General features: G+C 66.4%; 40 protein-coding genes and 1 pseudogene (2 of these 41 running past the window's edge). 20 read left to right on the top strand and 21 right to left on the bottom strand.

What is annotated here, in order from left to right; genetic code table 11:
* From AC06FB_RS00740 to AC06FB_RS00705, 8 genes are all read left to right on the top strand, one after another.
* Positions 1-201 carry the 3' portion of a hypothetical protein gene (locus tag AC06FB_RS00740; protein ID WP_227255271.1) on the top strand. It extends 99 nt beyond the left edge of the window, so 201 of the gene's 300 nt are visible here — the last part of the coding sequence; its start codon lies beyond the left edge, outside the window; its stop codon occupies positions 199-201.
* Between the two features lie 1,577 nt (positions 202-1,778).
* Positions 1,779-2,426, top strand: coding sequence for an aldehyde dehydrogenase iron-sulfur subunit PaoA (gene paoA / locus AC06FB_RS00735; protein WP_065182255.1), 648 nt, complete (start codon positions 1,779-1,781; stop codon positions 2,424-2,426).
* On the top strand, positions 2,423-3,373 hold the full coding sequence (locus AC06FB_RS00730) for an FAD binding domain-containing protein (RefSeq protein WP_053515781.1): 951 nt from the start codon (positions 2,423-2,425) through the stop codon (positions 3,371-3,373). Before paoA ends, AC06FB_RS00730 begins: the two co-directional genes overlap by 4 nt.
* Positions 3,373-5,577 carry an aldehyde oxidoreductase molybdenum-binding subunit PaoC gene (gene paoC, locus AC06FB_RS00725; protein ID WP_478053254.1) on the top strand — a complete coding sequence of 735 codons (2,205 nt, stop codon included), beginning with the start codon at positions 3,373-3,375 and terminating at the stop codon, positions 5,575-5,577. The genes AC06FB_RS00730 and paoC overlap by 1 nt, the downstream gene beginning before the upstream one ends.
* 9 nt (positions 5,578-5,586) lie before the next feature.
* Positions 5,587-6,648: an XdhC family protein gene (locus AC06FB_RS00720; protein ID WP_478053253.1), complete on the top strand. Its 1,062-nt coding sequence runs from the start codon at positions 5,587-5,589 to the stop codon at positions 6,646-6,648.
* Positions 6,624-7,247, top strand: a complete 624-nt coding sequence (locus AC06FB_RS00715; RefSeq protein WP_459040348.1) for a nucleotidyltransferase family protein — start codon at positions 6,624-6,626, stop codon at positions 7,245-7,247. Before AC06FB_RS00720 ends, AC06FB_RS00715 begins: the two co-directional genes overlap by 25 nt.
* A gap of 211 nt (positions 7,248-7,458) precedes the next feature.
* On the top strand, positions 7,459-8,190 hold the full coding sequence (locus AC06FB_RS00710; protein WP_478053252.1) for a hypothetical protein: 732 nt from the start codon (positions 7,459-7,461) through the stop codon (positions 8,188-8,190).
* A 540-nt stretch (positions 8,191-8,730) separates the two neighbouring features.
* Positions 8,731-10,017 (top strand): hypothetical protein, encoded by a 1,287-nt coding sequence (locus tag AC06FB_RS00705; RefSeq protein ID WP_459040350.1) that lies wholly within the window; start codon positions 8,731-8,733, stop codon positions 10,015-10,017.
* Positions 10,018-10,462: 445 nt separating this feature from the next.
* On the opposite strand, the gene AC06FB_RS00700 is transcribed toward AC06FB_RS00705, so the two are convergent.
* The 3 genes from AC06FB_RS00700 to AC06FB_RS00690 form a co-directional block, all read right to left on the bottom strand.
* A complete protein-coding gene (locus AC06FB_RS00700) occupies positions 10,463-10,834 on the bottom strand; it encodes a DUF3653 domain-containing protein (protein WP_459040351.1) in 372 nt (123 codons plus the stop codon).
* 265 nt (positions 10,835-11,099) lie between these two features.
* Positions 11,100-11,504 (bottom strand): hypothetical protein, encoded by a 405-nt coding sequence (locus tag AC06FB_RS00695; RefSeq protein ID WP_461289840.1) that lies wholly within the window; start codon positions 11,502-11,504, stop codon positions 11,100-11,102.
* 111 nt (positions 11,505-11,615) lie between these two features.
* Positions 11,616-12,599 (bottom strand): LacI family DNA-binding transcriptional regulator, encoded by a 984-nt coding sequence (locus tag AC06FB_RS00690; RefSeq protein ID WP_053516400.1) that lies wholly within the window; start codon positions 12,597-12,599, stop codon positions 11,616-11,618.
* A 159-nt stretch (positions 12,600-12,758) separates the two neighbouring features.
* Between AC06FB_RS00690 and ptsP the strand changes: the two genes are divergently transcribed.
* From ptsP to AC06FB_RS00670, 4 genes are all read left to right on the top strand, one after another.
* Positions 12,759-15,269: a phosphoenolpyruvate--protein phosphotransferase gene (gene ptsP, locus AC06FB_RS00685; protein ID WP_197599985.1), complete on the top strand. Its 2,511-nt coding sequence runs from the start codon at positions 12,759-12,761 to the stop codon at positions 15,267-15,269.
* Positions 15,266-16,222, top strand: a complete 957-nt coding sequence (locus AC06FB_RS00680) for a 1-phosphofructokinase family hexose kinase (RefSeq protein ID WP_478053251.1) — start codon at positions 15,266-15,268, stop codon at positions 16,220-16,222. Before ptsP ends, AC06FB_RS00680 begins: the two co-directional genes overlap by 4 nt.
* A gap of 83 nt (positions 16,223-16,305) precedes the next feature.
* Positions 16,306-18,006 (top strand): PTS fructose transporter subunit IIC, encoded by a 1,701-nt coding sequence (locus tag AC06FB_RS00675; protein ID WP_478053250.1) that lies wholly within the window; start codon positions 16,306-16,308, stop codon positions 18,004-18,006.
* A gap of 78 nt (positions 18,007-18,084) precedes the next feature.
* Positions 18,085-19,338 carry a carbohydrate porin gene (locus AC06FB_RS00670; RefSeq protein WP_197599984.1) on the top strand — a complete coding sequence of 418 codons (1,254 nt, stop codon included), beginning with the start codon at positions 18,085-18,087 and terminating at the stop codon, positions 19,336-19,338.
* 48 nt (positions 19,339-19,386) lie between these two features.
* Here AC06FB_RS00670 and AC06FB_RS00665 read toward each other — a convergent pair whose 3' ends face one another.
* Genes AC06FB_RS00665 through AC06FB_RS00635 form a run of 7 tightly spaced genes read right to left on the bottom strand, consistent with a single transcriptional unit; the run spans position 19,387 to position 31,353 of the window.
* On the bottom strand, positions 19,387-20,238 hold the full coding sequence (locus AC06FB_RS00665) for an aldose epimerase family protein (protein ID WP_478053249.1): 852 nt from the start codon (positions 20,236-20,238) through the stop codon (positions 19,387-19,389).
* Positions 20,228-21,265 (bottom strand): glycoside hydrolase family 43 protein, encoded by a 1,038-nt coding sequence (locus AC06FB_RS00660; protein WP_197599982.1) that lies wholly within the window; start codon positions 21,263-21,265, stop codon positions 20,228-20,230. The genes AC06FB_RS00665 and AC06FB_RS00660 overlap by 11 nt, the downstream gene beginning before the upstream one ends.
* 16 nt (positions 21,266-21,281) lie before the next feature.
* Positions 21,282-22,766, bottom strand: a complete 1,485-nt coding sequence (locus tag AC06FB_RS00655; protein WP_346480305.1) for an MFS transporter — start codon at positions 22,764-22,766, stop codon at positions 21,282-21,284.
* Positions 22,753-25,458 (bottom strand): glycoside hydrolase family 3 protein, encoded by a 2,706-nt coding sequence (locus tag AC06FB_RS00650; protein WP_478053248.1) that lies wholly within the window; start codon positions 25,456-25,458, stop codon positions 22,753-22,755. Before AC06FB_RS00650 ends, AC06FB_RS00655 begins: the two co-directional genes overlap by 14 nt.
* Positions 25,458-27,140 (bottom strand): glycoside hydrolase family 43 protein, encoded by a 1,683-nt coding sequence (locus AC06FB_RS00645; protein ID WP_478053318.1) that lies wholly within the window; start codon positions 27,138-27,140, stop codon positions 25,458-25,460. Before AC06FB_RS00645 ends, AC06FB_RS00650 begins: the two co-directional genes overlap by 1 nt.
* Before the next feature lie 59 nt (positions 27,141-27,199).
* Positions 27,200-29,176 carry a sialate O-acetylesterase gene (locus tag AC06FB_RS00640; protein WP_478053317.1) on the bottom strand — a complete coding sequence of 659 codons (1,977 nt, stop codon included), beginning with the start codon at positions 29,174-29,176 and terminating at the stop codon, positions 27,200-27,202.
* 2 nt (positions 29,177-29,178) lie between these two features.
* Entirely contained in the window at positions 29,179-31,353 is a 2,175-nt protein-coding gene (locus AC06FB_RS00635; RefSeq protein WP_478053247.1) for an alpha-glucuronidase family glycosyl hydrolase, read from the bottom strand.
* Positions 31,354-31,445: 92 nt separating this feature from the next.
* On the opposite strand from AC06FB_RS00635, the gene AC06FB_RS00630 reads away from it, so the two are divergent.
* A complete protein-coding gene (locus tag AC06FB_RS00630) occupies positions 31,446-32,504 on the top strand; it encodes a LacI family DNA-binding transcriptional regulator (protein ID WP_053516379.1) in 1,059 nt (352 codons plus the stop codon).
* Between the two features lie 73 nt (positions 32,505-32,577).
* Here AC06FB_RS00630 and AC06FB_RS00625 read toward each other — a convergent pair whose 3' ends face one another.
* From AC06FB_RS00625 to AC06FB_RS00590, 8 genes are all read right to left on the bottom strand, one after another.
* A complete protein-coding gene (locus AC06FB_RS00625; RefSeq protein ID WP_111186971.1) occupies positions 32,578-35,127 on the bottom strand; it encodes a glycoside hydrolase family 3 protein in 2,550 nt (849 codons plus the stop codon).
* Positions 35,128-35,132: 5 nt separating this feature from the next.
* A complete protein-coding gene (locus AC06FB_RS00620; protein WP_164152081.1) occupies positions 35,133-36,542 on the bottom strand; it encodes a sugar porter family MFS transporter in 1,410 nt (469 codons plus the stop codon).
* 45 nt (positions 36,543-36,587) lie between these two features.
* Entirely contained in the window at positions 36,588-37,922 is a 1,335-nt protein-coding gene (gene xylA / locus AC06FB_RS00615) for a xylose isomerase (protein WP_053518508.1), read from the bottom strand.
* A 46-nt stretch (positions 37,923-37,968) separates the two neighbouring features.
* Positions 37,969-39,462 carry a xylulokinase gene (gene xylB / locus AC06FB_RS00610; protein WP_478053246.1) on the bottom strand — a complete coding sequence of 498 codons (1,494 nt, stop codon included), beginning with the start codon at positions 39,460-39,462 and terminating at the stop codon, positions 37,969-37,971.
* 197 nt (positions 39,463-39,659) lie between these two features.
* The gene (locus AC06FB_RS00605; protein WP_478053245.1) at positions 39,660-41,192 is read right to left on the bottom strand and encodes a tryptophan halogenase family protein; all 1,533 of its coding nucleotides are present in this window, start codon (positions 41,190-41,192) and stop codon (positions 39,660-39,662) included.
* A gap of 8 nt (positions 41,193-41,200) precedes the next feature.
* Complete coding sequence (locus AC06FB_RS00600; protein ID WP_478053244.1) at positions 41,201-42,217, bottom strand: cupin-like domain-containing protein; 1,017 nt, start codon at positions 42,215-42,217, stop codon at positions 41,201-41,203.
* A gap of 9 nt (positions 42,218-42,226) precedes the next feature.
* Positions 42,227-42,985 carry a SapC family protein gene (locus AC06FB_RS00595; RefSeq protein WP_065182226.1) on the bottom strand — a complete coding sequence of 253 codons (759 nt, stop codon included), beginning with the start codon at positions 42,983-42,985 and terminating at the stop codon, positions 42,227-42,229.
* A gap of 137 nt (positions 42,986-43,122) precedes the next feature.
* Positions 43,123-46,260, bottom strand: a complete 3,138-nt coding sequence (locus tag AC06FB_RS00590; RefSeq protein ID WP_053518517.1) for a TonB-dependent receptor — start codon at positions 46,258-46,260, stop codon at positions 43,123-43,125.
* Positions 46,261-46,662: 402 nt separating this feature from the next.
* Between AC06FB_RS00590 and AC06FB_RS00585 the strand changes: the two genes are divergently transcribed.
* Positions 46,663-47,910, top strand: a complete 1,248-nt coding sequence (locus AC06FB_RS00585; protein WP_478053243.1) for an arsenic transporter — start codon at positions 46,663-46,665, stop codon at positions 47,908-47,910.
* A 24-nt stretch (positions 47,911-47,934) separates the two neighbouring features.
* Here AC06FB_RS00585 and AC06FB_RS00580 read toward each other — a convergent pair.
* Positions 47,935-48,006 (bottom strand): annotated as a pseudogene (locus AC06FB_RS00580) (CGNR zinc finger domain-containing protein); the annotation flags it as partial.
* A 77-nt stretch (positions 48,007-48,083) separates the two neighbouring features.
* Between AC06FB_RS00580 and AC06FB_RS00575 the strand changes: the two are divergent.
* Together AC06FB_RS00575 and AC06FB_RS00570 are read left to right on the top strand one after the other, a co-directional pair.
* Positions 48,084-50,279, top strand: coding sequence for an AsmA family protein (locus tag AC06FB_RS00575; RefSeq protein ID WP_478053242.1), 2,196 nt, complete (start codon positions 48,084-48,086; stop codon positions 50,277-50,279).
* 66 nt (positions 50,280-50,345) lie between these two features.
* Positions 50,346-50,831: a TspO/MBR family protein gene (locus AC06FB_RS00570; RefSeq protein ID WP_065182222.1), complete on the top strand. Its 486-nt coding sequence runs from the start codon at positions 50,346-50,348 to the stop codon at positions 50,829-50,831.
* Between the two features lie 13 nt (positions 50,832-50,844).
* Here AC06FB_RS00570 and AC06FB_RS00565 read toward each other — a convergent pair whose 3' ends face one another.
* The gene (locus AC06FB_RS00565; RefSeq protein ID WP_065175681.1) at positions 50,845-51,144 is read right to left on the bottom strand and encodes a hypothetical protein; all 300 of its coding nucleotides are present in this window, start codon (positions 51,142-51,144) and stop codon (positions 50,845-50,847) included.
* 195 nt (positions 51,145-51,339) lie between these two features.
* Here AC06FB_RS00565 and AC06FB_RS00560 point away from each other — a divergent pair, with 195 nt between their 5' ends.
* The 4 genes from AC06FB_RS00560 (at position 51,340) to AC06FB_RS00545 (ending at position 57,070) form a co-directional block, all read left to right on the top strand.
* On the top strand, positions 51,340-51,882 hold the full coding sequence (locus tag AC06FB_RS00560; protein WP_231107782.1) for a biliverdin-producing heme oxygenase: 543 nt from the start codon (positions 51,340-51,342) through the stop codon (positions 51,880-51,882).
* Positions 51,883-51,979: 97 nt separating this feature from the next.
* Positions 51,980-54,217: an ATP-binding protein gene (locus tag AC06FB_RS00555; RefSeq protein ID WP_478053241.1), complete on the top strand. Its 2,238-nt coding sequence runs from the start codon at positions 51,980-51,982 to the stop codon at positions 54,215-54,217.
* A complete protein-coding gene (locus tag AC06FB_RS00550; RefSeq protein ID WP_053518529.1) occupies positions 54,214-54,681 on the top strand; it encodes a response regulator in 468 nt (155 codons plus the stop codon). The genes AC06FB_RS00555 and AC06FB_RS00550 overlap by 4 nt, the downstream gene beginning before the upstream one ends.
* Positions 54,674-57,070 (top strand): response regulator, encoded by a 2,397-nt coding sequence (locus tag AC06FB_RS00545; protein WP_445394493.1) that lies wholly within the window; start codon positions 54,674-54,676, stop codon positions 57,068-57,070. The genes AC06FB_RS00550 and AC06FB_RS00545 overlap by 8 nt, the downstream gene beginning before the upstream one ends.
* 21 nt (positions 57,071-57,091) lie before the next feature.
* Here the strand turns inward: AC06FB_RS00545 and AC06FB_RS00540 are convergent, their stop codons facing one another.
* A protein-coding gene (locus AC06FB_RS00540; protein WP_478053240.1) for an NAD-dependent epimerase/dehydratase family protein crosses the window boundary here: on the bottom strand, positions 57,092-57,671 show its 3' portion. It continues 89 nt past the right edge of the window; the window shows 580 of its 669 coding nt (coding positions 90-669); its start codon lies off the right edge, out of view; it ends in the stop codon at positions 57,092-57,094.

The following is a 57,671-nucleotide window of genomic DNA, read 5'->3' as shown; positions in this document are numbered from 1 at the left end:
TGGTGCGAAGCCAGTGAATCGACTGAGTGCGCAGTACGCCGCGAGATCATTGACGGTGCTGGCTACGTGTATGCCCTTTATGCGCCCAATGGGCTGCGCTCACCTCGTCGCGTGGAACTGCGCATGAGGGCGCTTCTGGAAGAGGCGGGATTCGCCTTTACGATGGGAAGTTTGGCCGGGAGACATCCAGCCGACGGCTGAGGCGCGCTGTTTCCGGGACTGGAGGATCACTCTCCCGGTGGGCTCGCCGCCGCTCTGAGATCATGGCGTAGGGCCAGCCCAGCCGGCCGAAAGACTTTGCGTACGCCGCACGCGGCGCGGTGCCGATGCCTCCGGGCCCAAACGTGGTCATGCGCAATGACGGAACATCCTGCGAAATCAGGCAGCAGCTGAATCCATGCCTCGGGTACCTGCCCGCGCGCGATCGGCAGCAACAGCCTTGCGCCCTACACGCGATCACTTTCAGGCAGCCGCGACAGACCTCAGTGGAGCCTTCGCGGCGGCGGAGGCAATCCAGCCCTTCGGGCATGTCCATCACTCGCTTCTAGTCCTCGATATCGAATGGATCATCTGCTTGGAGCGCGCCAAGAGTTGTTGACGACGGCACTGCTCGAGCCAGTGGTGCCAGATCTCCATTTCGTCCATCAGACCTGTGGCCCCGCATGCAGGGCAGGTGAGGGTGGTTCCCTTCTGATCCGTTTCAAAGCCTGCGCCCCTGGTCATTGACGATCTCAGCCCACAGCTTCTACAGGTTGAACGCACCTGATCCAGTCGGATGATTGCGCCATTGAGCGCAAGCTGGGGCAGGATCGAATGGACCCTGAAGGCGTTGGGAGGGTGCATGGTCGTGCCATTTGGGGGGCTGGACACGGGAGCAAAGGATTGTGCACCGGAGAAGAGCCGCGAGATTGCAGTGTCCGCTCTTTGATGTGAGATCCCCTTCACGTCAATCGTCTCCGGCTGGCGGTCGAGGTGGATAGCCAGGAAGGATGCCCGAACGGGGCACACCCCCTGGGGGCAAAGCCGTTGCCAGCCCACGGCAGCAATGTGGTGCTGGCCCCTGACGGTGCCACCCAGTTCTTGCTTCGCATCTGCGAAGTGTCGCTGCAGGTCAGTTTCCGCGCACGCGATAGAGCAGCTGTCTGCCGAAATGGGCCTGACGGTGGAGTTTCCGAGTGATCGTGTTCGTTGCAGAGATCTGGCGGAAAGCTGAGGCACTGATTCATCGAACCGTAGCTCTACCGCGGCGCCACGATCTCCATGGCCAAACTAGAGCCTTCCCGGTTCAAGCCGGCAGCTGAAGACATTTCCTCCACTGCAAGGACGAATACTGAAACTACCGCCCTACGCATGGCAGATGCAGTCCATTCCGCATCTGGACTATCCACAGCAGGTTGGCGCGTTAAGACTCGGATGCATCAGATCCGAGCGTCGAGGCGACTCCACGTTTTAATCCTTGTTTGAGCTCAACCCAGCTGCGGCGGGTGTTGACTGGCATAAACGAATCTCCAATCGGGATTCAGTATCCCCTCGGGGCTTCCGCTGATGGGGCAGATCAGTGGCGCAGATCAGTGTCTGTGGCGCACGCTTGCCAGACACGGCATTGAAGATGACCGGCCAGTACGCTCGGCCGATGATGCCGGCATGCCTCCGACCGGCTTCACAAATCTGTACCCCGAAGACGGGCATAGTGCCCTCTGAGTAGTGTGAGCGCGTCCATCCAGCCACGGGGTTTCCCCGAACGCCAGGAGGTCACTGTGCCAAGTTGGGATGAAGGAATGAAGTTGACGCGTCGCCAGGTGATCGCCGGCGGCGCCACGACCGTGGCGATGTCCGCCGCACCAGGGGCGTCATCGCTCGCCGCCGAACTGGCGGCATCCCCGCCGCCCAGGCCGCCGGTCATCAGCACGGTGGCCTTGACCGTCAACGGCGCGCGCCGGGAGCTTGAGCTCGACACGCGAACCACGCTGCTCGATGCCCTACGCGAACATCTGGAGCTGACCGGGACCAAAAAGGGCTGCGACCACGGTCAATGCGGTGCCTGTACCGTGCTGGTCAACGGTGAGCGCATCAATGCCTGCCTCAGCCTGGCGGTGCAGCACCAGGGCGATGCCATCACCACCATCGAAGGCCTCGGAACCCCCGATGACCTGCATCCGATGCAGGCCGCCTTCATCAAGCATGACGGTTACCAGTGCGGGTATTGCACGCCGGGGCAGATCTGTTCGGCGGTAGCGGTACTGGACGAGATCAAGCGGGGTGTCCCCAGCCATGTGCAGGCGGACGTCAGCGCACTGCCCCAGGCCACCAGCATGGAAATGCGCGAACGCATGAGTGGCAACCTCTGCCGATGCGGCGCCTATTCCAACATTGCCGAGGCAATGCAAGAGGTCGCTGGCGTGACCTCTGCAGGGAGGCGCTCATGAGGGCCTTCAGTTACGAACGCGCGAAGTCCCCGGCCGAGGCCGCCAAAGCCGTGGCCGGTACCGAGGGTGCGAAGTTCCTGGCCGGAGGGACCAACCTGCTCGACCTGATGAAGCTGGAGGTCGAGACGCCAACGCACCTGGTCGACGTGCAGGACATCGGCCTGGACAGGATCGAACCCACCGACGAGGGCGGCCTGCGCATCGGCACGCTGGTCACCAATACCGCACTGGCCTCGCATGAACGCGTGCGCCGCGACTACGCGGTGCTGACCCGCGCGATCGTGGCAGGCGCCTCCGGGCAGCTGCGCAACAAAGCCACCACCGGCGGAAATCTGCTGCAGCGCACGCGCTGCCCGTACTTCTACGACCCCCATCTTCCCTGCAACAAGCGCCTGCCCGGATCAGGCTGCGGCGCGCTCGAAGGGTTCTCCCGGCAGATGGGCGTGATCGGCACCTCGGACAGCTGCATCGCGACCTATCCGGGCGACATGGCGGTGGCCCTGCGGGTGCTGGACGCCTCGATCCAGACCGTCAGGGGTGACGGTAGTACGCGCAGCATCCCGATCGCCGATTTCCATCGTTCCCCCGGCGACAGGCCGCAGCAGGACAACGTGCTGCAGCGCGGTGAGCTGATCACCCACGTCACGCTGCCGGAACCCCTGGGCGGTCGGCACGTGTACCACAAGGTACGTGACCGCGCGTCCTATGCGTTCGCACTGGTGTCGGTCGCCGCGGTCGTGCAGCAAGACGGCTCGGCGCGGTTCGCCTTCGGTGGAGTTGCGCCGAAGCCGTGGCGCATCGAGGCAGCCGAACCCCTGCTGCGCGACGGCGTAAAGGCCGCGGCCCGGCAGGTGTTCGCCGGCGCCCGTCCGACGCGGGAGAACGCGTTCAAGATCGCTCTCGCCGAGCGCACCCTCGCAGCCGTGCTGGTGGAAGGAGAGCACTGATGCCCCTTGAATTCAACACCCCCGCCGGTGACAACCTGTTCGACAAGGCTAAGGTCGTCGGCAAGTCGACGCCGCGCATCGACGGCCCACGCAAGACCACCGGCACCGCCCCCTATGCGTATGAGCGCCATGACGTGGCACCGAACCAGGCCTACGGCTATATCGTCGGCGCGGGCATCGGCAAGGGGCGCATCATTTCTATGGATGCCTCCCGCGCACGCGCCGCCCCGGGCGTGCTGGCGGTCATCACCGCTCCGGAGACCAAGCCGGTCGGCAAATCGAACTGGAACAATGCACCGCTGTTCGGCGGCCCCGAAGTGGCCCACTACCACCAGGCCATCGCCTGCGTGGTGGCAGAGACCTTCGAGCAGGCCCGCGCCGCCGCGGCATTGATCCGCACCCGCTATGAGCGCGGCAAGGGCCGTTTTGATTTTCCCGCACTGGCGCCGTCCGCGCCGCTGGCAAAGGGGCGCGATGGCAAGCCCGACCGGCAGGCGCTGGGCGATTTCGACACCGCCTACGCGAGCGCCGCGGTCAAACTCGACGAGACCTACCACACCTCCGACGAAAGTCATTCGATGATGGAGCCGCACGCCACCATCGCCGCCTGGGAGGGCGACACGCTCACGCTGTGGACGGCGAACCAGATGATCGACTGGGCCAGGCAGGGCATGGCGGCGATCCTCGGCATCGATCCTGCCAAGGTGCGCGTGGACTCGCCCTATATCGGCGGCGGCTTCGGCGGCAAGCTGTTCATCCGTGCCGACGCGGTGCTGGCCGCGTTGGCGGCCAAGCAGGTCGGGCGACCGGTGAAGATCGCGCTGCAACGGCCTTTGATGGCCAACAATACCACCCACCGGCACGCAACCATTCAACGCGTCCGGATCGGTTGCGCGAAAGACGGCAGGATCTCCGCCATCGCCCATGAAAACTGGTCGGGCAACATCAACGGCGAGGACGGCGAGAACGGCACCCTGCAGACGCCCAAGCTCTATGCGGGCGCCAACCGCCTGGTGGCCAACTACATCGCCACGCTCGACATGCCCGAAGGCAATGCAATGCGCGCGCCGGGCGAAGCGCCAGGCCACATGGCGCTGGAAGTGGCGATGGACGAAATGGCCGAGAAGCTGGGCCTCGACCCGATCGCGTTCCGCATCCTCAACGAGCCGGAGGTCGTACCCGGCGACCCGTCCAAGAAGTTCTCCGACCGCAACCTGGTGCGCTGCCTGCGCGAAGGTGCCAAGCGCTTCAACTGGAACAAGCGCAATGCCAGGCCGGCGCAGGTAAGGGAAGGGCACTGGCTGGTCGGCATGGGCGTGTCCGCAGGCTATCGCGGCGCACCGACGATGAAGTCGTCGGCGCGGGTGCGGCTCGACGGCCAGGGCGGCGTGATCGTGGAAACCGACATGACCGACATCGGCACGGGCTCCTACACGATCATCGCGCAGACGGCAGCTGAGACCATGGGCGTGCCGCTGGACCGGGTCCAGGTGACCCTCGGCGACTCTCGTCATCCTGCATCCGCCGGTTCCGGCGGCCAGTGGGGCGCGGCAAGCTCCACCGCAGGCGTGTACGCCGCGTGCGTCAGCCTGCGCCGCAAGGTGGGCGAGAAAATGGGCTTCAACGGCGACACCGCAAACTTCGCCGATGGCCGCATCCAGGCGGATGGGCGGACCATCAAGCTGGCGGAGGCGGGGACACTGTCGGCGGAGGACGGCATTGCCTTCGGCGACTTCAAACAAGGCTACGACGTCGGCACCTATGCAGGGCATTTCTGCGAGGTCGCCGTGCATGCCTACACTGGAGAGACGCGCATTCGCCGCATGCTTGCCGTATGCGATGGCGGCCGGATCCTCAATCCGCTGTCCGCGCGCAGCCAGGTCATCGGCGGGATGGTGATGGGCGCGGGGGCGACCCTCATGGAGGAACTGGTGGTCGACAAGCGGCTTGGCTTGTTCATCAACCACGACCTGGCCGGCTACGAGGTTCCCGTGCACGCCGATATTCCGTACCAGGAAGTGGTCTTCCTCGATACGCTTGACCCGGTGATCTCTCCGATGAAGGCCAAGGGCGTGGGTGAACTGGGCATCTGTGGGGTCGGCGCCGCGATCGCCAATGCGGTCTACAACGCAACCGGTGTGCGCGTACGCAGCTATCCCATCACCCTGGACAAGCTGTTGCCCGGCTTGCCCGACGTGGGCTGACCCTTGCGCATGGACCAACCCGCGGCCTCAGCCACTCTGGAGGCCTCCGCGATAGGCGGAGGAGGGCCCAGGGATGCTGCCGGGCAATTGTCCGCAGCACCGGGCTTCCTCACCGAAGGAAGCCCGCGGAGTGTGCTCGAGACGGCGTTGACGCGCGCGCGCGCGGGGGAGCACGCCGTGCTGGCGCTGGTGCTGGAAACCGATGGCTCCACCTACGCCGGTGCCGGCGACATGGTGCTGTTCTGCAACGGCAGCCAGGTCGGCTGGCTGAGCGGCGGATGCCTGGAGCCCGAGCTCGCGCGACGTGCAGAGCAGGTAAGCGTGGCAGGGCAGGTCGATTGGATCGAGATCGACACGCGCAGTGACGAGGACCTGCTGAGTGGGTCCGCGCTTGGGTGCCGCGGTCGGCTGCGGATTGCGCTCCTGCCATTACGTGCCATGGCCGGCATCGACGTTGTCATCGAGGCATGGCTGCGCGAGGGTGTGCCACTACAGCGCGAGCTTCGCGCATCGGGGCAGATTGTTTTCCGCGCGGGCCATCGCGAGCGGACGTGGCAGCTGCATCCGATGGACGGTATGCAGCCCTTTGGTGAGGGGGCGTGGTGTTTGACGCTGCCCCGGCTTCCGCGGGCCCTGATCCTGGGGGGCGGTCCTGAAACGCCCTTCCTGGTTCCGTTGCTGCGTGGCCTGGGGTGGCAGATCAGCGTGGCCGAACGGCGAGCGCGCTGGGCCTCAGCGGGGCAGGGCGCCGATGCACAGTTGCAGATCAGCCCGGCCCAGGCGCTCCATGGCGACCCGTGCGACGCGGTACTGGTGATGCATCACGATTTCGAACTTGACCGGGAGGCGCTGGTGGCCCTGGCGGATACCAAAGTCGCGTTCATTGGACTGCTGGGTCCGCAGCGAAGGCGCGAGGACTTATTCAAACTGCTGACTCCGGATCAGCGCCACCGCCTGTCCCCGAGACTTCGATCACCGGTTGGCCTGAAAATCGGCGGCCGAGGGCCAGAGGCGATTTCGCTCAGCATCGCCGCGCAGCTGCAGCAATGGCGAAGCGCGCGCGGCAGGTGACTGACCCGCATGCGGTCGTCGTGCTTGCTGCCGGCGGGAGCACCCGACTTGGCCAGCCCAAGCAGCTTCTAACCCGGCAGGGCGAGACCCTGGTACATCGCGTGGTCCGATTGGCGCTGGAGCTCGCGCCAGTGCAGGTGCTGGTCGTAGTAGGCGCGAACGCACAGGCAGTGACATCTAGCATTGCCGGGCTGGATGCCACCCCGGTAACCAACCACCACTGGGAACGCGGCCTGGCGAGCAGTCTGCAGGTTGCCGGCGCACACCTGCTGCCGACGGTGAGCGCGGTGATGGTCGTGGCATGCGACCAGCCCGCAATCGAGCGTTCCCATCTGCAGGCGCTGCTTTCGGGTGCCCGCGCCACGACGTCAGGGTGCGCTGGCACCCGTCACGGGAGTGCGCTTGGCGTTCCCGCGGTAGTGCCGCGCGCCTGGTTCACCCCTGTGGGTGCAGCCGGTGACCGCGGCTTCGGAGCGCGCCTGCAGCAACTTCCTGCCGATATGGTGCATGTCCTACAGGCACCGGAACTGGGCCTCGATATCGACACGCCAGAAGATCTTGCGCGTGCGCGCGATGCGGGCTGGATCGATACTGAGTGATCAGCATGACCCGCCCGGTGGGGCACAGCTGTCGACTGGATTGCCGGCCGCAACATGTGGTTTGCCGGCGGTGATGGCATCGGCATCAACAATGGCGGCCCGTCGCGCTGGCATTCGCGGCTGAACCCCAATATCGGGTTCTATTTCTGAAAGGTGCTACGCGTCGGCTACGATGCTACGGTCGGCATCGTAGCCGGTGGCAGGGGACGCAATGGATATGCAGGCAGCGGGCGAACTCGATTCGCCGGTAAAGACCGCTTCGCAGGAACTGACCTTCCACTGGCTCTACCAGCGGGCCCAGGGGCTGGCTGAGCACAGCATCTATCCGAAGGCGGGCAGGGTGGAAACGTGGGCGTTTCGCATCGGCTTGGGCGCCGCAATCGTTGGCATTCTCTGTGGCCAGCTGCCTGATCGGTGGCTACCTGTGAGTGTGGTGCTGCAAGTGGTTGTTGCGTGCCTGGCCATCGAGATCGGCGGCTTCATCGTTGGAGTTGCCCTGGCCGCCTGCAGAGGAATTCACCAGTTCAGCCAGCCACGGCTCTCGCACGCCAAGGAGATGGACGGCGACTTCGCGCACTGGCAAACGGTGGTTACCGAGCTTCGCAGCTTCCCCCGCATCGAGCGCGAGCGACGCCTTCGCTATGTCAGCACGCTGCGCACCAACATGATCGAGCGCATGGGCATGATGTATGGCGGCCTGCAGCGGCTCGGGCCGTTTCCACTGCTGATCGCGCTCTACCTGCAATTCCGCGAATGGAAATGGGGTGACTGGGCGAGCGCGTTCGACGTCAGCCTGGTCGGCGCATTGTTGATCTTCGCCATGGTGCTGCTGTACCTCCTGGGCTGGATGCTGATCAGCCTCCGCACCCGCCTGGATACTTACGTCGCCCTGCTCGAGGGCTCCACCCACGAGCCCGAGCCCCCGCAACCAGCGCCACAGTAGAGCCGAGCCATGCTCGGCTACGGCATGCCACATCGCACCCATCAGGTATCTCACCAGCCAGCAGCTGCAGCTGCCCGGTCCATCAGAACAGGCTTCGGCACGCCCGCCAGAACCTGGTCCAGATAGTCCACGGGCTGCAACTGCCCTTGAAGCAGCGCACGCAACGGCAGAACGGCGGGCGCCCGCCATTGAGGCTGCCTTTTCGGAAGGGGCATCCTGCTTGGCGATCAACTGCGTAAACGCGGCTGCCGCGATGTTTCGCTTGTGCGTAGAGCTGTCCACAGTCGAACTTGTGCCTTCGCCTGATCAGGGCGGGCCCAGTCCGAAAGTTGCGCGGGAAGCGAGTGGAAGCGGCGGCGCGGTCACTGTCCAGGCGGTAAGTAGTGGAGGCACTATCGTCCGCGTAGGTGAGCGCCCCATGGGCACGCTCCCAGAATCCAAACCCTATCCGCCAAGCTTCTAGCTCTAACGCGAGCAGATAGCGGAAGTTTCAGCGAGAGGGGTAAACTCCGGCCATCTGGATGGATTGTGCAGGGGACCATGCCAATTGCCATTGATCCGCGCCTAGCGGCGCGACTTGTAGAGCGTTTAGCCACTGAGCTGGACCAAGCAACTGTCTTTGGCAACGTCCTTGTCATGACTTCATCAATGCCAGGCCTCGGCAGCATTGATCGAAGCTTGCCAAGCAAGGGCGCTTTGGCTGAAGAGTTGAGCCTATACATCGGCGATCAGCCATTTTCCACATTCATTTCTGGCGAAATCCACCGGCTTTTCAGAGGGGACACCTTTGATATTAATGTCGGCGAGATACCGCTTTCTTCCTTTGATGAGACCAAAGACACGAGGCAAGTGGCGACGGAGCTTGTTAGGCAATTTTGCTCACTGCCCTGGAGCTATGAGGTTTGCCTTCGCCTGCCAGATGGCCTTTACCACCTTTTGGTGGCCCATCCCGGGGGGATCACGCTCTCCGATCGCCATCGACTGGTACTTGGGGCAGATCTTGAGGATCCGTACCCCAAACCAACCAACCTCCTTTCTCTCTCGGCACTGGCAAGTCCAACGCTGCTGAACGCGTTCTCCGGGACACATAAGAGGTCGCTCTGGGATAAAGACGCCGTATACCTCGTCGTTAAGGTCGATGGCTATTTCAGGCTGTCCGCGACTGAGCCCATTCTTTCTGCACGCGATGACATATTTGCCTTTCTTGGCCTAGGAATTGCCCTTGGGCTCCTCTCGGCTAGCGCCGCGCACACCCTCGGCGAGGCCCCTAAATCTACTCAGTTGATCGTGTATCGACAGTCTCCCGAAGATGTAGCAGGATCGGGCTTCTTTGCTCTGGAAGATCATCAACAGAAGGGCATCCAAAGCCTGGACCTAGTGGGGGACCTTGGTCGGCAGCCCAGTGCCATCCGAGAAAAATTGGATCGCATCAGCCTGATTCTTCGATCAAAAGAGGGCAAGAACATCAAGCTTTCTGCGCGCTGGCTTTTTGACAGCTACTGCGGCCGTGACAAGCTGCTCAGCTACGTGCAGGCAACGGTGGCCTTGGAGATCCTGCTCGGAGATGAGGATGCGGATGCAAATGTCGGCTTGGGCACCCTTATCGCCAATCGATGCGCCTACCTTATCGCGACCTCGCCAGAGGGACGAGCCAACATAGTTGGTGCTTTTCGCGACATATACCGTATCCGCTCAAAGATTGTTCATCGCGGGAAGAGTCGCCTAAACTCAGACGAGAGTAGTCTTTTTCACTACCTTCAGCAGTTGGTGAAGCTTGTAATTGACAAGGAGCAGCGACTCATGGAACGGGAGGTCAGCAAAGAATGAAGCGATGGATTTCAGCAGGCATTCTGGTGCTGGCATACAGCGGGCCTGGACAGGCTCAACAAGTCAGCAAATGCGTCACTAAGACCGGCGTTGAGTATCGATCCGGGCCATGCGTTGACGGTGTTGCCGCTAGGACTTGGTCCGCAGAGATAGCCGCAAGATCCCCGCAGGTAGTCGCCAATGAGCGCCGACTCGATCAGATTCGGCAGGAATCCGCAGCTAAGAGCCAGCGAGCGGTATCCGCGCATACTTCGCGCGGTACTGCGATCCAGTTTTCCCAGTATAAGAATCCCGATCGCTGCGCTTGGGCGAAGGCCCAACGTGCCGCCGCCTTCGAGGCTGCGGGCCACCGACGCACCTTCGCGCTGAGCCGCCAAATGGACGACTTGGTGTATGAATCATGCAAGTAGCCGGGGTGTAGGGGCGGCGCCCCTACGGAAGCGCCTCACACGCGCTGACGATGTCTCGGCCCACGGCTCATGTAGACCACGTTGGAGGTTTCGGCGCCGGAACCGGGATCACCGACGCCCAACCGCCGTTCTCGGCGAATTCTGAGGACTTCGGCAAGGTAGATCACGCCGGATTTCGCCGTGGCGGACCTCGTGGAGGCCGGAGCCGATCGTGCAGCCAAGTCTGCGCGAGCCTCGGCCATCATCAGTCGCCATTCCCGCGCAATGTTGCAGGTCAGGGACCACCAGGCCATGTCGCCGGGCTCCAGCTGGTGACCTTCGGGGGTGAACATGTGTCCAGCTTGGAAGCCGAAACCGGCCCAAGGGCCGGTCAGGTCAATTCTGTCGTGCGGATCCATCTCGATCATGCTGCAAGCTCATCCTTGTCGGGGGAGCCAGCAGGCAGGCAAGAGCCAAGCCAGAGCCGGAGCCATTGCCAAGCCGAGCCTACGAACCGGATCAGGCCAGACATAGCATTTCGCATAATGTATATTATGTTCAGTCCGCTCCAGCAAGAGTGTCTCGGCACACCTCTAACCACGTCCCGGCTTCTACACGGCCGTCTGGTCACGCCTGAGGGTCGTCAACTGCTCCCTGAGGACTTGGCATGTGTCCGTGCAAGCTCAGCATCTGCTACTCACGACAGCGCAGCCACTCGCCCTTGGCGTTGCGCAGCTGCTCCCAGCCGTTGCTCAATCGCCGCATTGCGGTCCCGCCCATGCAGGCAGCGCCCAACTGCTTTGCCTCCGCGCTGCCGTAAGCCGGCATGCGCACAATCTCGCTCGACGGTGTTGGTATGCCTTGGCGACGCGCCTCACCTTGGATCAACGCCCGCTCGATGTCCGTGCAGTAGCGGCGCACGCGCAGATCGATGTGCTGCTGGCATCTGAGTGGTTCAGCGCCGAGATTGTTCGGCTTTGGCGGCGACGGCGTATGCCTGAGCAGCGGCTGCGGACCCGTCGCGGAGCGAATAGCCTGCGCCTGCGACGCCGTTGCCAGCAGCAAAAGCGCCACAACCAGGCCTGATCGAATGTCCATTTCGTCCTCCATGTCCGTCAGCAAGGCATCCCATTACACATTGTGCGTGACGCGTCACGATAATTGGGGGCGGACTGCAAGGCAGTTCCGCAGGCCCCGGGCGTCCGGAAACTATCGCGAGGCGGTTGATCCCCGTACAACGCAGCGGCCGGTCATCACCAGCCTGCGCACTGGCATCTCCGGTGCACGCAGGCGCTCCAGCAGCAGCGACATCGCGGCCCGCCCCATCTCCTCCACCGGTTGCTCGACGACGGTGATGCCCGGTTCAACCAGCTCGGTCCAGCGCTCGTTGTCGAACCCCGCCAGCGCCAGCGCGCCTGGAATCGCCAGTCCTGCGCTGCGTGCCGCTTTCAGTGCTCCCATCAGCAGCAGGCTGTTGCTGGTAACCAGCGCCTCGGGCCTCGAGGGCCCAGCCAGCCACTGTCCGGCGGTGCTGATGGCGGCCTCGGCCGTGGGTTCGACTTCCCGGTAGTCCGGTTCCAGCCCATGCCTGCGCATGGCCGCAAGATAGCCATCACGACGTTCGGCCGCAGTGGTGCTGGTGCTGCCGAACAGGCCGCCGATGCGTCGGTAGCCGCGTTCAACCAGATGCTCGACCAGGCCGGCCATGGCCGCCGGATTGTCCAGCACCACGCTGTCGATCGCCCCGCCCGGCGCGGCGCGGTCGACCAGTACCGTCGGATAGTCCAGTGCGAGCCGTTCCAGCCGCCCCACCGTGGTTCGGGTCGGCGCGAAGATCAGCCCGCTGATGCGCTCCTCGTGCATCAACTGCAGGTACAGTGCCTCGCGCTCGGGGTCCTCGTCGGTGTTGCACAGGGTGACGCGCAGGCCCTCGCGATAGGCGACCTCCTCCACCGCGCGAATCAGCGCGGTAAAGAAGGGGTTGCGGATATCCGCCACGACCAGCCCGATGATGCCGGTATGCCGGGAGCGCAGGCGCCTGGCCTGCAGGTTCGGGCGATAGCCGGTCTGGCGGATGGCGGCCTCGACCCGGCTGCGCACCTCTCCACTGACCGGGCCGCCACCCAGCACGCGCGACACCGTGGATTTGGAGACGCCCGCCACGCGCGCCACGTCGTTGATGCTGATGCTCATTGGATTGGAAACGTTCCCGGTCAACTGTGCTGGCCGCAGCGCGACGGCCGTTCAGGACAATGCTAACGCCAAAGTACTATTGGATTTTTGTGCAGTGCACATTGAAATGCGGACTGGGAACGTTCCCAATACGCCAGCACACCCTTCCCGGAGCCCGCCTTGTCTTCCCTCCCCGCCCCTGCTCCCGTCAGCCACGAACTGATCCGCCTCGGCGCACGGGCCCGTGACAAGGCAGATGCCATCGCCCAGGCCGCACAGATGCTGCTGGCCGCCGGCTGCGTTGCGCCGGGCTACGAAACCAGCATGGGCCGCCGTGAGCAGCTGGCGAACACCTTCCTCGGCCACGGTGTGGCGATCCCGCATGGGCTCGGCGAGGACCGCCATCTGGTGCGCCGCGATGGCATTGCCGTGCTGCAGTTGCCGGACGGTGTCGAATGGAATCCGGGCCAGGTGACGCGGCTGGTGGTCGGCATCGCCGCCCAGTCCGACACCCACATCACCCTGCTGCGCCGGCTCACCCGGCTCATCCAGGATGACGCCACGCTGCAGCGTCTGTTCACGACCGCCGAAGCGAGCGAGATCGTGACAGCGCTGGCCGGCGACGTCACCACCTTGGCCAACGATGTTCCAGCGCAGGATCTGGCCGAGCATTTCGGCTGGACCATCGCCTACCCCAATGGCCTGCATGCGCGCCCTGCCACTCGCTGGGCCGAGACGGCCCGCAGTTTCAGCGCCCGTGCCCAGGTGCGCGCAGGCGACCAGGCGGCCGATGCCAAGAGCCTGGTCGCGCTGCTGCAGCTGGGTCTGCGTCATGGCGACCCGGTGAGTGTGTCTGCCGAAGGCGCGGATGCGCCGGCACTGCTGGCCGCACTGCGCAGGGTCATGGAGGGGTTGGTGGCTCAGGAAAAGGCCGATGCCGAACGTGCAGCACAGCGCAAGGCGGCGCCGGTCGCGGGCTGGAATCCACCGGAGGCACAGGCAGCGATCGTCGGCATTGGTGCCAGCCCCGGGTTGGCGATCGGCCGGATCCATGTGCTCGCCAGCAGGCAGACCAACGTCGCCGACCACCCCGCCCCGCTCGGGGAAGGCGGTGCACGCCTGCAGGACGCGCTCGGCCGCACCCGCCAGCAGCTGGCGGCGCTGCAGGACGACACCCAGCGCCGGCTCGGCGCATCCGATGCGGCGATCTTCGGGGCCCAGGCCGCGCTGCTCGACGACACAGACCTGATCACCCGCACCTGTCAGCTGATGGTGGAAGGCCATGGCGTCGCGTGGTCATGGCACCAGGCCATCGAACAGATTGCCTCCGGACTGGCGGCGCTGGGCAATCCGGTGCTCGCCGGGCGCGCAGCCGACCTGCGTGACGTGGGTCGGCGTGTGCTGGCACAGCTTGATCCGTCTGCGGCCGGCGGTGGTCTCGCCGACCTGCCCGCCTACCCCTGCATCCTGCTCGCGGCCGACCTTTCACCGTCAGACACCGCCAACCTCGACACCCGTCGCGTGCTCGGTCTGGCCACCGCACAGGGCGGGCCCACCTCACATACCGCGATCCTCTCGCGCACGCTCGGGTTGCCGGCGCTGGTTGCCGGTGGCGCGGATCTGCTGACGATTGAAGCGGGTGTGGAGGCCATCATCGACGGCAGCAGCGGGCGGCTCTATCTGTCTCCGTCCGATGCCGATCTCGCTTCGGCCCGCGCCTGGATCGCCGAGCAGCAGCACATCCGCGAACGCGAGGCCGCGCAACGCGCGCAGCCCGCGCAGACGACCGACGGCCACCGCATCGACATCGGTGCCAACGTCAACCTGCCCGAACAGGTGCCGTTGGCACTGGAACAGGGCGCCGAAGGCGTTGGCCTGATGCGGACCGAGTTCCTGTTCCTCGAGCGCGGCAGCACGCCCAGCGAGGATGAGCAGTACGCCACGTATCGGGCGATGGCCAGCGCCCTGGATGGCCGCCCGCTGATCGTGCGCGCGCTCGACATCGGCGGCGACAAGCAGGTTGCGCACCTGGAGCTGCCGCATGAGGACAACCCGTTCCTCGGCGTGCGCGGCGCGCGCCTGCTGCTGCGCCGTCCCGATCTTCTGGAGCCGCAGCTGCGGGCGCTGTATCGCGCGGCGAAGGACGGTGCGCGCCTGTCGATCATGTTCCCGATGATCACGTCCGTACCGGAACTGATCGCGCTGCGTGCCATCTGCGAACGGTTGCGCATCGGGCTGGAGGCGCCCGAAGTGCCGATCGGCATCATGATCGAAGTGCCCGCAGCCGCAGCCCAGAGCGATGTGCTGGCGCGCCATGCCGATTTCTTCTCGATCGGCACCAATGACCTGACCCAGTACGTGCTGGCGATCGATCGCCAGAATCCGGAACTCGCCGTCGAGGCCGACAGCCTGCATCCCGCCGTGCTGCGCGCGATCCGCGCCACGGTCGACGGCGCACGCACGCATGGGCGCTGGGTCGGCGTCTGCGGTGGCCTGGCGGGCGACCCGTTCGGCGCCATGCTGCTGGCCGGTCTCGGCGTGGACGAGCTGTCGATGACCCCGAACGATGTTCCGGCGGTGAAGGCCCGCCTGCGCGGTACCCGGTTGGCCGATCTGCAGGCGCTGGCCGGCAAGGCACTGGACTGCGAAACCACCGAACAGGTGCGTGCCCTTGAGGGAGCGCGCGCATGACCCCCCGCGCCGTCACCGTCACCCTGAACCCGGCGATCGACCAGACCGTGCGCCTGGCGGGCCTGCAGCCGGGGCATGTGCATCGTGCCTTCAGCAGCCGCGACGACGCGGGGGGCAAGGGCATCAATGTTGCCGCCTGCCTGGCCGACTGGGGCGTGCCGACAGCCGCACTGGGTGTGATCGGCGAGGACAACCCGGGCGTGTTCAGTGCGCTGTTCTCGGCGCGCGGCATCACCGACGGCTGCCTGCGCGTGCCGGGCAGGACCCGCACCAACATCAAGCTTGTGGATGAGACCCACGGCGAGACCACTGATATCAACCTGCCCGGCCTGCCCTTGAACGGCGCCGATCTGGATGCGGTGTGCCGACGACTCGCCGCCGTGCTCCAGCCACAGCTGCCGGTGGTGTTGTCCGGCAGCCTGCCCTCCGGCCTGCCGGCCGATTCATGGACGCGACTGCAGGCGCAGGCGGGCGGCGCGGGCGCGCGGGTACTGCTCGACACCAGCGGCGATGCGCTCGCCGCCGCCCTGAGCAGCGCACACGCGTCAGTGCCCTATGCGGTCAAGCCCAACCGCCACGAACTGGAGTCGTGGGCCGGAACGCCGCTGCCGGATCGGAGCGCCCTGCGCGCTGCCGGCCTGCGCCTGCTTGAACGCGGGGTTGCGCTGGTGGTGATTTCGATGGGCGTCGACGGCGCGCTGTTCATGGATCGCAACGGCGCCCTGATCGCGCGTCCCCCGCGTCTGTCGCAGGGCAGCACGGTCGGTGCGGGCGACGCCATGGTGGCCGGTATCGCCGCCGCACTGCTTGAGCCGGCCTTCGACCTGGCCAGCTGCGCGCGCCTGGCAACGGCCTTTTCGATGAGTCGCCTGCACAGCGGCGACGCGCGACGGCTGGATCCGGCGCAGGTCCGCGGGTGGACGGACGATGTACTGATCGAACGATTGGATTGAAACCCGGCAGGCGGCGCTGCAGGCCCCACGGCCCGCCCCAGCGCCTCACGCAGAACAGAACCCGAAGAATTCCAGGAGTTCCCATGCACCCTTTCCCCGTCATCATCGCCGCTGGCGCGCGCAGCATCGAGGCCGTTCTCGCTGCCGAAGCGCTGCGCCGCGCCGCCCGCCAGCGTGGCCTCGAACTGGTGATCGAGATCCGCAGCGAACAGGGCGTGACCGGCGCACTTGATGCCGCACACGCCACCGCGACGACGCTCCTGCTGGTGGGCGACGGCGAGGCCGATCTGACCCGCTTCGACACTGCGACGGTGGTGCGCGCCGGCCTCGGCGAAGTGCTGGACAATCCACTCGCTGCATTGGCATCACTGGAAACTGCTGTGCCCAAGGCCGATGCGGCGGACCCTCGCAAGCGCATCGTCGCTGTCACCTCCTGCCCGACCGGCATCGCCCACACGTTCATGGCGGCCGAAGGCCTGCAGCAGGCCGGCAAGGCGCTTGGCCACGCAATCCGGGTCGAAACGCAGGGCTCGGTCGGTGCGCAGGATGCGTTGAGCGACGAGGAAATCGCTGCCGCCGACCTGGTGCTGATCGCCGCAGACCGTGAAGTGGATCTGTCACGCTTCGCCGGCAAGCGCCTGTTCAAGAGTGGCACCAAGCCCGCGATCAACGATGGCCAGAACCTGCTCCGCAAGGCGCTGGCCGAGGCCAATGTCCACGCCGGCGCGTCTGCCCCGGGCCGCGCACCCGAGAAGAGCAAGGGCACCGGCCCCTACAAGCACCTGATGACCGGCGTATCGTTCATGCTGCCGTTCGTGACCGCAGGTGGCCTGCTGATCGCGTTGGCATTCGCCCTCGGCGGCATCTATGCCTTCGACGATGCACACAAGGGCACGCTGGCCTGGTCCCTGTTCCAGATCGGCGCCAAGGCCGGCTTCACTTTGATGGTGCCGGCACTTGCCGGCTACATCGCCTATTCCATCGCCGACCGCCCCGGCATCGCGCCCGGCATGATCGGCGGGCTGGTCGCGGTCAACATGGACGCGGGCTTCATCGGCGGCATCCTGGCCGGCTTCATTGCCGGCTATGGCGTGCACTGGATCAACCGAGCGCTGCGCCTGCCGCGCAGCCTGGAGGGCCTCAAGCCGGTATTGATCCTGCCAGTGCTGGGCACCCTGCTGGTGGGCCTGTTGATGATGTACGTGATCGGCACGCCGGTCGCAGGGCTGCTGGCCTGGCTGACCGAATGGCTGCGGGGCATGCAGGGCAGCAGCGCGATCGTGCTCGGTCTGCTGCTGGGCGGAATGATGGCGGTGGACATGGGCGGCCCGGTCAACAAGGCTTCCTATGCATTCTCCACTGCATTGATCTCCAGCCAGGTCTACACGCCGATGGCAGCGACGATGATCGGCGGCATGACGCCGCCATTGGGCATCGCATTGGCGACGTGGTTGTTCAGCAACCGCTTCACGGCCGAGGAACGCGGCACTGCCGGAGCCGCCGGCGTGCTCGGTCTCAGTTTCGTCACTGAAGGTGCGATCCCCTACGCCGCGCGCGATCCGCTGCGCACCATTCCGGCGCTGATCCTTGGCTCGGCCGTGGCCGGCGCGATCTCGATGGCCGCCGGTGTCGAACTGAAGGTCCCCCATGGTGGCGTGTTCGTGCTGCCGATCCCGAACGCGGTCACCCATCTGGGCGTCTACCTGCTGGCGCTGCTGGCCGGCGTCACCGTGACGGCGCTCGCGCTGCGTCTCCTCAAGAAGCCGGTCACCGCCGCGGCCTGACCGTTCTCCCTGCCTCGATCACTCGGCTGTCCCGGCTCTCCGGGGCCGCGTCGTTGCCCATCTACAGGACTTCCGCCCATGCCCCGCTCCTCCCGCCGCCTGCTGCTGGCCGCACTCCTGCTGACGCTGCCCTCGCTGGCCGCGGCCGCCGACCGGGGCGAGGTCGTTTCACCCAAGCTTTCCTACACCGGCGAAGCCGCGGCCACGCTCGACGGCGGCAAGAACAGCGGCACCGCCTACGCCGGCCAGCTGATGTTCGGCGCGGACGTGAACCTGGAGGCCGCGTTCGGGTGGCAGGGGGCAACGATCAAGGCCTACGGCATCAACCGCCATGGCACCAACCTGGCTGCCAGCAGCACCGGCAACAGCACCTCGGTGCAGGAAATCTACGGCGGCCAGGGGACGCGTCTGGCCAATCTGACCCTCGAACAGAAACTGCTCGACGACCGCCTGGTGCTCGAAGCCGGACGCAGCGTCGCCAACATCCGCTTCCTCGGCTCCGAACTGTGCCAGTACTTCCAGGGCAATTCGGCCTGCGGCAACCCGACCTACGTGTTCCGCACCAGCAACTTCACCTGGTGGCCGGTGTCGAGCTGGATGGCCGATGCCACCACCTGGTTGACGCCGGATGTCTATCTGCGCGTCGGCGCCTACCAGGTCGATCCGAGTCAGGCCGAAGACGGCCAGCATGGCCTGAAATGGAGCACGCACCAGGCCACCGGCTGGATCGTGCCGTACACGATCGGCTGGCGCAGCCCGGCTTCGGCGCGATTGCGGGCCCGGTATGAACTGGGTGGCTGGCAGGACAACTCGACCTATCGTGATCCGTTGCGCGACATCAACGGAATGCCCGCCGTGCTCAGTGGCCAGGACTACGCGAACCGCCACGGTCGCTCCGGTGCATTTGCCCGTTTCGAGCAGCAGCTGACCGGTGATGGCAGCGGTCGCGGCCTGACGGTCTTCGGCGCCGCGCTCAAGGGCACCTCAGGCCAGTTGATCGAGGATCACTTTCTGCAGGCCGGCCTGGTGCAGAAAGGCACCTGCGCCAGCCGTCCACAGGACAGCATCGCCTTCGTCGTGACCCAGCAGAAGTACAGCGGCATCGCCCTGGAGAACCTGCGCCTGGCGCGTGCCGCAGCCGGTGGCAGCGGCACCCCGCATGGGAGCCAGGTGATGATGGAGCTGAGCTACGGCATCCAGCTCACCCCACAGCTGCGGATTGCGCCGAACCTGCACTACATCGTCCATCCCGACCAGTTCAACGAACCTGCGCGCCAGCGTGACCTGCCGGATGCGCTGATTGCAGGCCTGCGCATCGATTGGAGCCTGTGATGGCCCGTTCCGTCGCAGTTCCCGCCCTGCGCTGAACCGCGCCGCAGTTCAGGGGGCGTCCTGCTCCCAGACCAGCTCGAACGTCTGCGCCAGCTGCTGACCGGGCTGCAGCCGGCGCGGCGCAAGCGTGAAGCCATCAGGTGGCCCGCTCTGCGGTTCGGCGCAGGTGGCGTGGGGGGCGCCGTCGTAGATAACCCAGTGGTCGCCGTCCGATCGCAGCCGCAGGCGCTGCCCGCCGCGCACCAGCGCGATGTCACGATCACGGTCGGTGATGAAACAGTCATCCCATGGACCTGGCGCGGGTGGCACGCACGGCAGAACGGCAATACCCTCCTCGTCACGCGGGTACATCGCGCCAGGGTTGAACAGCAGCCGGTCCGGCTTGCGGAACCACGGGTGCCAGCCCAGTACTGCCGGCATGGCCTGCTGCGCAGCCTGCACCGAGAGATGCAGCTGCAGGCAGTGTGCCTGCAGGCGTATGACCTGTCGGGCAACGCCACCGAAGGGCCAGTACCTGTCACGCGGCAGATCAAGCGTCAGCGTGGCGCTCGTCGCGTCGAGGCTGTCGATCTGCCAGGGCCTGGAGAAGCCGACCCCGTGAATGGCGTGCCCGCCGAAGTTGACCGGCAATTCATGGGGTGCACCGTCGAAGCTGAAGTGTCCACGACGAATGCGCCCAGCCCACGGCACCATCGGATAGCAGCCCCAGGCGATCGTCGCCGCTCCGCCCTCCTCTGCGTCCACCAGCCAGTCGACGCCCCGGTAACGCATCTGTGCCAGTCGACCCCCTGCCCCGGCCGCCAGCGCCACTTCGAGATCGCCCGCCCGCAGCCAGTGCAGCTCACCGGCCGGCAGCGGGGCGAGCGCGTCGTCCACCGGCAGCCTGCGCTCATGCACCATAGGGGTCGATGGTCCGGATGCGGCCATCGGCCTCCATGTGCAGCGGCGTGCACTTGGCCGAGCGCAGATGCGTCACGCCGCCGGACATCAGCGCATCGTGGTAGAACAGATACCACTGTCCCTTGAAGCTGCAGATGGAGTGGTGCGTGGTCCAGCCCACTACGGGCGTCAGCAGTACGCCGGCATAGGTGAACGGGCCATAGGGGCTGTCGCCGATCGCATAACACAGCAGATGCGTGTTGCCCGTGGAATAGGACAGGTAGTACCGGCCCTGATACTTGTGCACCCACGGCCCTTCAAAGAATCGGCGCGCATGATCGTCCGCGCGCAGCGGCTGGCCGTGCTCGTCCAGGATCTGCACCTCGCGCGTGGGCTCGGCCAGTTCGGTCATGCCGGCATCGAGCCGGCCCACCCTCGGCCCCAGCGCCGGCGCACTGCCTGTCGGCTCCTCGTGCGCGGTGTCGTACCGATTGTCACGATAGTGCTGCAGCTGTCCGCCCCAGATCCCACCGAAGTACAGATAGTGGCTGCCGTCCTCGTCCTCGAATACGGCCGGGTCGATCGAGTACGCGCCCTGCATCGGTTCGGGCCGGGGAATGAATGGTCCCTCCGGCCGTTCGCCGACCGCCACGCCGATGCGGAAGAGGCCCTGCGCATCCTTGGCCGGGAAATAGAAGTAGTAGCGCCCGTCGCGGCAGGCGGCGTCGGGCGCCCACATCTGCTTGTGCGCCCACGGCACGTCGTCAAGGTGCAGCGCCTGGCCGCAATCGATGGCGTCGCCGTCGGGCGTGTCCATCCGCAGTACGTGGTAGTCCTGCATGCCGAAGTGCCCACCCTCGTCGTCGAACGGCTGGCCGCCGTCGATGTCGTGCGAGGGATAGATGTAGAGCCGTCCCTCGAAGACATGGGCCGACGGATCGGCGGTGTAGATATGGGTCACCAGCGGCTGCGAGATGGCGTGCCGGGTGAGCTGCGCGAGGCGGGCGTCGTCGGCCCGGCCGTCGTCGCCTGGAGAGAGGTCGATCATGGTCGTCATCGTTGGGTTACGCGGACGCGTCGGCCGTGCGGCGACGCAGTTGGAGGTCCTGTTCGATGCGGGCTTCCGCGCGCTTGTCGATTTCGTACGCGAACAGCAGCGCCACGGCGAGCAGGAAAGGAAGGGAGCAGTAGACGCTCACGGTCAGGCGGATGCCCTCGACCACGCCCTCGGGCTGTGTCGCCACGCCCGCCTGGTAGCCGTAGTGGGCAAGAATGCCGGCGACCAGGGCGCCTCCCACGCTGAGGCCGATCTTCAGGCCGCACAGCATCGCCGAGAAGATGATCGCGGTGGCCCGGCGATGGTTCTTCCATTCCGAGTAGTCGGCAACGTCGGCGATCATCGCCCACAGCAGCGGGATGGTGATGCCGTAGCAGAATCCATGCAGCATGAAGGCAGCAAAGGCCACGCCGACCGCCGTCGGCGGAAACAGGTAGAAGGCCAGCAGGAACAGGGTTGAGATGAACAGTGCGCCGCCGAAGACGTCACGCTTGCCGAAGCGGTCTGCCAGCCGTCGCGACACGCCGATGCCCAGGATCATGCAGATGATTCCGCAGGCATTGAACAGGCTGAAGGCCGAGGTTGCCGCGTCCTTGGGCCAGCTGAAGCCGGCGAATCCGGCACTACCCAGACCTGCGTTCAGCGCGCCGATCAGGCCGTTGAATCCTGAGTTTTCCAGAAAGTCGACCAGCGCAGCGTCGCTCATGTAGTACTGGAAGTAGTAGATGTACGTGCCACCCTTCAGCGCCAGGTTGATGAACACCAGGACGGTCAGGGCCAGCATCACCTGCCACGGCCGGTTGTGCAGCAGGTCAGACAGATCCTGCAGCACGCCTCCGGTCTGCTCGCGGGTGGGAACGATGCGCTCGCGCGTGGTGGCGAAGGTGATCAGGAAGAACACCGTCCCGACGATGGCGAACACGGTCATCACCTGTTCGAAGCCCCGCACGCGGTCACCGTCACCCAGGATCAGCACCAGCGGCATCAGCAGGACCTGGATGATGAACTGCGCGATCATCACGGCCACGAAACGGTAGGCCGACAGGCTGTTGCGCTGTGCCATGCTGCCGGTCAGCACACCACTCAGTGCGGAGTACGGCAGATTGTTCGCTGCATAGACGAAGACCAGCAGAGCGTAGGTGCCCAGCGCATAGATGACCTTGCCGCGCTCGCCCAGTTCTGGCGTGCTGAACGCCAGCAGCGACAGCACGCCGAACGGGATCGCCGTCCACAGGATCCACGGACGGAACCGCCCCCACCGCGTCGAGGTGCGGTCTGCGGCGATGCCGATCAGCGGGGTGAAAACGAACGCACCGAGCATGCCGACCACGAAGATGATCGTCGCCGCCGTTGCCGGCGGCAGCCGGTAGACATCGGTGTAGAAGAACGCCAGATAGGTGATCAGGGTCTGGAAGATCAGGTTCGCCGCGAGATCGCCCAGGCTGTAGCCCAGCTTCTCGCGCACCGTGAGGGTGTGTTCAGTGCTTGCCATGCACGGTCTCCACCGAGAACCCGGCCCGCGCGCGGATATCGGCACTCGAGGCGCCGACCCGCACCTCGTAGGCCCCGGGTGGCACCGCATAGGCACCGCCCGTTTCGTCATAACGGCGCAGGTCCCGCGGTGCCTCAAGCGAGAACGTCACGGTGCGCCGTTCGCCGGCGGCGAGATGGACACGCTGGAAGCCACGCAGTTCCTGCACGGCCTGGTCGCTGCCGGCCTGCTGGCGTCGCACATAGAGCTGCACGACCTCGTCACCGCTGCGTGTGCCGGTGTTGGTCACGTCCACGTGCACACCCAGCCGGCCATCGGCATTGATCCTGTCCGCATCAATGCGCAGTGCGGCGTAATCGAAGCGGGTGTACGAGAGCCCGTGGCCAAACGGATACAGGGGGGTGCCGCGGAAGTATCGGTAGGTACGGCCCTCCATGCTGTAGTCGTCGAACGCCGGCAGCGCTTCACCGGCCTTGTAGAAGGTCACCGGCAGGCGACCCGCGGGGTTGACGTCGCCGAACAGCGCCTGGCCCACGGCAGTGCCGCCGCGCTGCCCCGGGTACCAGCTCATCAGGATCGCCGGCAGATGGTCCTGGGCCCAGTCAACGGCCATTGCCGATCCGCCGGTCAGCACCATCACCACCGGCTTGCCGGTGGCATGCAGTGCCTCCAGCAGGGTGCGCTGGGGTGCCGGCAGCCGCAGATCGGTCCGGTCCCCGCCCGCGAAGCCCGGATAGTTGACGGTCATCTCCTCGCCCTCGACGTCGCCGGTCAGGCCGCCGACAAACACCACGACATCGGCGTCGCGGGCCGCATCAAGGGCTTCGTCGAAGGGTGCCTTGGCGCCCGGCATGCGCCAGCCCAGCCGCACGCCCGCATCGCGCTCGTCGTCGTAGTACTCCAGCTTCAGCTCGTAGGTGCGGCCCGCCTGCAGATCGACGTCGATACCTTCGGCGTGCAGACGATCCGAGTTCACCCAGTGGTCCAGCACGCGCTTGCCGTCCAGATACAGCCGGAAGCCGTCGTCGCCGGCCACCTCCAGCCGATAGCGCCCGGATACCGGCGGCAGCAGCTGTCCGGTCCAGCGGATGCTGAAACCATCGCTCGGAATGCCCTGCCCCGGCGCCGCCTCGCCACGCGCAAGCAGATTGTCGGTTGGCGAGCCGCGGTCCCAGCGGAAGCCGATCTGCGCGTCGGTGCGGACCAGTGCCGGCGTGCCCGACAGGTCGGCCGTGCGGAAGTACTCGCCACGCAGGCCACGCTCGGTCGACGCCGCCGACGGCCGCAGGAAGGTCGGCTCGATCAGCGGCGTCGCGCTGGGATCATCACGCCCCTCGACCAGGTCCACGCCACGGGCGTAGCGCACGTCGATACCCTTCGCCGCATCGCGGATACCCTGCAGTATCGTGACCGGCGCGGCCGGTGTGCCGAAGTAGTTGCCGAGCAGCGCCATGGTGTCGTCAGCCGTGGGACCGACCACGGCAATGCGCTTGAGGTCACGCGACAACGGCAGTACCCCCTCGTTCTTCAGCAGGACCAGCGATTCCTGGGCGGCCTTCAGCGCCAGGGTGTCGTGCGCGGGCGCCTGGTTGACCGAGGCGGGAATCCGCGCCCAACGCACCCGCTCCGGTGGATCGAACATGCCCAGGCGCATCCGTGCGGCGAACAGGCGTGTCACCGCGTCGTCGATCTCCGCTTCGGTGATCAGGCCCTGGCGCACGGCTGCGGGCAGCGTGGCGTACTCCTGTCCGCACTCCAGCTCGGTGCCATTCCTGACCGCCAGCGCTGCGGCGGCTTCACGGGTGGCAACGATCCGGTGATGTTTCCAGATATCGACGATCGCCCAGCAGTCCGAGACGACGTAGCCCTTGAAGCCCCAGTCACGCCGCAGCACGTCGCGAAGCAGGAACCGGCTGGCACTGGCTGACTCGCCGTACACCCGGTTGTATGCGCCCATCACCGCATCGACATCGCCCTCCTTCACCAGCGCCTCGAACGCCGGCAGGTAGGTGTCGTACAGGTCGCGCCGGCTGGGCCGCGCGTCGAAGTGGTGACGGTCGGCCTCCGGCCCGCTGTGCACGGCCAGATGCTTGGCCGTGGCATCGAGCTTGCGGTACACCGGGTCATCGCCCTGCAGGCCACGTACGAAGGCGACGCCCATGCGGGCAGTCAGGTAGGGATCCTCGCCGTAGGTTTCCTGCCCACGGCCCCAGCGCGGGTCACGGAAGATGTTGACGTTCGGGGACCAGAACGTGAGCCCCTGGTAACGCCCGTGTGAGCCCTCGCGGAGAAACTGGTGATGCTTGGCACGGGCCTCGTCGCTGATGGTCGTCGCCACCTCGCCCATCAGCGGCACGTCGAACGTTGCCGCCAGGCCGATGGCCTGTGGAAAGACAGTGGCCTGCCCTGCCCGCGCCACGCCATGCAGCCCCTCGTTCCACCAGTCGTAGGCCGGCACGCCGAGGCGCTCGATCGCCGGCGCGGCATTCTGCATCTGCGCGGCTTTCTCCTCCAGCGTCATCTGGGCCACCAGCGATGCGGCCCGCTGCTCGAAGCTGGCCGAAGCATCCAGCCACGGCCGCGGTGCAGCGGCCGACGCGGCGGTCGCCACGCACAGCAGCGCAGCGTAAAGCACCCGCCGGCCATGCCGCGTGCCGCGGTGGACAGCGCCGTTGGACGAAGTCGATATCATCATTTGCTCCTCCCGGCGCGCTCATCGCGCGCGAATGGTCCCAGCAGTGCGCCTACGAAGCCGCCTGCGCGATCAGTACTCAGAACCGTGCCATCCACACCGCGTGCCAGCGTCTGCCAGCCCTGCCCGTCACCGGTATCGAACGAGAACGCGTAGTCGGCCTCATCCCCGGCGATCTTCAGGCGCAGGACCGCGGATGCGGGGACCTCGCGGCTGGCCAGCGTTCGCGTGCTGCCGCTGCCGTCGCGACCCTCGAGGAAGACCGACAGACGATCACCGCGCACGCTGCGGACGCCAAGGAAGTACCAGTAGGCCTCGCTCTGGAATGCAGCCAGGCCCGCCGCGACACCGATGGCCGGACGGGACATCTCGGTACTCGCCTCGAAGCGCAGATGCTGCTGGCGGCGACCGAGGAACGCCGGATTGCGCAGCGTGTCCAGATTCTCCGCAAGCGGGTGCACGGCCAGCATGCCCGGCCGGTCACCCAGGTCGGCCCAGGCCTGTTTGGGCACCCGAACGCGCAGCCAGTGGGCGGCAAGCGTCGGCCCATCAAAGGTGTCGCGGTCGACGAAGTTGCCGGTCAGCGGCGCCTGGGAAGCCTGCCCCTGCATCCAGGACGGTGCCTTGACCACATAGGGAATGGCCTGGTCGGTCGGCAGGATCTGCGGCCAGCCATCCTGCCAGCGAACCGGCAGCAGATAGGTTTCGCGCCCGGTGTTGTAGTGCCGCTTCTGGTAATTGCGGCTGGCAAGGAACACTGCCCACCACGAGCCGTCCGGGCCCTCGATCAGATCGGCGTGCCCTGCATTGGTGATCGGCAGCGGCCGGTCGTCCGGCAGCTCGCGCTGGGTCAGGATGGGATTGCCCGGATAGGGGATGTACGGCCCCCATACATCACGGCTGCGCAGCACCACCTGCGAATGCTGCGGCCCTGTGCCGCCTTCGGCGTCGGACAGGTAGTACCAGCCCTCACGCTTGTAGATGTGCGGCCCTTCGATCCAGATGGGGTTCTTCGACGGATCCACGCCACCATCGACCAGCACCCTGCGCGGGCCGACCGGCTTGAAGGCCGACAGATCGATCTGCTGCATCCAGATGGCGCGGTGGCCGTCGTAGCGCGCCGGACCAGGCGGCACATCATTGTTGATCAGATAGACCTTGCCATCGTCGTCGAAGAACAGTGACGGATCGATGCCATCGATGCTGGGCAACCAGTGCGGATCGGACCACGGTCCCGCCGGATCCCGCGCGGTGGCGATGAAATTGCCACCACTGTCGGTCGCGGTGGTGACGACGTAGAAGGTTCCCTCGTGGAACTCTATGGTGGGCGCGAAGATGCCGCGGGAGACGCTCAGACCGTCGAAATCCAGCTGTGTCGGACGGTCGATCACGTTGCCGATCTGCTTCCAGTGGACCAGGTCGACGCTCTCGAACACCGGAATGCCCGGGTAGTAGGTGAAGCTGGAGTTGACCAGATAGAACTTCCCGTTCGCGCCCACGATGCTCGGATCGGCGTGGAAGCCGGCCAGGATCGGGTTGCGGTAGTGGCCCGCCGGCAGCGGCGCCTCAAACGCGGTGTCATGACCGCGGTACTCGAACCAGTCAAAGTACACCGGCGGCGCGGCCTCTGGCGAGGCGGCATGGGCGGTCGCCGCCGACAGCGCGAACATCGCTGCCAGCATCCGGCGCGCCAGTGACACCCGGGCGCGCCGGGCAGAAGGGTGCTGCAGGGACAACATCTTCATCGTCGGGCCTCGGCGTCGGCAATGGGAAGTTCGAACGGACCGGCCGGCGCCCCGCTGCTGTCACGCAGCGTGCACACCGGGCCATCGGCCCAGCAGTAGCGGACATGCGTCGGGCGCAGGGAAGGCAGGCTGCGCAACACCACCCGGCGTCCATCCAGTTCGGCGTCGCTGTACTCACAGCGCGGGGCAGCGGCATCGCAGAGTTCAAAGCCGATGGGGTGCTTCGAACCGATTGCTGCCAGGGCGCCGTCGACATCCTCGAATTCCACGGCCACGCCTGCCGGCACGCGCAGGGCCCTGGCCGCATCCGGCCCTGACGGGGCCACTGCGTGCTCGCCGTAGATGACGTGGCGCGCGACCCGGGCCAGACGGCGACCCAGTTCCTGCTTGTTCGGTGGGTGGATGTCGTAGGCATCGCCGATGTCGATGGCCACGGCGAGGCCACTGCGGGGATCTTCGGCCGCGACCCGGCGCTGTGCGTCGCGCACCTGCGCCCATCCGCTGTCCGCAGGGGCGACGGGCGGTTGGCCATAGCCAGCCAGTTGCACCAGCAGCAACGGCGTGCCTGCACCGAACTGGCGTCGCCAGTCATCCCGCAGCGAGCGCAGCAGTGCCGCATATCCGGCGCCGTCGCCGGTGTTCGACTCCCCCTGGTACCACAGCATGCCGCGCAGTCCGAACGCGCCCAGCGGCGCGATCATGCCGTTGTACAACGTCGATAGACCCGTCGCCGCCTGCCAGGGAGCGAACGGGGGCGCTTGTCCGCCAGGTGCCATCCGGTACTGCCAGGACGCATCCAGCACCACCCGCTGACCGTCCTCCAGGATCACCGCATGTGCGGTGGCAGGGCCGGCCAGGCCACCTTCACCGTAGGTGTCCAGCACGTTGACCACGACACTGTTGGACCCGGCCTTCAACAGCCCCTTCGGCAGCGGATAGCGCCGCTCACCGGCGCCATACTGGCTGCCCACGGCGACACCGTTCACCCAGGTCATGTCCGTCTCGTCAACGGATGCCAGTTCGAGCGTCGCGCCCTGTGCCGCCTGTTCCGCACTCAGCGTGACCTGCGTGCGATACCACACCATGCCGTTGTAATCGGCAAGCGCCGGGACGTTCCAATGCTCCCATGCGCCCAGCGCTGCCGGCGCCGGTTGCCATCCGCTGTCGCTGGCCTCCGCGCGCCACGGCGCTGCGCCGGGCACAGCCTCATCGCGCGTCGCCCACCACTGCTGCCAGTACCGCCCCCAGCGTGCGCGTGCCGCCAGGGGATCATCGGCATACAGCGCGAGGACATCCAGGGGCTCTGCCATGCCCCGCTGCGCGCGCAGCGCCTCGACGCTGGTCCATGCCTCGATCCGCGAGCCGCCCCAGGCGGCCTGGATCAATCCCATCGGCACGGCGACCGTGCGCCGCAGCTCCCGTGCGAAGTAGAGGCAGGTCGCGGAGAAGTCACGCACCGTGGCGGGCGATGCCGGCGTCCAGGCAACCGCGCTCTGGAATGTCGTCTGCGCCTGCACCGCCGCGGCCTGCGGCACGGTGAACAGGCGGATCGTCGGCAGCGTGGCGGAGGCGATCTCGCTGCCTGCATTGAGCGCGCGCCACACGGGCAGCTCCATGTTCGACTGTCCGGAGCACAGCCAGACATCGCCGACCAGGATGTCGCGGGCGATCTGGATGTCCTTGCCGGACGTTGCCTGCAGCATGTGGGGGCCACCTGCCGGAGTCGGCTGCAGCGTGGCGTGCCATCGGCCCGTGGCATCCGCCTGCGTGGTCACCGCCTGCCCGGCGAAGGTCACGGAAACCTCCTGCCCCGCAGGCGCCTGGCCCCAGACCGCGATCGGCCGATCACGCTGCAGGACGGCATGATCCTGGAACAGCGGATGCAGCAACGCCGCCGGCTCCCGTGCCGCGACGGACCCGGCCATTGCAGCCAGGGCCAGCAGCAAGGCCGCCCGCCCGGCCCGTCCGATCATGCTCATCGTCCATCCCCCGGTGCGAAAGGAAACTGCAATGCCTGGTAATACGACAGCGGGTGCGGCGGTGGCGGTTCGCCGGGCGGCAACGGCCGGCCGCTGAGCGACTGGAAGTACGCCACGCTGGCATCGCGCCACCATTGCGCCTCCTCCTGCTGGATCTGCAGGAACGCGGCCACGTGCTGATAGCGTTGTGGATCGATCCGGCCCTGCAGGGTTGCCCAGGTAGCCTGCAGGGACTGCACCTGGCGCACGCCACGCGAGTAGCGTCCTACCAGTTCGTCCCACAGCAACCGCCCCGAACGCATGCGGTGATCCCACGGCACATGATGGAACCACAGCAGCAGCGACTCCGGCACCCGCGCCAGGTCGCCGTACTCCGCGGCGACCGCCGGGGCGTACTGGGACACCGCGTTGCTTCCGGCCGATGTGCGGTCGAAGCCCACGCCGTGCCGGTCCGCGCGGTGGTAGTACACGGACGTCCAGTCGGCGCGTGGCCCTCCATCCACCCAGGGACCGGGGCCGTAGTGATGCCCACGGGCCATGAGGTGATGCAGGCCCAGCGGGGTCATGTAGTCCACCGCCGCTTCGCGCGAGGCCATCATCATCCGCACGATCGGGCCGGTCACCTGCGGGTCCGGCGAGAACGTCAGCGCGGCCCAGTCTTCAGCGATGGCGCGGGCAGACTGCTGCGGATTCCAGGCCAGCCGCCCGAAGGCATACCAGTTGGCCTGATCGAAGTGCGAGCCGCTCCAGGTCCGGTCCACGCCGATGTTGGCGACGCCGGCGATGCCGGTCAGCCCGTGGCCGTGCAGCGAACCGTCGACCACGCGCGCGACCGTGGAGCCCGGTCCGCGTACCCGGGTGTCGGCCCGCAGCACTTCCTCGTACAGCGTGCCCAGGTACGCCAGGTGCGTCGCAAAGCCCAGATACTCCTTGGTGATCTGGAACTCCATCATCAACGGCGTGCGTGGCATTGCGCCGAACAGCGGATGGAACGGCTCGCGGGGCTGGAAATCGATCGGCCCGTTCTTCACCTGCACGATCACGTTGCGGCGGAAGGCACCGTCCAGGCCGATGAACTCACCGTAGGCCTGCTTGGCGCGATCTTCGGGTACCTCGTGCGAGTAGACGAAGGCACGCCACATCACCACGCCGTTGTGCGGCGCCAGGGCATCGCCCAGCAGGTTGGCACCGTCGGCATGGGAGCGGCCGTAATCCTGCGGGCCCGGTTGGCCCTCCGAGTTCGCCTTGACCAGGAAGCCGCCGAAATCCGGGATGAGGGCGTAGATCTCTTCGACCTTTCTCCGCCACCAGCGCTGCACCTCCGGATCCAGCGGATCGGCCGTGGCCAGGCCGCCGAGCTCGATGGGCGCGCTGAAGCGTGCGCTCAGGTACACACGGATGCCGTAGGGGCGGAACAGGTCCGCCAGCGCGGCGGCCTTGGCGAGATAGGCCGGCGACAGGCTCAGGGCGCTGGCATTGACGTTGTTCAGTACGGTGCCATTGATGCCCAGCGACGCGTTGGCGCGGGCGTAGTCGGTATAGCGCGGGTCACGCCACTGCGGCAGGGTCTGCCAGTCCCACAGGGAGCTGCCCGCGTAGCCGCGTTCGACGTAGCGATCCAGGTTGTCCCAGTGATCGAGCACCCGCAGCGCAACCCGGGGCGATTCCCGCACGTCCAGCGACTGCAGCGATGCGCCACGCTGCAGCAGCCGCAGCAGGCGGAACACGCCGTACAGCACACCGATGTCCTGCCGTGCCGCCACCAGCAGAAGATCGCGTCCTCCGCTGCGGACCTTCCTGATCAGGTAGCCATCCTCGCCCAAGGTGGCAATGTCTTCGCGGAACGGCGCGACCAGCATCGAGGACTGCGGCGTGCCCAGCACCAGGGCGTGATCACCGGCGAGGTCCGTGCGGATGGGCGGTGCCGTTCCCAGTAACCCGGGAAGGCCGCGCGCCAGTTCATCACGCGCTGCGCGCTGGGTAGGCGTCTGGTCAGGGGCGACCACCTCGCCCAGCTGCAGCCGATAGCCGGCAGCGACCTCCACGGCCGCCGGCACGTAGCGCATCCACAATGCGTAGCCATCCTCCGCATGTGCGCCACCGGCGCATGCCAGCAAGGCAAGGGCGGCGCACAGCCGTCCGCCGACAGCACGGAACAACGGCGTTAACATTCGACTTTGTAGACTACGACCGGCGCCGGAACGGTTCATCATCTGCCCTCGCACCTGCGCGGCAACGCCACCAAGAACAAAGGGATCGTGCATTGGACAAGCCGAAGAAATCGGTTCGCCGCAGAACCGCGGGCGTGACGATCGACGAGGTTGCGGCCCTTGCCGGCGTTTCGCCGATGACCGTGTCGCGGGTGATCAACCAGGGCAAGGTGCGGGACGTCACCCGCGAGCGGGTGATGCGTGCCGTGCGTGAGCTGGGCTATACGCCCAATCTGGCGGCCAGTTCGCTGGCCGCTGCGCAGCACACGCGCATTGCGTTGATCTATACCAATCCCAGCGGTGCCTACCTGCGCGAACTGCTGGTCGGGCTGCTGCGCGTCGCGTCCAGCTCTGCCATCCAACTGGTCATCGACTACTGGGACAACCTTGACGATGAGTCCGAGCGCACGGCAGCGCGTGCCCTGGCCAGCCGCGTCGACGGGGTGATCCTGCCGCCGCCGCTGTGCGAATCGCAGGCGGCCGTGAGTGAACTGGTGAAGGCCGGCATCCCGGTGGTGGCCATCGCATCGGGGCGCCTGAGCGAGGCCCTGTCCTGCGTCCGCATCGACGACTTCAACGCAGGCAAGGAAATGACCGAGCACCTGATCCGGCAGGGCCACAGCCGCATCGGCTTCATCCGCGGGCGCCGGGATCTGAGCGCGAGTGCGCGTCGCTACGATGGTTTCGTCACCGCGTTGCAGGAAGCCGGACTGTCGGTGGAACCCGGCCTGGTCCAGCACGGCGACTACACCTACCGGTCCGGACTGGCCGCCGCCGAGAAGCTGCTGTCCCAGCGTCGGCCACCGACGGCCATCTTCGCCAGCAACGATGACATGGCGGCAGCCGCCATCTCCGTGGCGCACCGACGCGGCCTGGAGGTTCCCCGCGACCTGTCGGTGGTGGGCTTCGATGACACATCGGCCGCGACCACCGTGTGGCCGGAACTGACGACGATCCATCAGCCGATCGCCTCGATGGCCAATGCTGCCATCGATATCCTGCTGCGCACCATCCGTCGCCCGGCCGGAAACGCCCCCGTACTGCGGGATCATGTCGTGCCGCATCGCCTGATCGCACGCGATTCGGTGGCGGCCCCGCCTACGCACCGGTAGCGCACAGGCCCGTGTCATGCCGGCACCCGCACGGTGCCTGTGTCCAGCGCGCTGGCCTTCAGGCAGGATGCCATCACGCACCGCATCCGAGGGTGGTCTCGGCTTCGTTCAGCGCGCCCAGCGCCACGCGGGACACGGAGATCGTCATTGCATCAGCCGTCCCCACCGACCACGGCCGATCCAGCGCACCCACCTTCGCTCCGGCCGCAGCCAGGCATTTCAGGGGAATGCCCACGCGCGTCCACTGGCCGACCGGAAGCGCCGCCAGCGTGGGCCCGATGGCGATGCGCGCCGAGCACCCGGCACCACAGCCCACCGACAGCCACGCCTCGCCACGTGGTGCCACGTCGACACGCAGCGTGGTCAACAGCATCAGATCACCATTGGCTTCCCGCTGCAGGTCCAGCGGCGTGTGCGACTGCAGTGCGACCACGGCTTCCCCCTGACCCGACCAGGCAAGACGTCGGCCGTCCTCCTGGGCCAGATGGTCCACACCGGTGATCTTCAGACGGTCATCTGCCAGTGCATCCGGCACGCTGATCACGGTCATGCCCTGCCCGGCACCATCCTCCAGCCGCAGCGCCATGCCGGCACCTGCATCGCCGCGGGCAAAGAAGACACCGGTTGCCCCCTCGTTGCCGGTGACGCCCGAAACTTCCGGCAGTGCCGCCAGATCGCCCTTGTCGGCATAGCTCAGACCGAAGCCGAACGGGAACAGCGGGGCGTAGTCCTTCTGGCCGACGTTGTTGGCGTACTGCGTGGCCGTACGTGGCCAGCTGAAGCTGAGTCTGCCCTTGAAGTCGTGCTGCATGCGGCCATCCGGACCACGCAGCAGTACGTCGGCAACGCCACCGCCTTCCGATCCCGGCAGCCACGCCGCCACGAAGGCGTCCGCGGCATTGATTTCCCGGTTCACCCAGAGAGGTCGCCCGCTCAGGAAGACCGCCACCACTGGAATGCCGTCTTCCTTGAGCCGGCGAATCAATCCCAGATCCGTTTCATCGCCGGGCTTGTAGGCCAACGTGGGCAGGTCGCCCTGGAACTCGGCATACGGATCTTCACCGAACACCACCACCGCCACATCCGGCTTCACTGTGTATCTGCCATCGATGGCAAGCGTGGCCTCGCCACCCGCGGCCCTGGCCTGCTGCGCAATGCCCTCGAAGATCGTATCCGCATTGGGGAAGTCCTTGCGGGTGGTGCCGGTGCCCTGCCAGTTCAGCGTCCAGCCGCCGGCCTGCTTGCCGACATCATCGGCACCGTCGCCGGCCACGAGGATCCGCTGCTTTGGCGACAGCGGCAGGATGCCGTTCTGGTTCTTCAGCAGCACCAGCGACTCGCGCACCGCCTGCCGCGCCACCGCGCGATGCTCAGGGGCGCCGATCAGCGCGAACTGGCCACCCACCGCCCGGCTGGAAGGCCTGCCCGCCTCGAACAGGCCCAGGCGGAACTTCACCCGCAGGATCCTGCGCACCGCATCATCCAGCCGCTCAGCAGTGATCCTGCCGTCCTTCACGGCCGCCAGGGTGGTTTCGTAGAAGCCCTTCCAGCTGTCCGACGCCATGGCCATGTCCAGGCCCGCATTGATGGTGGCGGGACAGTCGGTGGTCGTGCAGCCCTTGATCTGTCCATGGCCATTCCAGTCGCCGACCACGAAGCCGCCGAAGTTCATCCGCCCTTTCAGCACGTCGGTGAGGTAGTGCCGGTGGCCGTGCATCTTCTCGCCGTTGACGCTGTTGAACGACGCCATGGCGGTCTGTGCTCCGGCAGCGATCGCCGGCGGATAGCCGGCCGCATGGATGCGCACGAGCTCGGCCTCGCTGATGCGGGTATCGCCCTGGTCCTTCCCGCCGGTCGTGCCACCATCGCCCAGGAAGTGCTTCACCGACGCGATCACATGGCGGCCATCAAGAAAGTCAGGCGACCCTATCCTGCCCTGCAGGCCCTCCACCATGGCACCCGCATAACTGGCCACTACGGTGGGAGACTCCGAATAGCCCTCGTAGGTGCGCCCCCAGCGGTCATCCTGCGGAACCGCGACCGTGGGCGCGAACGTCCATTCCATGCCGGTGACGCGTGTCTCCAGCGCGGTGATCTCGCCGATCCTGCGCAGCAGCTCGGGATTGCGAGCAGCGCCGAGCCCGATGTTGTGTGGGAACAGCGTGGCGCCGATGATGTTGCTCTGCCCGTGCACCGCGTCGATGCCGAACAGCAGCGGAATTGCCTTTCCACCCTGCGAGGTGTCCATGGAGGCGTCGTAGAACGCGTCCGCCAGCGCCAGCCACTCGGCGGGCGATGCATCGTAGCGACCGCCAGGATCGGAGTTGCCTCCGGCCAGGATCGAGCCGAGCCGGTATCTGCGCACGTCGTCGGGGGTGATGCTGGCGATGTCTCCCTGCACCAGCTGGCCGACCTTTTCCTCCACGGTCATGCCGGCCATCAGGTCGGTGATGCGTTTCTCCAGTGCGGCATCCTCGGCCAGGGGCCAGGCCACCTGTGGCCATGGATCAGCCTCGGTAGCGGTGGCCTGCGCTGGCCGGTCTCCCCCCTTGCAACCGACCAGCGCCAGCATCAGTCCGGCGATCAGCGCGCCGGCACGGCGCATGGAATCCTGCGATGTCATGGCGCTCATCCTTCCATCTGCTCCAGTTCCTTGCCCTTGGTCTCGTGCACATGGCGCAGCACGAACACGACCGAGACCACCGCGGCCACCAGGTAGATGCTGTAGGTTGCCGCCAGCCCGGCCGCGGCCAGCAGCATCGGAAACGTCACCGTGACCGCGAAGTTCGACGTCCACTGCGCTGCACCGGCGACGGCCAGTGCCGAGCCCCGGATCTGGTTGGGGAACATCTCGCCCAGCATCACCCACATCACCGGTCCCCAGGACAGATTGAAGAACACGACGTAGGCATTGGCGGCGACCAGCGCCAGGGTGCCCATGCGGCCCGGCAGCTGCAGGTGCCCGTCGGCCAGCGAGCCGCTGGCGAAGGCCACCACCACCAGCGCCAGGGATACGGACATGCCCACCGAGCCGATCCACAGCAGCGGCTTGCGACCGATACGGTCGATCAGCAGCACGGTGACGAGGCATGCGCCGATGCTCAGTGCGCCGGACAGCACATTGATCAGCAGCGCGTCGTTCTCCGAGAACCCGACCGCCTGCCACAGCACGGCGCCGTAGTAGAAGACCACGTTGATGCCGACCAGCTGCTGGAAACAGGCCAGGCCGACACCCACCCAGACGATGGGACGGATCCGCCCGGTCGCCCTGCTCCTCAGGTCGGACAGCCGCGGACGATGATGGTCGGTGGACAGGGAGGCCTCGATCTCGTCGAGCGTGAGCTGTGCCTTGTCGCGGCCCAGCAGCCGGGTGAGAACCCGCAGTGCGTCCTCCTTGCGCCGCTTCACCACCAGGTAACGGGGGCTCTCGGGGATGGTCAGCAACAGCAGCAGGAACACCAGCGAGGGCACCGCCTGCATCCAGAACATCCAGCGCCAGGCGGCCTGCCCTGCCCACAGAGGCTCCGTCGATGCCCCGGCGGCGGCGGCCAGCAGGTAGTTGGACAGGAACGCTGCGGTCAGCCCGCTGATGATCGCGATCTGCTGCACCGTAGCCAGTCGGCCACGGTAACGGGCGGGTGCCACCTCGGCGATGTAGGCCGGTGAAATCACGCTCGCCGCGCCAACTGCAAATCCCCCTATCACCCGCGCGACGATGAACCACGCGGAAGAACCCGCAGCGCCGGCCCCCAGCGCCGATAGCAGGAACATCACCGCCGACAGGATCAGCACATTGCGCCGCCCCAGCCGGTCGGCCAACCTGCCGGCGCTGAAGGCGCCCACGGCGCAGCCCAGCAACATCGAGGCGATCTCGAAGCCCTGCATCCATTCCCCGGAGCGGAACGCCTGGTGCAGGCCGTCCTGGGTGCCGTTGATGACGCCACTGTCAAACCCGAACAGGAACCCGCCAATCGTTGCCACCACGCTGATCAGAACGATCAGCCGTGTGTTCTCTCCGCCATCTGCTGCCTGGTTCATCGACATCCCCTCGATCGCTCCATTGCCGCCTTGACGCTGCCGTGCTCAGCGCAGCAGATACTGGTTGAGCAGGTTCTCGTAGCGTTCCTGCTTGCCGCTGGTCTGGCGCGGCTCGCCGATATCGGCGGCCAGCGTGGCCAGGTCGGCAAGGCTCAGCGTGCCGCGCTCGAAATCCTTGCCGGCTCCCGTGTCGAAGCTGGCGTAGCGCTCCCTGCGCCACTGCTCCCACGGCGACTCGGTGAGCAGTGCGTGTGCCACTTCCAGACCTCGTGCGAACGCGTCCATGCCGCCGATGTGGGCAATGAACAGGTCTTCCAGGTCAGTCGACTCCCGGCGCACCTTGGCGTCGAAATTCAGCCCGCCCTCCAGGCCACCCTGCCGCAGCACGACCAGCATCGCGCCTACGGTGTCGTACAGATCGCTCGGGAACTGATCGGTGTCCCACCCGTTCTGCGCATTGCCACGGTTGGCATCGATGCTGCCAAGCAGGCCATGGTCGGAGGCCACCTGCAGGTCATGCTCGAAGGTGTGCCCCGAGAGCGTGGCGTGGTTCGCTTCGATGTTGAGCTTGAAGTCCTTGTCCAGCCCGTGCTCCTTCAGGAAGCCCACCACGGTCGCGCTGTCGAAATCGTACTGGTGCTTCATCGGCTCCATCGGCTTGGGCTCGATGAGGAAGTTGCCTTTCAGGCCGATGCTGCGGCCGTAGTCGCGGGCCATCGTCAGGAACCGCGCGAAATGCTCGATCTCGCGCTTCATCTGCGTATTGGCCAGCGACGCGTAGCCTTCGCGCCCACCCCAGAATACGTAGTGCTCGCCCCCCAGCTCGACGGTGGCATCCAGCGCGGCCTTCACCTGCACCGCGGCACGGGCAACCACGGCGAAATCAGGATTGGTCGATGCGCCGTTCATGTAGCGCGGGTGCGAGAACAGATTGGCCGTACCCCACAGCAGCTTGACCCCGGTGGCGTCCTGGCGGGCCTTGGCCAGGCGCACCATGTGCGTGAGATTCTTCTGGTACTGGCCAATGTCGTCTGCATCCGGCGCCAGGTCGATGTCATGGAAGCACCAGTACGGCACGCCCAGCTTGGTGAAGAACTCGAAGGCTGCATCGACCTTCGCCTCTGCAGTGGCGAGCGGCGAACCGGCCTCCCACGGAAACTGCCGGGTTCCCGGTCCAAACGGATCGTGGCCGGCGTTGCAGAAGGTGTGCCAGTAGCACACGGCGAAGCGCAGGTGCTCCTGCATGGTCTTGCCGCCGATGACCCGGTTCGCGTCGTAGACCTTGAAGGCGAGCGGATTGTCCGAGTCCCTGCCCTCGAACGGAATGCGGCCGACGCCCGGGAAGTACTCTTTGGCGCCGATGAAGGGCTGCGTGGTCATGGTACGTGCTCCTGTCGTTGTGCGGGATGTTGGAGGGAGGCGGACCTCAGCCGCGCTGCAGCGGCGTGACGGCCTCGAGATGGCGGAGAAAGCGCGAATAGGCGGAGGCATAGGCCGCACTGCGGCCGGAATCCGGACGCGCGGCCAGTGCCGGGTCCACGCGGACATGCTGCGCGGTGACCTCGCTGATCGGCGCGGCATCACCCTGCGACCGCCCGATGGCCCACAGGGCCTGCAGCGCCGCACCGAATGCCGCGCCTTCGGCCTGCACCGGCACGTCGACCGGCAGTCCGAACACATCGGCCACCAGCTGCCGCCACGCGGCACTGTTGCTGCCACCCCCGGTAAGCACGATGCGGTCGAACTGCATGCCGGCGCGCCTGAACGCGTCGTAGCCGAACTTCAGGCTGTAGGTCGCCCCTTCCATGGCAGCGCGGTAGATGTGCGCCGGCGTGAAGTTGTGGGTGTCCAGGCCGGCCAGCACGCCCTTGCCCAGCGGCAGGTCGGGGGTGCGCTCGCCATTGAGGAACGGCAGCATGACCAATCCGCCAGCGCCGGGCGACGTCGCGTCGAGGTGGGCATCGCCGTCACGCGTACTGAAACCGAAGGTACTCGCTACCTGCTCGGTCACGACGGTGCAGTTCATCGTGCAGATCAGCGGCAGCCAGCCGCCGGTGGAAGAGCAGAAGGCGGCCCAGGCCCCGTCCGGATCGATCACCGGTGAGTCGGAGTAGGCAAACAACGTGCCCGACGTTCCCAGGCTCATCGCCAGGCGGCCTTCCGTGACGCAGCCGGTGCCGATGGCCGCCATCATGTTGTCGCCACCGCCGACCGCCACCTTCACCGTCACCGGCAGTCCGAGCATGCTGGCCGCCGCAGGGTCGATATCGAACAGCGCATCAGGTGGGGCGATGGGGGGAAGGCAGGCAGCAAGATCGCGGTCCGGATCCGTGGCGCGCAGCAGCGCCTGCGACCACGTGCGCGTGCGCACATCGAGCCAGCCTGTGCCGGAGGCATCTCCGTGCTCGCAGAACCGCTGCCCGGTCAACACGAAATTGAGATAGTCGTGCGGCAGCAGGATGGTCGCCAGCCGCGCATAGGCTGCCGGGCGATGCGTCTTCGTCCACGGCAGCTTGGAGGCCGTATAGCCGGCAAGGATCGGATTGCCGGCCAGCGCGATGGTCCGGTCGATTCCGCCGGCGGCATCCATGATGCGGGTGCATTCGGCCGACGTGCTGGTATCGCACCAGAGCTTGGCCGGCGCCAGCACGTCGCCCGCCGCATCCAGCGGCACGAAGCCGTGCTGCTGGCCCGATACGGCCAGACCTGCAATGCGTGACCGGAGCGATGGATCAATCCCGTCGAAGCAGGTGCGCAGCGCCGCCACCCAGTCGGCCGGCACTTGTTCCCGGCTGCCATCGGCGCCGCTGCTCATCTCCAGCGCCGCGCTGGTGCGGGCGACAACGGCACGCGCCTCCGGGTCGTAGACCAGCACCTTCAAACTCTGCGTTCCTGCGTCGACACCGGCAACCAGACCCATCGAAACCGCCTCCGAACACCGAAAAGGTAGCGCTACCATTTCTGACATTCAAAAAAGGAGGCCTTGTTGCACTGCCTCCTCGTTTGCACGGCGTGCGTGCCGCCCGCCGTGATGCCGCACTGTAACCAGCCGCGGCGGAAAAAGCGTGCTGCAACGCAAAACCCTGCTCGCCGTCGCGGCATCTGCAGGCAGACCTGTTACGACGCCGCCCTGTTCGCGTGCCATACCTCGGGGCCCGAACGGCAATAGCGGTCGATGAATTCCGCCTGCGATGGCATCTGCGTGGCCGCCTGCCGCACCGGCTGCTGGATGCGTTTCAGCAGCGTGCGCAGGTCGCCGTCACTCAGTGCCCGCGCAAGCGGGTGCGGGCGGCCCGGTTGGATGCCCTGGCCAAGCAGCACACTGGTCCACGACTCGACCCGGAACAGCTCGCCGGGGTCCTGCCACGCGTGCGCGCGCTCACGCCACGCGCGCAGCCGCTGCTGCAACGACTCGGGCAACGCCATCTCGCGGCACGCCTTCCACAACGGCTCTTCGCGCTGGGTGGCGTGGTAATGCAGGATGATGAAATCGCGCACGTGTTCCATCTCCTGGCGACTGACCTCGTTGTAGAGCTGCACCAGTGAGGCCGCGATCCCATCGAACGGAAACAACTGGATCAGCCGCACCACGGCGCTGATCGTCAGATGGATGCTGGTGGATTCCAACGGTTCGATGAAGCCACTGGCCAGCCCCAGCGCCACCACGTTCCTGTTCCAGGCCTGCAGACGGCGTCCACTGCGGAAGGGCACCTGCCAGGGATCGCGCAGCGGTGGTGCGCCCACGTCGCGCAGCAGCTTCGCCCTCGCCTCGTCGTCGGACATGTGCCGGCTGGAATAGACCAGCCCGCACCCGACCCGGTGCTGCAGCGCGATATGCCAACGCCATCCGGCCTCGTGGGCGATGGCCCGGGTGTACGGCACCGGTGGAGCGACCGATTCGGTCTGTACCGCGACGGCACGATCGCACGGCAGCCATTCGTGCCAGTCCTCATAGCCGGTCTTCAATGTCTGCTCGATCAGAAGGCCACGGAAGCCGGTGCAGTCGATGAACAGATCGCCCTCGATGACCTGCCCGTCGTCCAGTACCAGCGACTGCACCGAACCATCATGCGCATGCTGTCTGACCTCGGCGATCCTGCCCTCCACCCGTCGCAGGCCGTGCGCCTCGGCTCTGCGGCGCAGGAACCGGGCGTAGAGACCGGCATCGAAGTGATAGGCGTAGCTGGGCTGCGGCTGGGTCTGCAGCGAGAAGCGGTCGTCGCGCGAGGCGACGCTCTCCAGGCAGAAATCGCCCAGGTCCGATGGCATCCCGCGGCGGAGGCTGTCCAGCCAGAAATGGTGGAACGGCGTGGCCCAGGTGCCATGTCCGATGGTGCCGAACGGATGGAAGAAGCGCTCGCCCGGCAGGCGCCAGTTCTCGAACGAGATCGACAGCTTGAACGTGCCGGCCACCGCGCGCAGGAACTCCTGCTCGTCGATCTGCAGAAAGTGATGGAAAGTGCGGATGGGCGGTACGGTGGACTCGCCGACACCGACCGTACCGATCTGCTCGGACTCGACCAGGGTGATGTCCAGCTGGTCGCGGAATTGATGGGACAGCGCACATCCGGCCAGCCAACCGGCGGTGCCACCGCCGGCAATGACCACCTTGCGGATGCGCCCTTCTGCTGTGCTCGCGGTATCGATCACGGTGCCCCTCAGCGGTTGAGTCTGCCCAGCAGCATCGCGCGCATGCGGCGCGCGCGCTGCTCGTCGAACGGTGCAAGATCCCCCCGCGCATCGTCGGGCAGGTGCTGCCCCGCGCGCTCGCCGGGGCCGAATACGTAATACTGGAAGAGCGCTTCCCACGCCTTCTTTTCACGCGCGGGCAGATCGCGCAGGGCCCACATCGCATGGTGCAGCGCCGGCAGGGGCGAGCCGAGGAAGGCCGGCGAGCTACGCCACCAGTAGTTCACCAGCACATTGAACGGCGCCAGGCTGCGCACATGGTGCCACCACATGCTGGGAATGAAGATGGCATCCCCTGGCTCCAGCACTGCGCTGCGTGCACTCGCCAGGGCCTCCATGAAGCGGGGATGCCGGTCGAAGTCGGGACGTTCGAAGTCCACCACGCTCACCACCTGGCCGCCTGGCGTGGGATCCAGCGGGCCTGGGTAGAGATTGTCGATCTGTTCGGGCGGGAACAGCGTGAACTCGCGTCGGCCCACCGCGCAGCACGCAAGGTTGTCGGGGGTATCGAAATGGCACGATGCGGTGACGCGGTTGCCGATCCAGATGCTGGCCAACGCGTCGATGCCCTGCCCTGCCAACCCTGCCTGGTTGGCCTGTGCGAATGCCGGCAGCAATGCCCGCTCCACCGGCAGCGACGCCACGTAGTAGGTGGGCGGTCTTGGCTCATGCAGCGTCGAGGCGATCCCGTCCAGCACCTCGCTGAGCGATGCCCGACGGACCTCGAAGTTCAGCCGGCTGAAGTCGGCGGTGTAGAACGGGCGCCCGTCGATGTCCGGCCCGCCGAACGAGTACTGGATGGGCACGCCCGCGTCGACGCCGCCCAGGTAGGCCAGCGCGTCCAGCGTGGAGCGCTGTCCAGCCTCGACCAGCGGCCAGTTTGACGCCATGCCTCGCAGCACTACCGGCTCTCCGGCCTCGACCAGCGAGGCCAGAGGCAGCGCAGCAGGATCGATGCCCTCCAGTATCCGCATCGCAGCCCCCATCGCCCGCCCTCAGTTCCTGGCCGTGGACGCTGCTGCATCCTGCGCGCGCAGGCGCCGCTGCTTCTCGGCGATCAGGCGGCGCATGTTGTGCAGCGACGCCAGCATCAGGTAGGCGCCCTCAAGGCAGCCAGCGCGATTCAGCGCGGCCAGCGTCGAGTCGTCCAGCAGCGCCAGGCGCTCACGGTCGATGCCGTGCAATCCGTTCACGCTCACCCGGTGATGCTGCGTGATCTGCACATCGAGCGTGACCGGCTGGATCAGTCCGCTTTCGTCAAGCATTGCAAACATCGCGGCGCCGAACGCGCTGCCATCATGGATACCACGCAGCACGCCGGCAATGTGGTCGAGGTAGGGGGTGTTCCCACCCTGCGGCAGGAACAGCGGCTCGCCGGCGTCGGTGTTGACCCGGGGATGGTCCAGATCGACATGCATCACCGCCTCCCGGGTGAGCACACCGTCGATGTAATGCTCCTGGAATCCGATCAGGAACGGCCCCTTCGCTGCGGCTCCCGGAAGATAGGAGGCGTTCCAGCGGCCGTCCTGCAGGAACAGGTTCTCGTGCTGTTCAAACCCGAGCAGGGCGACGGCCTGCCATTCGCCCGATCCGGCCTGTTTGCGCAGGAAGATGGGATATTCCCGCTGCAGTTCGGCGAACTCGCTGGGATAGGCCGGCACCATGCCCACGGCGTCGCCGAACTCGGGGCCGAAGCCGGTGGCGACCCTCAGGTCCCGATGGGCGATGTTGTTGAGCATTTCATAGCGGGCCATCAGGGTGTCCAGTCCGGTGCGGGGCCAGTGGCCGGCAGGGTACCGCCGGCACGTGCGACAGGTGCTGCGTCAGGACAGGCCCGCGCGGTACCGTTGCCGGGACAACGGTACCGTGCCGGGCGGGTCCGTCGCCAGACTCAGAACTTGTAGCGGACACCCAGCATGTAGCGTGGGCTCTGGTCAGCCAGCTTCACGATCATCTGCGACGTGCGCGAGCGCCAGCGTACGTCCTCGCCGGTCAGGTTGATCGCTTCCAGTCCGAACGACCAGTGGTCGTCCAGCGTGTAGTTCACGCTCAGATCCCACTGCTCGTAAGCCTCCACATAGTAGGGATTGCGGCTGGCGCCCTGGTTGGCCAGGATCAGGTACTGGTCGCGCCAGTTCCACGCCAGGCGGACCGACCAGCCGTACTTCTCGTACATGAGCATGGCGTTGGCGGTATCACTCAGACCGGTGAGCGAGAACTGGTCGATGCCCGGATCGCCGCCATTGTTGTAGCCGACGTCGCCGCTGACGATCGTGTAGTTGGCCAGCACGCCGAAACCGGTGTCGCCGAAGAAGTACTGCCCGCCGAGCTCCCAGCCGTGCAGCTTGGACTTGTTCTGGTTGATCGGGCGGTTGACATTGAACTGGTACAGCGGATCGTCCGCCTGGCCATACAGATCGTAGGCCGCTTCGGTGGCCAGCACCTGCGCGTCGGTTCCGTTGTAGGCCGCCAGTCCGGCGGGGTTGTTGCGCAGCAACGCCAGCGCGGTGAACAGCGAGGTGTCGTTGGCCGAGCAGGCGGCCGCATTGGCGGCACCGACCTGGGAGACGCAGGCTGCACTGGTGAGGAAGTCCAGAGCCGCACGCGCATCCGGGCCGGACGTGGGATCGGTCAGCCCGTACAGGCTCTCCTGGACAACGGTATTGCCGATGAAGTTGTCGACCGACTTGTTCCAGTAGGTCAACGACACATAGCTGGCGTCGGCGAAATACCACTCCAGCCCGAGGTCGAGGTTGTCCGATTCCAGCGGCTTCAGGCTGGGATTCTGCGCGTTGCCGCTGGCGCGCGACGACGGATCGATCAGCACCGATCCGAACGGCTGCTGTGCGCCCGGGCCCGCATAGAGATTGCCGTAGGGCGCGCGGGCGATGCTCTTGCCGAACGAGGCACGGCCCTTCAGCTCATCGGTGAAATCGATGCTGAAATCGAGATTGGGCAGGATGTAGCTGTACCTTGCCTTCTCGGTGAAGGGCTGCTGCTCATCGGACAGCACGATGCGGAAATCGTTGTTGGCCTGCCACTCGATGGACTCGGGAACGGCGATGACCGAGGTCGAGACCACGTCGGTGGTTTCGTAGCGCACGCCCAGCCGGGTATTGGTGCGCATGCTGCCCAGCTGGCCATCCAGTTCCACCTGGAAGTAGGCCGCCTTGGTCTTCTCTTCCACGAAGTTGTCGGCCGCGCGTTGCGGACTGACTCCCAGTCCCACGCCATATTCGTCCGCCGCCCACTGTGCGAGCTGGCCGGCGTTGCCGCGCCATGCGGGCCAGCTGCTGGCGCTGTAGTCGTCGAACAGGCCGACGATGTTGACCGGACGCAGCAGATCCATGAGCCCGGCATCGGTATCCCGGTTCACGTTGGCCACGCCCCAGTCGCCCAGGGTCGAGTAGGCCTCGGCTGCCTGGATGCGGTGCGTGGTCGACTTGTTGGTGTCCACGCCGAACTGGAACCGCCCCTGGTCGAAGTTCCATTCGCCGTCCACGCGGGCCTGCTTGATCTCGCTCACCTGCGACTGTGCGTTGACACGCAGCACCTGGGTGCCGATCTCGCCCTCCTGGAAGCCCGGGTTGACCACGCCGTTGGTGCCGGCGATCGCATCTGCCGTGCTGGGATACCAGGTCTGGGTGCCGACCGGCAGGCCATTGTTGAACTCCAGTTCCTGCACCCAGGAGCCACCGCAATGGGGGCCACGGGTACAGTTGTTGGTGCCGGCAATGCTCATGAAGATCGAGCCGCCGCCGGTGAGCGGATCATTCGGACGACTCTCGTTCTTCGAATTGTGTGCGTCGAAGCTCAGCTTGAAGCGGTCGGTGACATTCCACACGGCATTGAAGCCAAGCGATCCCAGCTTGTACTCCTGCATGCTGCGCTGCTGTTCCAACCCGAAATCCTTGGTGCCGGCGATCTCACGGATGTAGACCGGGGTGGCCACTGCACCACTGGTATCGAACTGGACGTTGGTGTAGTTGCTGTTCTGCAGCCACATGCCCTGCTCGCCACGGTTCTCGGTGATCTCGTTGGTCGAGTAGGTGTAGTCCACGGTCAGGGTCAGGCTGTCCGTGGGCGCGAACTGCAGAACCGCCTGGCCGTTCACGCGTTCCCGCTCGAACTCCGAGAATGCATAGCGCAGGTCGTTCGGGCGTGCATAGAGCTGGCCGATCTCCGGCGCGTTGACCACCGTCGGGTTGCCGGGCATCGAGCCCGTCCACGGCTGCACGTTCCAGTAGTTCTCCGTGGCCTGCACCGAGCCGCCCTTGCGCTTCTGCTGGCTCGCGCTCAGGCTCACACCGAAGGTCTTTTCCGGGTTGCTGTAACTGAAGATGCCCGACAGCTCCGGCGTCAGATCATTGTCGAACGGCTGGCTGCGGTCCGAGACGAGCTTCGCGCCGGCATTGGCGATGATCCCTTCGTGATCCAGCGGCCGCGCGGTCAGGATGTTGATCGTCGCGCCGATGCCGCCGCTGGGTACCTGCGCCTGGCTGGTCTTGTAGACCTCGATGCCGTTGATGGCCTCGGCGGCCAGCTGCGCGAAGTTGAAGGCGCGGGTGCCACCGTCGACGCCACCGATGGCGACCTGCCCGGACGCACCGAATGCATCGGCACCGGGCATCTGGCGTCCGTTGAGGGTCACCATGTTGAACTGCGGACCGAAGCCACGTGCAGTGACCTGTGCACCTTCGCCGTCACGACGCTCGATGGAGATGCCGGTGATGCGCTGCAGCGACTCCGCCAGGTTGGTATCGGGGAACTTGCCGATATCCTCGGCACTGATCGCGTCCACCACGCCAGCCGAATCACGCTTGATGTCCATGGCCTGGCTGAGGCTGTTGCGGATACCGGTCACCTGCACCGCGTCCAGCTGAGTAGGCTGCGTGGGCTGCGTCTGCGCCGTAGGCGGCTGTGCGGTGGTCGTGGAGGCCTCCTGTGCGAAGGCGGGATTGATCACCAGGACGCCGCCGACGAACGTGAACATGGCCCTGGAGCGGAACTTCGCCAAGGTCCGGCTCATGGACGGGTCCTCGGGTCTGGAGTAGCACGGAAACTGCGAGCGCTCATGAAAGTCCCCTATGACATACGATCGAATGGATGTACCGCCCCCTCCCAGGGGCACGCACGGGCGAGGCCCGTATTCCAAACCGAACATCGCGGGCGCCGGACGCGCCGCGACTCAAACTCGCTTTCAAGCCTGCCAGGACGAACACGCGGTAAAGAAGGCAGCCCCTGGACCCAAAACCCCGAATCTATTGGTAGCGCTACCATCGCGTTGAGGCGCAGACTAATCACCCTGGTTCCCGCTTGTCACCGTGCAGCGCAGCAAATCATTCCTGCGGCAGTCCCCTTGTGCGCATCGCACACGCGGCCGCGGCGCGACCCACACGGTATGATGCCGCGTTTCCTGCTCCCCCTCCCCATGCTCGCTTCCTACTCCTCCGCCATCATCTGGTCGGCGGTGGCGCTCGCCACCGTGGGTCTGCTGTTCCGTCCTTTCCGCCTGCCCGAGTATGTCTGGGCCGTCGTGGCGGCGGCGCTGCTGCCGCTGACCGGTGTGATGCAGGTCGGCACGGTCCTCGGCGCGGTCGCCGAAGGCGGTGATGTCTATCTGTTCCTGGTTGGGATGATGGTTCTGGCAGAGCTCGCGCGGCGGGAAGGCCTGTTCGACTGGCTGGCGCTGTACGCGGTGCGGCACGCGGGGAGCTCCGGGCGGCGGCTGTTCGACCTGGTGTTCCTGGTGGGCACGCTGGTGACGGTATTCCTCTCCAACGACGCGACCGCGGTCGTGCTGACCCCTGCGGTCTATGCCGCGTGCAGGGCGGCCCGCGCCAATCCCCTGCCCTACCTGTTCGTCTGTGCGTTCATCGCCAATGCGGCAAGCTTCGTGCTGCCCATCTCCAATCCGGCCAATCTGGTGGTGTATGGCAGGCACATGCCACCGCTGCAGCAGTGGCTGGCGCAGTTCGCGTTGCCGTCGCTGGCGGCGATCGGTGCGACCTACCTGGTCCTGCGCTGGGTGCACCGCCGCGAGATCGCGCAGCCACTGGCCCCGGCGCCGGAACATCGCCCCCTGTCTGCTGGCGGTCGCCTGAGTGCTTACGGCGTGCTGTTCACCGGCTCAGCGCTGCTGGTGACGTCGGCGTTGAACGGCCCGCTGGGTCTGGTGACCTTCTGCGCAGGCAGCGCGAGCGTCGTCGCCGTCGCCCTTCGCCAGCGCCAGAGTCCGCTGCCGCTGCTGCGCAACGTGTCCTGGGGCGTGCTGCCGCTGGTGGCAGGTCTGTTCGTTCTGGTCGAAGGCGTGGCACAGACCGGCGTGATACAGATGGCGGCCAGTGCGCTGGAGTCCCTTGCCCGCACCTCACCCCACCAGGCCGGGTGGCTGGCCGGCTCGGTCGCAGCCCTGCTCAGCAATCTCGCCAACAATCTGCCGGTGGGTCTGGCCGCAGGCTCACTGGGGCAGATGGCCGACCTGCCGGCGCAGACGCGCGCGGCACTGCTGATTGGTGTGGACCTCGGCCCGAACCTGTCGGTGACCGGTTCGCTGGCGACCCTGCTGTGGTTGGTGGCCCTGCGTCGGGAAGGCGAACATGTCAGCGGGCTCGACTTCCTGCGCATCGGCGTACTGGTGATGCCGCCCGCGCTGCTCGGGGCATTGCTGCTGCTCTGAGCCATCGCTGGTCCGGCACAGGGTTCAGTGCGGCTGCCTGCGCGAGCGGAACGCCGCCACCTTCATGCGGTTTCCGCACTGGGCCATGCTGCACCAGCGCCGCCAGTCACTTCACATGGTGAACCACGGTACTCGGCCATAGTGGCCGGAGTTCGTCATCATGTTGAGCATTCATGGCAGCAGTCCGCGCGCGCCTCAAGCAGTTGCCTCGCCGGTGGCGCACAGCGCTCTACATCCTGCTCGGCCTCTACGCAGCCTATCTGTTGGCGGGCAACGTCTTCCTCAACACGCCGCTGTTCGACAACGTCACCAACCGCAAGCCGCAGAAGTTCGTGATGACCACGGGCCCGGCGATCACACTGGTGCCGGGCCACGTGATCGCCTGGAACGTGCACATGCGCGGCCACGTCAACCACACGGTGTATGTGCTGCATGCGGAACGTGCCAGTGCGCGCCTTGCCCTCCTCCCCCTGTTCCGGCGCGAAGTCCGGGTGCCGCGGCTGCAGGCGACCGGTGTTTCGGCCGACGTCAGTCGCGTCGATCAGGTCGTCCCCTCGCCCCCCCGCGGCACCCGCGGGTGGACGCTGCGCTTCAACGCCATCCATAGCGACAGCATCCGCAGTGCCCGGCTGGGCAAGCTGCTGATCATCGGCAAGGGAGCCGGAACGGTCGGTTTCCTCAAGCAACTGCGCGGCGGTCCGTCGGAACTGTTCGACTCCCAGGTCCGATTCGATGCCGCCGACGTCAGTTATGACGGCGTCCAGCTGCTGGGGGACACAGAACTCACGTCCCGCTTCAGCTATCCCCGCCATTTCCGCGACCAGGCGCCCGGCCTGGCCAAACTGGGCCTGTTGCGGGCTGCGCTCAAGGTCAACGCACGAAGCCAGGGGCTGCGCCTGGATACCGGCCTGGCGCAGCCGCGGATCGCCAGTGCCCCGGTGCCGGGGCGACTGCAGATGGACATCCGCATGGACCATGGACGCCTGCAGCCCGGCAGCCACGCGCTGTGGCACGTGCCCCTGCTGCTCGGTGACGGCGCTCCCGGCCGTGGCGTTCTGGCCCTGCAACTCAACACCGCCGACGACATTCGGCTGCAGGCCCGGCTGCCTCCCAAAGAAGGAACGGGCGCAGCGCTGGACGCCGATCTGCGGATTGCTGGCCGTGAGATTCCTTTCCGCCAGATCGACCAGTTGATCGAACGGACCTCGGGAACGGTGCGCGGCGAGTGGACCTTCACCTCGCTCAACTGGATCCCCGCGCTGTTCGTTCGCAAACCCTGGCTGCAGCTCGATGGCGGCGGCGTCCTGCAGGCGGATCTGCAGCTCCGCAACGGTGAACTGGTGGCGGGCAGCACGGTCGACATTCCCTCCGCCAAAGCGGTTGCCGGTATTGCCGGCGTGACGATGGCGGGCACGGCCAGCGCGCATGGTGAGCTCAAGGGCGGATCGCCCACCCGCGCCGAGCTGTCGGTACGCCTGCCCCGCTTCACTGCCAACCCGACGGACGCGCCGCGCACACGGCTGTTCGATGGCCGCGATCTGCAGGTGACGCTGAGCGGTGACGGCCGTATCCGCGAGCTGCGCAACGGTGTGCGCGCGCACCTGCGTTTCAGTGACGCCACCATTCCGGACCTGGCGGCCTACAACCGCTATCTGGGCACGGACCAGGTACGGCTGCTCGGCGGCACCGGCCAGGTGAGCGGCGAGATGCGGCTGGACACCAATGGTCGCATCGGCCAGGGCAGCGCCCGCCTGCTGGGCCGCCAGGCGCGTGCGCAGGTCGGGGGGCTGTCACTGGCCGGCGACGTGCAGCTGGATGCAGCCCTGCGCCGCGGTAACTTCACCGACCGCCATTTCGACGTCTCCGGCAGCACCGTCGAGCTGCGCAACATCCAGATGGCCGGTGTCGCACGCAAGACGCCGTGGCGTGGGCGTATCGACATCCAGTCCGGGCGCATCGATGCACAGTCGCCGTTCCAGGTGGACGCACGTGGCGCCGTGGCAATGAGCGATGCCTCGCCCCTGCTGGCGGTGTTTGCCGAGCGCGGCGACTATCCGCGCTGGGTGCTGTCGCTGCTCGACGCTGGCCAGGTCGATGCGCAGACCGTACTGCGCTGGCGGCCGGGGCATCTCACCCTGGACGAGCTGACTGCGGAGAATGACCGGTGGTCCGTCCGCGCCCGCCTCGATCTTCCCGGTCAGCACAAGCGCGGCGATCTCTATCTGCGCTGGGGCGTGCTCGGCGCCGGCCTCGAGCTCGACGGCGAGCAGCGCCGCTGGCACCTGGCAAAGGCCCGCGAGTGGTTTGATGAGCGCCCCTCCCTGCTGCCCGCCTCGGCGGCACCTGCGCAACAAGCGCCTGGGGACTGACGGCCGGCGCTGCATCCAAACGTGCCACTCGTTCGTATTGGTTCGAGACCCACGCGAGGATGCCCGATGAAACGAACAACGCAGGCCCTTGGACTGGCCGGCTGGCTTACGCTGACCTTCGTGGCAGCGGCGCTTGGCGCACGGGCCTCGATCTCGGCATCGGACTTCTACTCCACCCTGTCGCTGCCCGCGTGGGCGCCTCCCGCCGGGCTGTTCGGACCGGTCTGGACGGTGTTGTACGCGCTGATGGCAGTGGCCGCGTGGCTGGTCTGGCGCGAGAAGGAACGGCGCCCCAACACGGTGGCATTGGTGCTCTACGTCGTGCAGCTGGCAGCCAACACCGCATGGAGCTGGCTGTTCTTTGGATGGAAACAGGGTGCGCTCGCCTTCGTGGATATCCTGGCCCTGCTGGCGCTCATCATCGCCACCGTGATTGCCTTCGCGCGCATCCGGACGCTGGCGGCGATCCTGCTACTGCCCTATCTGCTGTGGGTAGGGTTCGCCGCCGTACTCAACTACGCGGTGTGGCAGGCCAACCCCGGGGCCCTGTAAGGCGGTGCGCGCTTCAGGCGGTTGCTTCAGGCGCAGGCTGCCAGCTGCGCAGGGTCGCGCCCTTCAGCGACTGCTGCCCGCAGCCGGTCGGGCAGCGCAGCACACGGATGGCCGACATACTGACCAGGCCCTGCCCCTCCACCGCCTTGAACACCGTCTCGCAGCGCAGGCAGCGCGCCACCATGGAATACAGGTGAACGATGCGGCGGGTGCCGGGGTCCTGCAGAAGATCCACATCCAGCAGCTGGAACTGGCAGCTGTCCGGCATCGCGCGCATGGAGTGGGACGTGTTCGGGGGTGTGTGCAGGTTCACGACGGAGCGCCAGTGGAAGTGTCCTGCGTACGTTATGGAAACCGGCGTGCAGCGGGTGTGCAGTGCACATGCATTGACCGCGAAATTTTGTGCGGGCCGCGGACCGATTCTGCTAGGGTGCCGCAGATGCACAGTCCATTGCCGTCCTCCGATCCACCCGCCCGCTGCCAGCAGTCTGCCGGTAGTCCGTTGAGCGTGTACCTGAGGGACGCCACGCGGTCGGTGCACGGCAGCCTCGATGCGTTCCTGATCGGGCAACGCCTGTTCGAATCCACATTGCGCTACGGGCGCTTTCTCCAGGTTCAATGGCATTTCCACCACGCCGCCGCGCCGCTGTACATGGACGGGCTGATGCTTCCGGCAACGGCACGACTGCAGCTGGTTGAACAGGATCTGCTGGATATGGGCGCCCCGCTGCCACGCGCGCATGCCTGGCGTCCCAGGCTGCAGCACGCATCCCGTGCGTCGGCATTGGGTTGGCTGTATACCGTCGAGGGTTCTGCCCTGGGTTCGGCTGTCCTGCTCAAGTACGCCGCCGCGCTGGGGCTGGGTGCCGGCCATGGCGCCCGTCACCTTGCACCTTCGCCTGCAGGCGTGGCCGAGCAATGGCGGATCACCCGCGCGCATCTGGATGCGGAACCCCTCACGCAGCAGCAACGCCAGCAGGCCTGCAGCGCGGCTCAACAGGCGTTTGCATTCGTGCGGCGTTGCGCAGCTGAAGTGTTCAGCAATGCATGAACAGGCATTCACATCGTCCGGACGGTATGCGGCCGCAGCATTTTCCGTCACCATTCCATTCCGCCCGGCCCGTCACGAATCATGAGTACCGCCCTTGATGCCTTCCGCTGATCGCACCTGGAACGATGCACTGTCGGACTGTGCGCGGGAACCCATCCACACACCGGGCGCCATCCAGCCCTATGGCGTGCTGCTGGTGCTGGATCCGCTGACGCTGCTGGTGCGGGAATGTGCCGTTAGCCAGCCCATCGCGCTGCGCCAGTACGGTGATCCGTTGATGCAGCATGTCGAGAACGCACTGGGCGGTGTGATCGGCCCCTTCGTACATCGCCTGCGGCACATCGCACCCGGCGGCACGCTGCACCTGGGCGCGGTCCACCTGGATGGGCTGGGGCGCCACCAGTTGCTCGCGCATCGTTCAGATGACGATCTTCTGATCGAACTGGAAGCCCCCGTTGCCGGTCAACCCGCCTCGCTGGAGGAGCTGTACCCCGCGATCCGCGAACTGATGCTCGCCATCGAGGGTGCCGCGACGGTCGAGGATCTCTGCCAGCTGGCGGCTGCGCACATACGCAGGATCGCCGGATTCGACCGTACGCTCGTCTACCAGTTCGACGCCGGCTGGAATGGAACCGTCGTGGCCGAAGATGGCAACGGCATCCTGCCTTCGTATCTTGATCTGCGCTTCCCGGAATCGGATATTCCGGCGCAGGCGCGCGCCCTGTATCTGCATAACCGGGTGCGGCTGATCGCCGATTGCGATTACACGCCCGTGCCCCTGGTGCGGGCCGGGCATCATCGCCAGGCCCCGCCCACCGACCTGAGCCTTTCCACGCTCCGCAGCGTCTCGCCGGTGCACCTGCAGTACATGCGCAACATGGGCACGGCGGCATCGATGTCGGTCTCGCTGATCCACGAGGGGCAGCTGTGGGGGCTGGTGTCGTGCCACAGCGCACAGCCGCGCCGGCTGCCCTATCACGTGCGCACGGCCTGCGAGTTCATGGGGCAGATCCTGTCGCTGCAGATCGCACTGAAGCAGCGCGCACGCGCCGTGGAGGAACGGGTCGGGCGCCGGTCCTTGCTGGTCAAGCTGCTGGGCCGCATGGCCGGCGACGAGGACTTCATGGCCGCGCTCCGCCGGGATCCCGACAGCCTGCTTTCACTGACCGGCGCGCAGGGCGCGGCCATCGTGCACAGGAACGACTGCGTGCGCCTGGGCCAATGCCCCGGGAATCCGGAGGTACTTGCGCTGGCACAGTGGCTCGCGACCGCGCACGTGGGCGAGGAAATGTACTTCACCGATCATCTGACCGCGGCCTGGCCGCCTGCGGAGCAGTTCAGCGATGTCGCCAGCGGCGTGATCGCCGTATCCATCTCCCAGCTGCATGACAGCTACCTGATGTGGTTCCGCCCAGAGGTGGTACGCACGGTCAGATGGGGTGGCGATCCACGCAAGAGCGCAGGCGGCAGCGACGCCCTGTCGCCACGGCATTCCTTCGAGGCATGGAAAGAGACCGTGCAGCAGCGCAGCCTGCCGTGGAACGAGGCCGACTGTGATGCGGCGCTCGAGATGCGCAACGCCATCGTCGACATCGTGCTGCGCAAGGCGGAAGAGATGGCCGAACTGAACGAGCAGCTGATGCGCAGCAACAAGGAGCTGGAAGCGTTCTCGTATTCCATCAGCCATGATCTGCGCGCCCCGTTCCGGCATATCGTGGGCTATTCCGAACTGCTGGGCAGCTCGGCAGCCGAGCGCTTGAACGAGACCGAGCGGCGTTTCCTCGACACCATCGTTGATTCGGCCAAATCGGCCGGCACGCTGGTGGATGATCTTCTGAGCTTCTCCCAGATGGGCCGCTCGACGCTGGGTCGCGCACGCATCGACATGGCAACCATGGTGGAGGATGTGCGGAGGATGCTGGAGTTCGAATACCACGGACGCGACGTCCACTGGCAGATCGGGGACCTGCCCCAGGTTGAGGCCGACCCCACCATGATGCGCCTGGTCTGGCAGAACCTGCTGTCCAATGCAGTGAAGTTCACCCGCGAGCGCACGCACGCGGTGATCGCAGTGGCGCACGAGCGCTCGGAAAGCGAGGATGTCTTCACTGTGCGCGACAACGGCTGCGGCTTCGACATGCGCTATGTGGACAAGCTGTTCGGCGTGTTCCAGCGGCTGCACCATGTCGAGGAATTCGAAGGTACCGGCATCGGCCTGGCCAACGTGCGCCGCATCATCGGCCGCCATGGCGGCCGCACCTGGGCCGAGGGCGAGCCGGGCAAAGGCGCCACCCTCCATTTCACCCTGCCCCTGCATTCTGGAGATGTTCAATGAGGGACCTGCGGCCGATCCTGCTTGTCGAGGACAGCCCCAAGGATGCTGAGTTGACCCTGGCCGCGCTGTCGCGTTGCCAGCTGCTCAATGATGTCATCCATGTGCGTGACGGCGCCGAGGCGCTGGACTATCTGCGATGCGAGGGCGCCTTTTCCGGTGCCCGCCATGGCGGCCCCGTGGTCGTGCTGCTCGATCTCAAGCTGCCGAAGGTCAATGGACTGGAGGTGCTCGAGCAGGTTCGTGGCGATCCCGTTCTCAGCAGCACCCCGATCGTGATGCTGACCTCGTCGCGGGAGGAGCAGGATCTGATCCGCAGCTATGAACTGGGGGTCAACGCGTTCGTGGTCAAGCCCGTGGATTTCAAGGAATTCTTCGACGCGATCCAGGGTCTTGGCATGTTCTGGGGAATCACCAATCAACCACCGCCGCATCGCCCGAACGGCTCGGGACACCACCATGGGTGACATCACCGACCGCGGCGAGCGCCTGCGCATCCTCATGCTGGAGGACAGCGCACTCGATGCGGAGCTGATCTCCGCCCAGCTGCTGCGGGCCGGCCTGGATTTCGAGGCGGAGCGCGTATGGACGCGTCGGGGTTTCCTCGATGCCATCGACAGCGGCACGCATGACGTCATCCTCGCCGATCATGTATTGCCCGGCTTCGATGGCGATGCGGCCCTGGCCCTGGCGCGCGAACGCGTCCCCCATACGCCGTTCATTTTTGTTTCCGGCACGCTTACCGAAGAACTGGCGGTGCAGGCCCTGACCCGTGGCGCGCGCGACTACGTGGTGAAGCAGCGGCTGCAACGACTGCCGGACGCGATAAGGCGTGCACGGCAGGAGGCGCACGAGCGTGGCAAGCTGGCCCAGGCCCAGGCGGCGCTGAATGACAGCCAGGCGCAGTTGCAGCAGATCACCGACGTGGTTCCGGCGCTGATCGCGCAGTTCGATCACGAACACCGCTTCCGCTTCGCCAACCGTGCGTTTCTCGACTGGCACGGGGTAAGCCTGGCCGAACTGCAGGGACGGACTGCGCGCGAGATTAGTGGGATTTCAGCCTTCGAGGAGGCGCTGCCCAGCCTGCAGCAGGTCCTCCAGGGAGAGCGCGCCAACTTCCAGGCACGTCTTGCCCATCGCAGCGGTGAGACGCGCTTCGTACAGATGGACTGCGTACCGGAGCGCGCAGCCGATGGCCGCGTGGTCGGCTACATCTGCGTGGGCAGCGACGTTTCCCAGCTCAAGCGCGCCGAACTGGCCCTGCGCGAGGACAACCAGTCGCTGGAGCGGCAGGTTCAGGCGCGCACCGCCGAGCTCCGGGCCAGCAAGCGACGTCTGCAGTCCATCTTCGAGTCCAGCTTCCAGCATCAGGTGCTGCTTGACCTGTCCGGGCGTGTCGTCGACGCCAACGTCGCCTCGCTGGCCGCGGTGCTGGCCGAGAAGGCGCAGGTTGTGGATACCCCCTACTGGCAGACGCCCTGGTTCACCACCACGCCCGGAATGAGCGAGGTGATCGACAAGGCGGTTGCCGATGCCGTAAGTGGGCGCAGCTCCCTGCACTCGCTCGAACTGGAGCTGCCCACCGGCCGGCGAAGTTTCGACGTTTCATTCCGTCCGTTGCAGGACGGCGCCGGCGAGGTCACCGCGGTGGTGTCCGAAGCCGTGGAGACCACCGCACGACTACAGGCAGAGCATGCACTTCGGCAGGCGCAGAAGATCGAGGCCGTCGGGCAGCTGACCGGCGGCATCGCCCATGACTTCAACAATATCCTGACGGTCATCTCCGGCAACGTCGAGCACGCGATGCTGTTGAGCGGCCATCCTGGAGCGTCGGCCGAGGCGACCACACGCGCACTGGACAACGCCCTGAAGGGCGTCTCGCGCGCGGCAAGCCTGACCCAGCGGCTGCTGGCCTTCGCGCGCCGCCAGCCCCTGCGCAGCCAGGCCGTCAACCTCAACGACTGCATGCTCGGAATGCAGGACATGCTGCAGCGGGCGCTGGGCGAGCTGGTGCGACTGGAGATCAGCACGGCTGCCGGCATCTGGTGCGTGGAACTGGACGTCGCGCAGCTGGAGGCATCCGTGCTCAACCTCGCGGTGAATGCACGCGATGCGATGCCCAGCGGCGGCAGGCTGAAGGTCGAGATCGACAACAGCCATCTCGACGGCGACTACGCCGCCCTGTTCCCCGATGCGGCTCCGGGCGAGTACGTGATGCTGCGTGTCCGCGACAACGGCCACGGCATGCCGGCCGATACGCTGGCGCGGGTGTTCGAGCCGTTCTTCACCACGAAACAGGTGGGGCGTGGCACGGGCCTGGGGCTCTCCATGGTGCATGGTTTCGTCAAGCAGTCCGGCGGCCACGTCCTGATCGACTCCGTGGAGGGCGGAGGAACCAGCATCACCATGATGTTCCCGCGCTCGCCGCTGCCACTGCCCTGTGAATCTCCCGCGCCGGCAGCGGGCCTGGCCGGCTATGAACAGCGCGGCGAGACCATCCTGGTCGCTGAAGACAATGACGATGTCCGCGCATACACCGTCGACGCCCTGCGCCAGCTGGGCTACCGCGTGCTGGAGGCACATGACGGGCCGTCCGCGCTGCGCCTGCTGGAACGCCCGGACGCGCGCATCGATCTGCTGTTCTCCGATATCGTGATGCCCGGCATGTCCGGCTGGGAACTGGGTCGCGAAGTCCGGGAGCGCTGGCCTGAGGTGGCGATTCTGTTCACATCCGGCTATCCGCGCGATCATGACGCCCCGGGGGGCGCGGGCCGCTCTGCGGCGCTGCTGAGCAAGCCATTCACGCGCGCCGATCTGGCCGAATCGATCCGCGGCGTGTTGGCGTCCTCCAGCTGACGGACCGGGGCGCGCGCCGGCTCAGGGGCCTTGTCTGGTTCCGAGCCGGTTGATCTGCGCGCACTCAACGACGCCCGGCGGCTGTGGCATGTCGGCCATTGCAACCATCGCCCGCCCCAGGGCCAGATTGCTGGTCGCGATGGAAGGGGCCATGCGTGCAATCAGCCCCAGCACCGGGGCGCCGACACCATAGAGTGGCCTCATCCATGAATGCGCCGTGCCCGTACCTGCAACAGGCTGGACACCGCCTGGCCGCAGCATCACCGTACGGATCGGCAAGCGGGCCAGTGCCTGTTCGGTCTGCCCCTTCACCCGCAATGGCATGATGCGGCTCTGCGGATCGGCATGCGCCCCGGACACGTACAGGAAGCGCCCCTGCGGACATGCCTGGGCGAACGCCGAAGCCACGGCAAGCGTGGCATCGAAGGTCACCGCCCGGTACTCGGCTTCGCGGGTTCCCACCGGCGGCGCTCCGGCGCAGTAAAGGCAGGCGTCGAATCCCGAAAACAGGTCAACACTGCCGGCGGCCTGCCGGAAATCGGCGAGCAGCAGTTCGGCGACCTGCTGCCCCGGCCGGCTGCCCGGCCTGCGGACCAGTGCC

It is taken from the genome of Stenotrophomonas sp. Steno-C15 (genome assembly GCF_056393265.1).
Note: the sequence above shows the minus strand (reverse complement) of the source record. Positions and strands in the feature narration are given on the sequence as shown.

Coding starts and splice junctions, on each gene's coding strand:
- paoA (WP_065182255.1), top strand. CDS start 1,779: ATGAAGTTGACGCGTCGCCAGGTGATCGCCGGCGGCGCCACGACCGTG.
- AC06FB_RS00730 (WP_053515781.1), top strand. CDS start 2,423: ATGAGGGCCTTCAGTTACGAACGCGCGAAGTCCCCGGCCGAGGCCGCC.
- paoC (WP_478053254.1), top strand. CDS start 3,373: ATGCCCCTTGAATTCAACACCCCCGCCGGTGACAACCTGTTCGACAAG.
- AC06FB_RS00720 (WP_478053253.1), top strand. CDS start 5,587: ATGGACCAACCCGCGGCCTCAGCCACTCTGGAGGCCTCCGCGATAGGC.
- AC06FB_RS00715 (WP_459040348.1), top strand. CDS start 6,624: ATGGCGAAGCGCGCGCGGCAGGTGACTGACCCGCATGCGGTCGTCGTG.
- AC06FB_RS00710 (WP_478053252.1), top strand. CDS start 7,459: ATGGATATGCAGGCAGCGGGCGAACTCGATTCGCCGGTAAAGACCGCT.
- AC06FB_RS00705 (WP_459040350.1), top strand. CDS start 8,731: ATGCCAATTGCCATTGATCCGCGCCTAGCGGCGCGACTTGTAGAGCGT.
- AC06FB_RS00700 (WP_459040351.1), bottom strand. CDS start 10,834: ATGATCGAGATGGATCCGCACGACAGAATTGACCTGACCGGCCCTTGG.
- AC06FB_RS00695 (WP_461289840.1), bottom strand. CDS start 11,504: ATGGACATTCGATCAGGCCTGGTTGTGGCGCTTTTGCTGCTGGCAACG.
- AC06FB_RS00690 (WP_053516400.1), bottom strand. CDS start 12,599: ATGAGCATCAGCATCAACGACGTGGCGCGCGTGGCGGGCGTCTCCAAA.
- AC06FB_RS00680 (WP_478053251.1), top strand. CDS start 15,266: ATGACCCCCCGCGCCGTCACCGTCACCCTGAACCCGGCGATCGACCAG.
- AC06FB_RS00675 (WP_478053250.1), top strand. CDS start 16,306: ATGCACCCTTTCCCCGTCATCATCGCCGCTGGCGCGCGCAGCATCGAG.
- AC06FB_RS00670 (WP_197599984.1), top strand. CDS start 18,085: ATGCCCCGCTCCTCCCGCCGCCTGCTGCTGGCCGCACTCCTGCTGACG.
- AC06FB_RS00665 (WP_478053249.1), bottom strand. CDS start 20,238: ATGGTGCATGAGCGCAGGCTGCCGGTGGACGACGCGCTCGCCCCGCTG.
- AC06FB_RS00660 (WP_197599982.1), bottom strand. CDS start 21,265: ATGATCGACCTCTCTCCAGGCGACGACGGCCGGGCCGACGACGCCCGC.
- AC06FB_RS00655 (WP_346480305.1), bottom strand. CDS start 22,766: ATGGCAAGCACTGAACACACCCTCACGGTGCGCGAGAAGCTGGGCTAC.
- AC06FB_RS00650 (WP_478053248.1), bottom strand. CDS start 25,458: ATGATATCGACTTCGTCCAACGGCGCTGTCCACCGCGGCACGCGGCAT.
- AC06FB_RS00645 (WP_478053318.1), bottom strand. CDS start 27,140: ATGCTGGCAGCGATGTTCGCGCTGTCGGCGGCGACCGCCCATGCCGCC.
- AC06FB_RS00640 (WP_478053317.1), bottom strand. CDS start 29,176: ATGATCGGACGGGCCGGGCGGGCGGCCTTGCTGCTGGCCCTGGCTGCA.
- AC06FB_RS00635 (WP_478053247.1), bottom strand. CDS start 31,353: ATGTTAACGCCGTTGTTCCGTGCTGTCGGCGGACGGCTGTGCGCCGCC.
- AC06FB_RS00625 (WP_111186971.1), bottom strand. CDS start 35,127: ATGACATCGCAGGATTCCATGCGCCGTGCCGGCGCGCTGATCGCCGGA.
- AC06FB_RS00620 (WP_164152081.1), bottom strand. CDS start 36,542: ATGAACCAGGCAGCAGATGGCGGAGAGAACACACGGCTGATCGTTCTG.
- xylA (WP_053518508.1), bottom strand. CDS start 37,922: ATGACCACGCAGCCCTTCATCGGCGCCAAAGAGTACTTCCCGGGCGTC.
- xylB (WP_478053246.1), bottom strand. CDS start 39,462: ATGGGTCTGGTTGCCGGTGTCGACGCAGGAACGCAGAGTTTGAAGGTG.
- AC06FB_RS00600 (WP_478053244.1), bottom strand. CDS start 42,217: ATGGGGGCTGCGATGCGGATACTGGAGGGCATCGATCCTGCTGCGCTG.
- AC06FB_RS00595 (WP_065182226.1), bottom strand. CDS start 42,985: ATGGCCCGCTATGAAATGCTCAACAACATCGCCCATCGGGACCTGAGG.
- AC06FB_RS00590 (WP_053518517.1), bottom strand. CDS start 46,260: ATGAGCCGGACCTTGGCGAAGTTCCGCTCCAGGGCCATGTTCACGTTC.
- AC06FB_RS00585 (WP_478053243.1), top strand. CDS start 46,663: ATGCTCGCTTCCTACTCCTCCGCCATCATCTGGTCGGCGGTGGCGCTC.
- AC06FB_RS00575 (WP_478053242.1), top strand. CDS start 48,084: ATGGCAGCAGTCCGCGCGCGCCTCAAGCAGTTGCCTCGCCGGTGGCGC.
- AC06FB_RS00570 (WP_065182222.1), top strand. CDS start 50,346: ATGAAACGAACAACGCAGGCCCTTGGACTGGCCGGCTGGCTTACGCTG.
- AC06FB_RS00555 (WP_478053241.1), top strand. CDS start 51,980: ATGCCTTCCGCTGATCGCACCTGGAACGATGCACTGTCGGACTGTGCG.
- AC06FB_RS00550 (WP_053518529.1), top strand. CDS start 54,214: ATGAGGGACCTGCGGCCGATCCTGCTTGTCGAGGACAGCCCCAAGGAT.
- AC06FB_RS00545 (WP_445394493.1), top strand. CDS start 54,674: ATGGGTGACATCACCGACCGCGGCGAGCGCCTGCGCATCCTCATGCTG.